The 56,290-nt window shown below is 71.5% G+C and carries 51 protein-coding genes, 1 pseudogene and 1 riboswitch (2 of these 53 only partly in view); of the genes and pseudogenes, 28 read left to right on the top strand and 24 right to left on the bottom strand.

The window, feature by feature from the left end; translation table 11 throughout:
- Positions 1-258: the 3' portion of an ATP-binding protein gene (locus tag ACIRP2_RS07645; protein WP_404247577.1), read on the top strand. Its footprint begins 204 nt before the window's first position; only the last 258 of its 462 coding nucleotides appear in the window; its start codon lies off the left edge, out of view; the stop codon is at positions 256-258.
- Positions 259-442: 184 nt separating this feature from the next.
- On the opposite strand, the gene ACIRP2_RS07640 is transcribed toward ACIRP2_RS07645, so the two are convergent.
- Both ACIRP2_RS07640 and ACIRP2_RS07635 read right to left on the bottom strand, forming a co-directional pair.
- Complete coding sequence (locus ACIRP2_RS07640; RefSeq protein ID WP_404247575.1) at positions 443-2,401, bottom strand: transglycosylase domain-containing protein; 1,959 nt, start codon at positions 2,399-2,401, stop codon at positions 443-445.
- Between the two features lie 228 nt (positions 2,402-2,629).
- On the bottom strand, positions 2,630-3,256 hold the full coding sequence (locus tag ACIRP2_RS07635) for an HAD family hydrolase (RefSeq protein ID WP_404247573.1): 627 nt from the start codon (positions 3,254-3,256) through the stop codon (positions 2,630-2,632).
- Positions 3,257-3,375: 119 nt separating this feature from the next.
- Here ACIRP2_RS07635 and ACIRP2_RS07630 point away from each other — a divergent pair, with 119 nt between their 5' ends.
- From ACIRP2_RS07630 to ACIRP2_RS07615, 4 genes are all read left to right on the top strand, one after another.
- Positions 3,376-4,386, top strand: a complete 1,011-nt coding sequence (locus ACIRP2_RS07630) for a FecCD family ABC transporter permease (protein ID WP_404247571.1) — start codon at positions 3,376-3,378, stop codon at positions 4,384-4,386.
- Positions 4,383-5,462 carry a FecCD family ABC transporter permease gene (locus ACIRP2_RS07625; protein ID WP_404247569.1) on the top strand — a complete coding sequence of 360 codons (1,080 nt, stop codon included), beginning with the start codon at positions 4,383-4,385 and terminating at the stop codon, positions 5,460-5,462. The genes ACIRP2_RS07630 and ACIRP2_RS07625 overlap by 4 nt, the downstream gene beginning before the upstream one ends.
- Entirely contained in the window at positions 5,459-6,334 is an 876-nt protein-coding gene (locus tag ACIRP2_RS07620) for an ABC transporter ATP-binding protein (protein WP_404247567.1), read from the top strand. Before ACIRP2_RS07625 ends, ACIRP2_RS07620 begins: the two co-directional genes overlap by 4 nt.
- Positions 6,335-6,480: 146 nt before the next feature.
- Positions 6,481-7,452, top strand: a complete 972-nt coding sequence (locus ACIRP2_RS07615; RefSeq protein ID WP_404247565.1) for an ABC transporter substrate-binding protein — start codon at positions 6,481-6,483, stop codon at positions 7,450-7,452.
- Positions 7,453-7,737: 285 nt separating this feature from the next.
- Here the strand turns inward: ACIRP2_RS07615 and ACIRP2_RS07610 are convergent, their stop codons facing one another.
- Complete coding sequence (locus ACIRP2_RS07610; RefSeq protein WP_404247563.1) at positions 7,738-8,853, bottom strand: hypothetical protein; 1,116 nt, start codon at positions 8,851-8,853, stop codon at positions 7,738-7,740.
- A gap of 75 nt (positions 8,854-8,928) precedes the next feature.
- On the opposite strand from ACIRP2_RS07610, the gene ACIRP2_RS07605 reads away from it, so the two are divergent.
- Positions 8,929-11,388 carry a helicase-associated domain-containing protein gene (locus ACIRP2_RS07605; RefSeq protein WP_404247561.1) on the top strand — a complete coding sequence of 820 codons (2,460 nt, stop codon included), beginning with the start codon at positions 8,929-8,931 and terminating at the stop codon, positions 11,386-11,388.
- Between the two features lie 136 nt (positions 11,389-11,524).
- Here the strand turns inward: ACIRP2_RS07605 and ACIRP2_RS07600 are convergent, their stop codons facing one another.
- Together ACIRP2_RS07600 and ACIRP2_RS07595 are read right to left on the bottom strand one after the other, a co-directional pair.
- Positions 11,525-12,412 (bottom strand): hypothetical protein, encoded by an 888-nt coding sequence (locus tag ACIRP2_RS07600; RefSeq protein ID WP_404247559.1) that lies wholly within the window; start codon positions 12,410-12,412, stop codon positions 11,525-11,527.
- 4 nt (positions 12,413-12,416) lie between these two features.
- Complete coding sequence (locus ACIRP2_RS07595) at positions 12,417-12,839, bottom strand: hypothetical protein (protein ID WP_404247557.1); 423 nt, start codon at positions 12,837-12,839, stop codon at positions 12,417-12,419.
- A gap of 363 nt (positions 12,840-13,202) precedes the next feature.
- On the opposite strand from ACIRP2_RS07595, the gene ACIRP2_RS07590 reads away from it, so the two are divergent.
- Positions 13,203-14,846, top strand: a complete 1,644-nt coding sequence (locus ACIRP2_RS07590) for a DNA repair helicase XPB (RefSeq protein ID WP_404247555.1) — start codon at positions 13,203-13,205, stop codon at positions 14,844-14,846.
- 52 nt (positions 14,847-14,898) lie between these two features.
- Here the strand turns inward: ACIRP2_RS07590 and ACIRP2_RS07585 are convergent, their stop codons facing one another.
- Complete coding sequence (locus ACIRP2_RS07585; protein WP_376462898.1) at positions 14,899-15,087, bottom strand: hypothetical protein; 189 nt, start codon at positions 15,085-15,087, stop codon at positions 14,899-14,901.
- A gap of 394 nt (positions 15,088-15,481) precedes the next feature.
- Between ACIRP2_RS07585 and ACIRP2_RS07580 the strand changes: the two genes are divergently transcribed.
- Complete coding sequence (locus ACIRP2_RS07580; protein ID WP_404247553.1) at positions 15,482-17,575, top strand: HelD family protein; 2,094 nt, start codon at positions 15,482-15,484, stop codon at positions 17,573-17,575.
- 66 nt (positions 17,576-17,641) lie between these two features.
- Here the strand turns inward: ACIRP2_RS07580 and ACIRP2_RS07575 are convergent, their stop codons facing one another.
- On the bottom strand, positions 17,642-18,331 hold the full coding sequence (locus tag ACIRP2_RS07575; protein WP_404247551.1) for a copper homeostasis protein CutC: 690 nt from the start codon (positions 18,329-18,331) through the stop codon (positions 17,642-17,644).
- A 249-nt stretch (positions 18,332-18,580) separates the two neighbouring features.
- Here ACIRP2_RS07575 and ACIRP2_RS07570 point away from each other — a divergent pair, with 249 nt between their 5' ends.
- A complete protein-coding gene (locus ACIRP2_RS07570) occupies positions 18,581-20,866 on the top strand; it encodes a heavy metal translocating P-type ATPase (protein ID WP_404247549.1) in 2,286 nt (761 codons plus the stop codon).
- Positions 20,867-20,898: 32 nt separating this feature from the next.
- Here ACIRP2_RS07570 and ACIRP2_RS07565 read toward each other — a convergent pair whose 3' ends face one another.
- The 3 genes and pseudogenes from ACIRP2_RS07565 to ACIRP2_RS07555 all read right to left on the bottom strand — a co-directional run bounded on the left by ACIRP2_RS07565 (position 20,899) and on the right by ACIRP2_RS07555 (position 22,890).
- Positions 20,899-21,768, bottom strand: a complete 870-nt coding sequence (locus ACIRP2_RS07565; protein ID WP_404247547.1) for a biotin-dependent carboxyltransferase family protein — start codon at positions 21,766-21,768, stop codon at positions 20,899-20,901.
- Positions 21,765-22,448, bottom strand: a complete 684-nt coding sequence (locus ACIRP2_RS07560) for an allophanate hydrolase subunit 1 (RefSeq protein WP_404247545.1) — start codon at positions 22,446-22,448, stop codon at positions 21,765-21,767. Before ACIRP2_RS07560 ends, ACIRP2_RS07565 begins: the two co-directional genes overlap by 4 nt.
- Positions 22,445-22,890, bottom strand: a pseudogene (locus ACIRP2_RS07555) (LamB/YcsF family protein). Before ACIRP2_RS07555 ends, ACIRP2_RS07560 begins: the two are co-directional and overlap by 4 nt.
- A gap of 322 nt (positions 22,891-23,212) precedes the next feature.
- Here ACIRP2_RS07555 and ACIRP2_RS07550 point away from each other — a divergent pair.
- Entirely contained in the window at positions 23,213-23,902 is a 690-nt protein-coding gene (locus tag ACIRP2_RS07550) for a hypothetical protein (protein ID WP_404247544.1), read from the top strand.
- Positions 23,903-23,993: 91 nt separating this feature from the next.
- Positions 23,994-25,220: a Cmx/CmrA family chloramphenicol efflux MFS transporter gene (locus tag ACIRP2_RS07545; protein WP_404247543.1), complete on the top strand. Its 1,227-nt coding sequence runs from the start codon at positions 23,994-23,996 to the stop codon at positions 25,218-25,220.
- Here ACIRP2_RS07545 and ACIRP2_RS07540 read toward each other — a convergent pair.
- Both ACIRP2_RS07540 and ACIRP2_RS07535 read right to left on the bottom strand, forming a co-directional pair.
- Positions 25,200-25,526, bottom strand: a complete 327-nt coding sequence (locus ACIRP2_RS07540) for a DUF4031 domain-containing protein (protein ID WP_404247541.1) — start codon at positions 25,524-25,526, stop codon at positions 25,200-25,202. The two genes, ACIRP2_RS07545 and ACIRP2_RS07540, sit on opposite strands and share 21 nt — an antisense overlap.
- On the bottom strand, positions 25,523-25,891 hold the full coding sequence (locus ACIRP2_RS07535) for a hypothetical protein (RefSeq protein ID WP_351075214.1): 369 nt from the start codon (positions 25,889-25,891) through the stop codon (positions 25,523-25,525). Before ACIRP2_RS07535 ends, ACIRP2_RS07540 begins: the two co-directional genes overlap by 4 nt.
- Before the next feature lie 230 nt (positions 25,892-26,121).
- Here ACIRP2_RS07535 and ACIRP2_RS07530 point away from each other — a divergent pair, with 230 nt between their 5' ends.
- The 5 genes from ACIRP2_RS07530 to ACIRP2_RS07510 all read left to right on the top strand — a co-directional run bounded on the left by ACIRP2_RS07530 (position 26,122) and on the right by ACIRP2_RS07510 (position 32,371).
- Complete coding sequence (locus tag ACIRP2_RS07530; protein ID WP_404247539.1) at positions 26,122-27,039, top strand: MurR/RpiR family transcriptional regulator; 918 nt, start codon at positions 26,122-26,124, stop codon at positions 27,037-27,039.
- Between the two features lie 104 nt (positions 27,040-27,143).
- Positions 27,144-28,112 carry an N-acetylmuramic acid 6-phosphate etherase gene (gene murQ, locus ACIRP2_RS07525; protein ID WP_404247537.1) on the top strand — a complete coding sequence of 323 codons (969 nt, stop codon included), beginning with the start codon at positions 27,144-27,146 and terminating at the stop codon, positions 28,110-28,112.
- A 48-nt stretch (positions 28,113-28,160) separates the two neighbouring features.
- A complete protein-coding gene (locus ACIRP2_RS07520) occupies positions 28,161-29,735 on the top strand; it encodes a PTS transporter subunit EIIC (RefSeq protein ID WP_404247535.1) in 1,575 nt (524 codons plus the stop codon).
- A gap of 151 nt (positions 29,736-29,886) precedes the next feature.
- Positions 29,887-30,585, top strand: a complete 699-nt coding sequence (locus ACIRP2_RS07515; RefSeq protein ID WP_404247533.1) for a response regulator transcription factor — start codon at positions 29,887-29,889, stop codon at positions 30,583-30,585.
- Positions 30,586-30,889: 304 nt separating this feature from the next.
- Positions 30,890-32,371: an ATP-binding protein gene (locus ACIRP2_RS07510; RefSeq protein ID WP_404247531.1), complete on the top strand. Its 1,482-nt coding sequence runs from the start codon at positions 30,890-30,892 to the stop codon at positions 32,369-32,371.
- On the opposite strand, the gene ACIRP2_RS07505 is transcribed toward ACIRP2_RS07510, so the two are convergent.
- The 3 genes from ACIRP2_RS07505 to ACIRP2_RS07495 all read right to left on the bottom strand — a co-directional run bounded on the left by ACIRP2_RS07505 (position 32,352) and on the right by ACIRP2_RS07495 (position 33,902).
- Complete coding sequence (locus tag ACIRP2_RS07505) at positions 32,352-33,140, bottom strand: hypothetical protein (RefSeq protein ID WP_404249376.1); 789 nt, start codon at positions 33,138-33,140, stop codon at positions 32,352-32,354. The two genes, ACIRP2_RS07510 and ACIRP2_RS07505, sit on opposite strands and share 20 nt — an antisense overlap.
- Before the next feature lie 287 nt (positions 33,141-33,427).
- Positions 33,428-33,661, bottom strand: coding sequence for a hypothetical protein (locus ACIRP2_RS07500; RefSeq protein WP_404247529.1), 234 nt, complete (start codon positions 33,659-33,661; stop codon positions 33,428-33,430).
- The gene (locus tag ACIRP2_RS07495; RefSeq protein ID WP_404249375.1) at positions 33,651-33,902 is read right to left on the bottom strand and encodes a hypothetical protein; all 252 of its coding nucleotides are present in this window, start codon (positions 33,900-33,902) and stop codon (positions 33,651-33,653) included. The genes ACIRP2_RS07500 and ACIRP2_RS07495 overlap by 11 nt, the downstream gene beginning before the upstream one ends.
- A gap of 111 nt (positions 33,903-34,013) precedes the next feature.
- Here ACIRP2_RS07495 and ACIRP2_RS07490 point away from each other — a divergent pair, with 111 nt between their 5' ends.
- Complete coding sequence (locus tag ACIRP2_RS07490) at positions 34,014-34,856, top strand: Scr1 family TA system antitoxin-like transcriptional regulator (RefSeq protein ID WP_404247527.1); 843 nt, start codon at positions 34,014-34,016, stop codon at positions 34,854-34,856.
- Complete coding sequence (locus ACIRP2_RS07485) at positions 34,837-35,103, top strand: DUF397 domain-containing protein (RefSeq protein ID WP_404247525.1); 267 nt, start codon at positions 34,837-34,839, stop codon at positions 35,101-35,103. Before ACIRP2_RS07490 ends, ACIRP2_RS07485 begins: the two co-directional genes overlap by 20 nt.
- 94 nt (positions 35,104-35,197) lie before the next feature.
- Here ACIRP2_RS07485 and ACIRP2_RS07480 read toward each other — a convergent pair whose 3' ends face one another.
- Positions 35,198-36,550, bottom strand: a complete 1,353-nt coding sequence (locus tag ACIRP2_RS07480; protein WP_404247523.1) for an erythromycin esterase family protein — start codon at positions 36,548-36,550, stop codon at positions 35,198-35,200.
- A gap of 216 nt (positions 36,551-36,766) precedes the next feature.
- Here ACIRP2_RS07480 and ACIRP2_RS07475 point away from each other — a divergent pair, with 216 nt between their 5' ends.
- Entirely contained in the window at positions 36,767-38,386 is a 1,620-nt protein-coding gene (locus ACIRP2_RS07475) for an adenosine deaminase (protein WP_404249373.1), read from the top strand.
- Between the two features lie 116 nt (positions 38,387-38,502).
- Here the strand turns inward: ACIRP2_RS07475 and ACIRP2_RS07470 are convergent, their stop codons facing one another.
- The gene (locus tag ACIRP2_RS07470) at positions 38,503-39,153 is read right to left on the bottom strand and encodes a TetR/AcrR family transcriptional regulator (RefSeq protein ID WP_404247521.1); all 651 of its coding nucleotides are present in this window, start codon (positions 39,151-39,153) and stop codon (positions 38,503-38,505) included.
- A gap of 87 nt (positions 39,154-39,240) precedes the next feature.
- Here ACIRP2_RS07470 and ACIRP2_RS07465 point away from each other — a divergent pair, with 87 nt between their 5' ends.
- The gene (locus tag ACIRP2_RS07465; protein WP_404247519.1) at positions 39,241-40,731 is read left to right on the top strand and encodes a carboxylesterase/lipase family protein; all 1,491 of its coding nucleotides are present in this window, start codon (positions 39,241-39,243) and stop codon (positions 40,729-40,731) included.
- Positions 40,732-40,888: 157 nt separating this feature from the next.
- Here ACIRP2_RS07465 and ACIRP2_RS07460 read toward each other — a convergent pair whose 3' ends face one another.
- On the bottom strand, positions 40,889-41,473 hold the full coding sequence (locus ACIRP2_RS07460; RefSeq protein WP_404247517.1) for a TetR family transcriptional regulator: 585 nt from the start codon (positions 41,471-41,473) through the stop codon (positions 40,889-40,891).
- Positions 41,474-41,599: 126 nt separating this feature from the next.
- On the opposite strand from ACIRP2_RS07460, the gene ACIRP2_RS07455 reads away from it, so the two are divergent.
- Together ACIRP2_RS07455 and ACIRP2_RS07450 are read left to right on the top strand one after the other, a co-directional pair.
- A complete protein-coding gene (locus ACIRP2_RS07455; protein ID WP_404247515.1) occupies positions 41,600-42,775 on the top strand; it encodes a cytochrome P450 in 1,176 nt (391 codons plus the stop codon).
- Positions 42,776-42,780: 5 nt separating this feature from the next.
- Complete coding sequence (locus ACIRP2_RS07450; protein ID WP_404247513.1) at positions 42,781-42,999, top strand: ferredoxin; 219 nt, start codon at positions 42,781-42,783, stop codon at positions 42,997-42,999.
- Positions 43,000-43,454: 455 nt separating this feature from the next.
- On the opposite strand, the gene ACIRP2_RS07445 is transcribed toward ACIRP2_RS07450, so the two are convergent.
- Positions 43,455-43,919, bottom strand: coding sequence for an RICIN domain-containing protein (locus tag ACIRP2_RS07445; protein WP_404247511.1), 465 nt, complete (start codon positions 43,917-43,919; stop codon positions 43,455-43,457).
- A gap of 487 nt (positions 43,920-44,406) precedes the next feature.
- Here ACIRP2_RS07445 and ACIRP2_RS07440 point away from each other — a divergent pair, with 487 nt between their 5' ends.
- The 3 genes from ACIRP2_RS07440 (at position 44,407) to ACIRP2_RS07430 (ending at position 48,054) form a co-directional block, all read left to right on the top strand.
- Positions 44,407-45,255 (top strand): hypothetical protein, encoded by an 849-nt coding sequence (locus ACIRP2_RS07440; RefSeq protein WP_404247509.1) that lies wholly within the window; start codon positions 44,407-44,409, stop codon positions 45,253-45,255.
- Between the two features lie 124 nt (positions 45,256-45,379).
- Positions 45,380-46,621, top strand: coding sequence for an esterase/lipase family protein (locus ACIRP2_RS07435; protein WP_404247507.1), 1,242 nt, complete (start codon positions 45,380-45,382; stop codon positions 46,619-46,621).
- Positions 46,622-46,755: 134 nt separating this feature from the next.
- Positions 46,756-48,054, top strand: a complete 1,299-nt coding sequence (locus ACIRP2_RS07430; RefSeq protein ID WP_404247505.1) for an alpha/beta hydrolase family protein — start codon at positions 46,756-46,758, stop codon at positions 48,052-48,054.
- Between the two features lie 136 nt (positions 48,055-48,190).
- Here the strand turns inward: ACIRP2_RS07430 and groL are convergent, their stop codons facing one another.
- The 4 genes from groL to thrC all read right to left on the bottom strand — a co-directional run bounded on the left by groL (position 48,191) and on the right by thrC (position 52,371).
- Positions 48,191-49,813 (bottom strand): chaperonin GroEL, encoded by a 1,623-nt coding sequence (gene groL, locus ACIRP2_RS07425; protein ID WP_072487928.1) that lies wholly within the window; start codon positions 49,811-49,813, stop codon positions 48,191-48,193.
- A gap of 318 nt (positions 49,814-50,131) precedes the next feature.
- Positions 50,132-50,338, bottom strand: a complete 207-nt coding sequence (locus ACIRP2_RS07420) for a cold-shock protein (protein WP_003967346.1) — start codon at positions 50,336-50,338, stop codon at positions 50,132-50,134.
- A gap of 423 nt (positions 50,339-50,761) precedes the next feature.
- Positions 50,762-51,040: a MoaD/ThiS family protein gene (locus ACIRP2_RS07415; RefSeq protein ID WP_404247503.1), complete on the bottom strand. Its 279-nt coding sequence runs from the start codon at positions 51,038-51,040 to the stop codon at positions 50,762-50,764.
- 29 nt (positions 51,041-51,069) lie between these two features.
- Entirely contained in the window at positions 51,070-52,371 is a 1,302-nt protein-coding gene (gene thrC / locus ACIRP2_RS07410; protein WP_404247501.1) for a threonine synthase, read from the bottom strand.
- Between the two features lie 17 nt (positions 52,372-52,388).
- Positions 52,389-52,515, bottom strand: a riboswitch (SAM riboswitch).
- Positions 52,516-52,668: 153 nt separating this feature from the next.
- On the opposite strand from thrC, the gene ACIRP2_RS07405 reads away from it, so the two are divergent.
- Both ACIRP2_RS07405 and ACIRP2_RS07400 read left to right on the top strand, forming a co-directional pair.
- Positions 52,669-53,619 carry a glucosyl-3-phosphoglycerate synthase gene (locus ACIRP2_RS07405; protein WP_404249371.1) on the top strand — a complete coding sequence of 317 codons (951 nt, stop codon included), beginning with the start codon at positions 52,669-52,671 and terminating at the stop codon, positions 53,617-53,619.
- Between the two features lie 54 nt (positions 53,620-53,673).
- Positions 53,674-55,128: a trehalose-6-phosphate synthase gene (locus ACIRP2_RS07400; RefSeq protein ID WP_404247499.1), complete on the top strand. Its 1,455-nt coding sequence runs from the start codon at positions 53,674-53,676 to the stop codon at positions 55,126-55,128.
- Positions 55,129-55,252: 124 nt separating this feature from the next.
- On the opposite strand, the gene ACIRP2_RS07395 is transcribed toward ACIRP2_RS07400, so the two are convergent.
- The gene (locus ACIRP2_RS07395; RefSeq protein ID WP_404247497.1) at positions 55,253-55,846 is read right to left on the bottom strand and encodes a hypothetical protein; all 594 of its coding nucleotides are present in this window, start codon (positions 55,844-55,846) and stop codon (positions 55,253-55,255) included.
- A gap of 363 nt (positions 55,847-56,209) precedes the next feature.
- On the opposite strand from ACIRP2_RS07395, the gene ACIRP2_RS07390 reads away from it, so the two are divergent.
- Positions 56,210-56,290, top strand: partial view of an ArsR family transcriptional regulator gene (locus tag ACIRP2_RS07390; protein WP_404247495.1) — the start only. The gene runs 951 nt beyond the window's last position; only the first 81 of its 1,032 coding nucleotides appear in the window; it begins with the start codon at positions 56,210-56,212; the stop codon falls past the right edge of the window.

Raw genomic sequence — 56,290 nt, 5'->3', positions numbered from 1 at the left:
CTGCGCGACGCCGGACGCAGCCGTGTCCGGCTGAGCGTGTGGGACACCAACCCGCACATCCCCGCCCCCTTCCGATGGAACGCCGAAGCACCGGACGAACTCGCCGAACGCGGACGCGGCCTCTACCTCGTCACCCTCTACGCGGAGAGCTGGGGCGCCCACTCCATGGGAACCGGACTACCGGGACAGGGCGGCAAACTCCTCTGGGTGGAATGCGCGGCCAAGACGGAGGAGGCTCCGCCGTACAGCACTCAGTGACCTGGAACCGAAACGGGGGACGGGCCCGGCCTGCGCGCGGGGCGCCTCGTAGGGGAGGCCCCGCGCTTGCGTCTGCGGGCAGCCGATGGCGGGAGCACCGGGAGGTGATCGACGTGATCGGTCCCGGCGCCTCATTGGTCGCACCACGCGATCAACCGGCTGCGGATCGCGTACGCGGGTGGGTCTACGTCCCCGTGACGTAGGCGTTCCAGATCCGGAGCGGGAAGACATTGCCGCGCCCCGAATCGGGTCCGCCCACGCCCTGCATTCCCAGCAGTTGGGGGGTGCCCGGCTTGCTGCGGAACATCGTGACGGCCGTGGTCAGCCCCTTGCTGTGGCCGATGAACCAGGCCGACTTCATCCGGTCGTCCTCGCCGGTCGCGCCCGCCGCGAGGTCGTCGGCAGCCTTGGGCCCGGCAAACGCGGCGAACTTCCCGTCCCGGCGCAGCCGCGTCCAGGCCACCATCCCCAGTGTGTTGTTCACATCGTCGGCCACCGAGGCGTCCATCGCGCGCCGCGGCTCGGGCTTCCCGAAGCCCTCGACCACCTCGCCGTCCCGGGTCATCCTGGTCACCGAGTAGGGATCGGCCCTCATACCGTCGTTGCTGAAGGCGGTGTACGCGTCCGCCATCCTGACCGCGCTCGGGGTGGACGTGCCGAGGGGAAAGGACTTGTCCAGGCGGGCCAGGCTCGCCTCGTGCAGCCCGGCCGATACCGCCAGTTCCTTCACCTTCTTCAGCCCGATGCCCTTGCCGAGCAGCACGAAGGTCGCGTTGGACGACTTGACCAGCGCATCGCGCAGAGACGTCGGCGCCGTGACCATCACCTGGCCGGGACCGGCACCCGGCGGGGCGGGGAGCGCCGCGTACGGGCCGTCCTTGATCAGACGCCCCTCACTGTCGTAGCCGCTGTCCAGGGTGATCCCGTCGCCGTGCTGAAGAGCCGCTGCCAGCACGAAGGGCTTGAAGGCCGAGCCGACGGGGACGCCCGCGGTGTCGGCGTTGTTGGCGAAGTGGGTGACGGCGTCGGTTCCGCCGTACACCGCGGCCACGGCCCCGTCGGACCGCACGGATGCGGCGCCGACCTCCACGTACTTGTCCTCGGGGCGCTTCTTGGGGTCGAGGTCGCGCTTGCGCACGCTCCGCACGGCCCGTTCCAGCTGCCCCACCCTGGCCTTGTCGAAGGTGGTGTGCACCCGGTAGCCGCCCCGGAAGAGGTCCTTGTCGGTGAGGCCCGAGCGCTTCTTGATGTACTTGTTGGCGATGTCGACGAGATAGCCGGTCTGGCCGCCGAGGCTGGTCGGCTTGGCGGCCTGCCTCGGCTCGGGGAACTTCCGGTACGCGGCCCGCTCGGCCTTCGTCATCGTGCCGGTCTCCACCTGCCGGTCGAGGATCCACTCCCAGCGGCCGACGGCGCGTTCGTGGTTGCCTTTGCCTCCTGCGGGGTCGTACTGCTCCGCCCCCTTGAGCAGGGACGCGAGCAGCGCCGCCTGGCTGGGGTCGAGATCCTTCGCGGGGATTCCGTAGTACGCGTGCGCCGCTGCCTGGATGCCGTAGGCGCCACGGCCGAACCAGCTGGTGTTCAGATATCCCTGGAGGATCTCCTCCTTGCTCTGCTTGTTGCTCAGCTTCAGCGAGATGAAGAACTCCTTGAGCTTCCGGGTGGCCGACTGCTCCTGGCTGAGATAGGTGTTCTTCACGTACTGCTGGGTGATGGTGGAGCCGCCCTGGGTCTCACCGCCTTCGACCATGCTGACGGCCGCGCGGGCGATCCCCTTCGCCGATACCCCCGAGTCGGAGTAGAAGGTCTCGTTCTCGGCGGCGATGACCGCGTTCTCCACCGAATCGGGTATGTCGGCGAGCGTGACGTTCTGCCGATCGACCGCGCCCACGCTCACCATCTGGCTGCCGTCCGCCCAGTAGTAGACGGTGCCCTGCCTGCGCGCCTCGGCGTTCTCGTCCGGGATGTCGACGGATGCGTAGACCACGGCGAACAGCCCGGCCAGCGCTCCGGATCCGAGCAGGATCCCGCTCAGCACCTGCCGCCAGGAAGGGACCCAGCGGCGCCAGTTGCTTCTCCCCCGGCGGGGGTAGTCGACACGGAGGCCGCGAAGGCGGATCGGGCGGATGGGGCGTCGGGGCATGCTCCGGCTCCTCGTTCACCGTCCCGCACCAGTGTGGTGCGAGCTTGTGAGAGGAGATGTTCCGGATCGCGATCAGGTTGTCCCGGGGCCCCGTCCGACACGGGTGGCGAACCGAGGACGAAGCACAACGGCCTTCGCCAGCCGGTGGATTGGGGTCGCCGGCCCGCCGCGGGAGCGTCCGGAGGCATGGTCGCCCGGCGCTCGGTGAATCCACCCCCGCCGAAGGTCCTACGCCGCGTCCCCGTCCAGGTACCCGTCCAGCCAGGACGGGAACTCCGTCAGCGACGACAGGACGACGTCCGCGCCCGCCGCCCGGAGCTCCTCCGCGTCGCACGGGCCCGTGGCGACCGCGACCGACAGCGCCCCTGCCGTGCGGGCGCCGCGTACGTCGCCGGTGTGGTCGCCCACGTACACGTGCGCGCCGTGCTCGCGCAGCGCCTGGCCCTTCGCCTCCGCCCACAGGCCGCCGACGACGGCGTCGGGCTCGATCCCGAGGTGGGCGAGGTGGAGCTCCGCGCTCGGCCGGTGCTTGGCCGTGACGACTATCGCCCGGCCGCCCCGCTCACGGATCGCCGCGACGGACTCCCGGGCACCCGGCAGCGCGGGGCTCGGGGTGATGGCGTATGTGGGATAGATCTCCCGGTAGCGGTCGGCGGTGGCGGCCACCGCGTCGGCCGGGAACCAGTTGCGCAGCTCGTCGTCGACGGGCGGCCCGAGCCTGCTCACCACCAGGTCCGCGTCGATCGGCGTCCCCGTCTCGGCGGAAAGCGCCAGGTAGGCGGCCTTGATGCCGGGCCGGGTGTCGATGAGCGTCATGTCGAGGTCGAAGCCGACCGTCAGCGGGTGCGAAGGCATGAAGCCCATTGTCGCGCGCGGCGGGCGCCGGGCGTGTGCGGTACGGGCCCTCGGCCGCCGAACCGGCGGTGCTTAGACTTAGCCAAGCCTAACTTTGCTTCGCCTTTCGATTGGGTCCCATGTCAGCCGCCGCACCACGCCGCCCCAGACGCGCACTCGCGACGGCGGCGGCCGTTGCGGCGCTGCTGGTGGCGGTCCTTCTCAGTCTCGCCGTGGGGGCCCGTTCCATACCCCCGTCCGAGGTGATCGACGCCCTACTGCACGGCGGGCACTCCGACTCCGCCGAAGTCGTCCGGAACATGCGGGTACCGCGCACCCTGATCGGGCTGATGGTCGGCGCGGCACTGGCCCTCGCGGGCACGGTGCTCCAGGGCATCACCCGCAACCCCATCGCCGACCCGGGCATCCTCGGCATCAGCCAGGGCGCCTCGGTGGGCGTGGTGCTGGCCATCGCGTACGCCGGAATCCACACCCTGACGGGATACGCGTGGTTCGCGTTCGCGGGGGCCGCGATCGCCTCCGTCGCCGTGTACGCCGTCGCCTCCAGCGGGCGCGGGGGCGCCACCCCCGTGAAGCTCGCCCTCGGCGGCGCCGCGATCAACGCGCTGCTGGTGTCGGTGACGACGGCGGTGCTGACGACCAAGGCGTCCGCGCTGGACGAATTCCGCTTCTGGCAGGTCGGCTCCATCGCCGGGCGCGAAGCCGATGTGGCCCAGCAGATCTGGCCGTTCATGCTGGTCGGGGCCGTGCTCGTGCTGTCCGTCGCCCGGGGGCTGGACGCGCTGGCGCTCGGCGAGGACGTGGCGAAGGGCCTCGGGCAGAAGGTCGCCACGGTACGGATCGTCGGCGGCGTCGGGGCCACCGTGCTGACCGGTGTGGGTGTCGCGGCGGCCGGTCCGATCGCGTTCATCGGGCTCGCCGTCCCGCACATCGCCCGCGCGATCGTCGGCAGCGACCACCGCTGGGTGCTGCCGATGGCGGCGCTGATCGGCCCCGTCATGCTGCTCGTCTCCGACGTCATCGGCCGTGTCCTCTTCCCGCCGAGCGAGGTGCCGGCGGGCGTGATGACGGCACTGATCGGTGTTCCGTTCCTGGTCGTGCTGGTGCGCCGGAAGGCGGTGCCCGCATGAGCGGCACCACGGTCCGGGTGCGGCCCGCCGGATACCAGGTCGTACGGATCGGGGCGCGTGGCCGGTTCCTGGTGCACCGGCGCGCGGCCGTCGTCGCCGTGGCCCTCCTCGTCGCGCTGGCCGTCCTCTGTGTCGCGTACCTCTGCGTCGGCGAGAGCTTCGTCGCGCCCGGCGAGGTCGTGAAGGTGATCCTCGGGCAGCCGTCCCCCGACGAACTGGTCGTCGGCACGCTGCGGCTGCCGCGGATGGTCGTGGGGCTGCTGGTCGGCGCGGCGTTCGGGATCGCCGGTGCGCTGATCCAGACCGTCGCCCGCAATCCGCTGGCCAGCCCCGACATCATCGGCATCAGCCAGGGGGCGAGCGCGCTCACGGTCGGCGCGATGACCTTCGGCGTCACCTCGTACACCGTGCTGCCGTATCTGTCCGTCATCGGCGGGGTGACCGCGGCGGCGCTGGTGTACGTCTTCGCCTGGCGCGGCGGGCTGCACGCCACCCGCTTCGTCCTCATCGGTATCGGCTTCGCCATCGCGCTGCGGTCGCTCACCACGCTGTTCATGACGAAGGGCGACTATCTGGTCGCCCAGCAGGCGCAGGTCTGGATGACCGGCTCGCTCAACGGCCGCGGCTGGTCCGAGGCCGCACCGATCGGCTGGACGCTGCTGATCCTCCTGCCGGCCGTCCTGTGGGCGGCGCGGGCCCAGCGCACCGTCTCGATGGACGACGACACCGCGACGGCGCTCGGGGTGCGTCTGGGGCGCGTACGGCTGGGGCTCGTCGCCCTCGGCGTGATCCTGGCGTCCGTGGCGACCGGGACGGCCGGACCGGTCGACTTCGTGGCGCTGCTCGCCCCGCAGATCGCCCGCCGGATGACCCGTACCGCGCAGATCCCGCTGTTCTGCTCGGCGCTGCTCGGCGCGGTGATCGTGGTCTTCGCGGATCTGCTGGCGCGCAGGCTCTTCTCGCCCATCGAGCTTCCGGTGGGCGTTCTGACGGCGGCGGTCGGCGCCCCGTATCTGATCTGGCTGATCGTCCGAGGCCACGGCGGCGGTCGCGGCCGTAGTGGAGGCACCGCATGAGTTCGACCCGTACGTCCGACGCGTCCACCAGCACACCCGCGGCGACCGCGACCACGACCAGCCGGCTCACCGCACGGGAACTGACCCTCGCGTACGAGGACCGCACCGTCGTGCGCGAACTGGACCTCGACGTGCCCGACGGCCGGGTCACCGTGATCGTCGGGCCGAACGCCTGCGGCAAGTCGACCACCCTGCGCGCGCTCGGCCGGCTCCTCAAGCCGCGTGGCGGGGCGGTGCTCCTGGACGGCACCGAGCTGTCGAGGATCCCCACCAGGAAGATCGCCCAGTCGATCGGGCTGCTGCCGCAGACCCCGGTCGCCCCCGAGGCGATCACCGTCTCCGATCTCGTCGCCCGTGGCCGGCAGCCGCACCAGCACTGGTGGCAGCAGTGGTCGGAGGAGGACGAGCGGGCGGTGACGGAGGCGATGGAGCGTACGGACGTCACCGCGCTCGGCGAACGGTCGGTGGACGAGCTGTCCGGCGGGCAGCGTCAGCGGGTCTGGATCGCGATGGCGCTCGCCCAGGAGACCGATCTGCTGCTGCTCGACGAGCCGACCACGTACCTCGACATCGCGCATCAGGTGGAGGTCCTCGACCTGGTGCGCCGGCTGACCGCCCCGGCGGCGGACGGCACGCGCGGCCGGACCGTCGTCACCGTGCTCCACGACCTCAACCAGGCCGCCCGGTACGCGGACCACCTGGTCGCCATGAAGGCGGGGCGGATCGTCGCCGAGGGCCACCCGGACGACATCGTGACCGCCGACCTCGTGCGCGAGGTCTTCGGCCTGGACGCGGTGATCGTCCCGTGCCCGGTGACGGGTTCGCCGCTCGTGGTGCCGGGTGCGCCGTGGCAGGCCACACCGACGGCGTGAACGCGCGGCCCGCTCCCGGCGGGTGAGTGCCCGCCAGGACGGCTGCCCGAGGCCGCGGGCCGTCCGCCGTCGCCGGACGCCCGGGGCCGGCTCACCGCCGGCACACCCGTGACCGAGCACCCAGCCCGACCGACGAAAGGCAGTCCATGACCACCTTCACCCGCCGCCGCGGCCTCACCGTCGGCGCGCTCGCCCTGTCCGGCGCGCTCGCGCTCTGTGCCTGTGGCTCCTCGGACTCCGGCAAGGACTCCGGTGCCGGCACCACCGGGACCCGCACCGTCAAAACGGTCATGGGCGACGTCGAGGTCCCCGCGGCCCCCCGACGCGTCGTGGTCCTCGACACCGGTGAGCTGGACTCCGCACTCAGCCTCGGCGTACGGCCCGTCGGGGCGACGCACTCGGCGACGGAGGACGGCTTCCCCTCCTACCTGCCCGAGAGCCGCACGAAGGGCATCGAGGAGGTCGGCGACATCGCCAACCCCAACATGGAGACGGTCGCCTCGCTGAAGCCGGACCTCATCCTCACCAGCAAGGTCCGTGACGGTGACCGTTACGAGCAGCTCAGCGCCATCGCCCCCACCGTGATGACGGAGTCCACCGGATCCGCCTGGAAGGAGAACTTCCGGCTGCACGCGGACGCGCTCGGCAAGCAGGCCGAGGCGAAGAAGGTCATCGCCTCGTACGACGCCCATGTCGCGAAGGTGACCGAGGCGATCGGCGGCAAGGAGAAGGCGGCCGCCACGGACGTCAACTTCGTCCGCTTCGTCGAGGGCGCCGACATCCGCATCTACGGCAAGCAGAACTACATCGGCTCGATCCTCGCCGACGTCGGCGTGGGCCGCCCCGCGATCACCGACAAGGCCAAGGACGGCTTCTCGTACGACGTGTCCCCCGAGAGAATCGACCTCGCGGACGCGGACGTCGTCTTCACGTCGACGTACGGCGACCCGGACAAGGCGGGTGCGACGAAGACGATGAGCGGCGGCCTGTGGAAGGGGCTGACGGCGTCCAGGAACGGAAAGGTCTTCGAGGTCGACGACCGCCTGTGGATCGCGGGCATCGGCTACACGGCCGCGGACAGGATCCTCGACGAGCTGCAGGCCGATCTGACGAAGTGAGGAAGGCGGCGCGCGGGGCGCGTCCGGCGAGCGTCCGGGCCCGGACGGGATCGCGCGAGGGTTCCGTCCGCCGACGCCGCAGGACGGGCGCCTCGTGCGCCGCGCAGCCGTTCGCCGGGGTGGACGGCGGCTCCCGCGCGGTGTCGGGTGCCGCCGCCGAGGCGCCTTCGGCGGGTAACGGCTGACGGCACGTTCCGGTCGGGCGGGAGCGCCCGACTCCGGACGAGAACGCAGCGAGGTGCCGTGGCCGTCGTCGCGCGCCCGCCAGGGATTGCGGGACAGCCCTCAACCGGCCCGCCTCCGCGCCCGCCACACCAGGAACACCGCCGACGCCACCGCGGCCGTCCGTACCACCACCGGCCAGGCCCCGCTCAGCACCTGTGCCATCCCGTCCTCCGGGATGGGTTCGCCCCAGCGGCCCGTCGTCCGGCCCCACAGCCAGACCAGGGCGCCCACCACGACCACGCCCGGCAGCCCCATCGCGGCCCACTTCGCCTCCGCGCGGGACAGCTTGCGCGAGCTGTACGCCAGCAGCCAGCCGCCGGCCAGGGCCGGCCAGGAGCCCATCACGGCGCCCGCGACCAGCAGCACGGCGGCGAGCAGCAGCAAGGGGTGGGAGAAGCCGCGCCCCGTCGCCCCGCCCTCGCGCGCGGCGCGGCGGCCGAGCCCCGGGAACCGTCGGCGGCGCGGGGCCTCGCCGGGACCGTCGTCCTCGGTGGGGCCGTCACCGCCGTCCGGCTCGTCGTACTCCGGTTCACCGTCACCCGCGCGCGGACGCGGCACGGTGCCCCCGCCCGGGGGCGGCGGCTTCATCATGTCCGGGATCTCGACACCGCCGACGAACCCCGGCACATCGACCCCGTCACCGAACGGCGTCGGCTCGACGCGCCACCAGTCGGGCTCGTTGCCGGACCGGCCCAGCTCGTCCGAACCGGCCATGTGCGGCGGCGAAGGCACCCGACCGGCCGGTTCCGGGGCCGCGGACGGTGCGGCCCCGTCGCCGCGCCCCGGCTCCGCCTCCGTGGACTCCCCGTCCGAGGTCTCCGCCCGCACCGGCGACGCGCCCCGGCCGGAACCGTCTTTCCGGAGCATTCCCCGGCGCGGCCGGGGGACGCCGCCGCCCTCCCCCGCGACGGGTCCCGGCGCCTGCCGCAGCTCCACCGTGCCGTCCGCCGACGCGGCCGCCGCGGCGACCAGTTCGTCCGGCGTGCCGAGCCTCCCGATGATGCGGCGGACCGCCGCCGGAGTGTCCCCGGACTGCTTTTCACGCTGCCGGTCGATCTCGCCCCGCAGCGTCGCGACGAGCCTCATCCGGGCCCCCGAGGACAGCTGTTGTTGCTGCGCCAGGTCCCCGACCCGGCTCAGATAGTCGTAGACGAGCTGGTCGCTCTCGATGCCCACGCGATGGTTCCCCTCTGCGGCCCTGCACCGACGGTAGCGCCCTCGGGCCTGTCCGGAACGACTACCGTGGGACGGATGGGGACGACCACACCACCGCGGACGCTCGCCGAGGCCCTCCGCGCCCGGGACGACGAATCGCTGGCGGGGCTGCTGCGCGCCCGCCCCGACCTCCTCACCCCCGTGCCCGGCGACATCACCCAGCTCGCGACGAGGGCCGGCACGCGTGCCTCCGTCGTACGCGCGCTGGAGCACCTCGACCGGTTCGCCCTGCAGACCGCCGAGGCGCTCGCCGTGGCTCCCGACCCCGCCCCGTACGAGACGCTGCTCGGTCTCCTCACCGGCGACGGCCGGGACGACGGCGAGCACCGGGGCGGCGCGGGCACGGCGATCGCGGACGCGCTGCCCGCCGCCCTGGACACGCTGCGCGAACAGGCCCTCGTCTGGGGCGAGAACGACCGGCTGCGACTGGTGCGCACCGCGCGCGAACTCCTCGCGCCGTCCCCGCAGCACCCCTCCCCCACCGGCCTGGGTCCCTCCGTCGCGGAGGCGACCGCCGGGATGTCGCCGGGCCGCCTCCAGGAGATCCTGGCGGCGGCCGGTCTGCCCGCCACCCACGATCCGGTCTCCGCGGTGACGTCCCTGTCGGGGCTCTTCACCGACCGGGCCAGGATGGGCGAACTGCTGGACTCCGCCCCCGCCGAGGCCCTGTCCGTGCTGGACCGGCTGGTGTGGGGGCCGCCGTACGGGGAGGTGACGCCGAACCCCACCCCGCCGGTGAAATGGCTGCGCGACCACGGGCTGCTGCTGCCCGTGTCGACCCGCACCGTGGTGCTGCCGCGCGAGGCCGCCCTGCATCTGCGGGCCGGGCGCGCCCACCGGGTGCCGGAACCGCGTCCGCCGGCCGTGGAGGCGGTCGCCCACCGCGATCCCCAGGCTGTGGACAGCGCCGCGGCCGGCCAGGCGTTCCTGGCGGTGAGCACCGTCGAGGAGCTGCTGAAGGGCTGGAACGGCGGCGGGCCCGCGATACTGCGGGCCGGCGGCCTCAGTGTCCGCGACCTGAAGCGGACCGCCACCGCCCTGGACGTCTCCGAGCCGGTCGCCGCGTTCTGGACCGAACTCGCCTACGCGGCAGGGCTGCTGGCCTCCGACGGCGAGGCCGACGAACGGTACGCGCCGACGCCCGCCTACGACGACTGGGCCGAACTCCCCGCCCAGGACCGCTGGGCGCGCCTCGCCACCGCCTGGCTCGCCGCGACCCGCACGCCCGGACTGGTCGGCGGCCAGGACGCCAAGGGCCGGGCCCTGTCCGCCCTCGGCCCCGACCTCGACCGCTCCGCCGCGCCCGAGGTCCGCCACCGGGTCCTGGCCCTCCTCGCCTCGCTGGAGCCGGGCACCGCCCCCGACCCGGAGACCGTGCTCGCCCGGCTCCGCTGGGAACGCCCGCTGCGCGGCGCGTCCGCCTCCGCCGGGGACACCACCGACCTGCGGTCCCGGATCGCCCTGTGGACGTTCAACGAGTCCGAACTCCTCGGCATCACCGGCCGCGGCGCACTCGCCGCCCACACCCGCGCCCTGCTCGACTCCGGCCCCGCCGAGGCCGCCGCGCTGCTCGCGCCCCTCATCCCGGAGCCCCTGGACCACGTCCTGCTCCAGGCCGACCTGACGGCCGTCGCCCCCGGCCCGCTGGAGCGCCCGCTGGCGGACATGCTCTCCGCCCTCGCGGACATCGAGTCGAAGGGCGGCGCGACGGTCTACCGCTTCACTCCCGGCTCGGTGCGCCGGGCCCTGGACGCCGGACAGTCCGCGGCCGATCTGCACGCCTTCCTCGCCACCCACAGCCGCACACCGGTGCCGCAGCCTCTCAGCTACCTCATCGACGACGTCGCCCGCCGCCACGGCCATCTGCGGATCGGCGCCGCCTCCTCGTACGTGCGCTGCGACGACGAGGCCGTGCTGAACGAGATCCTCGCCGACAGGCGCTCGGCCGCACTGCGCCTGCGCCGCCTGGCACCGACGGCCCTGGCCGCCCGGGTCGACCCGGCGTCCCTGCTCGAAGGGCTGCGCGAGATGGGCTACGCGCCGGCCGCCGAGTCCGCCGAGGGCGATGTCCTGATCACCCGCGCGGGCGCCCGCCGCACGCCGCCCCGCACACCCCCCGTCCCCGTGCCCGAGGGCCCGCCGGTCCCGGACGCGACCCTGCTCGGCGCGGCGGTCCGGGCGATCCGCGCCGGGGAAACGGCCGCCACGGTGGTCCGCAAGGACCCGGCCGACGCGCCCACCACCACGCCCGGCGCCCTGCCCCGTACGAGCTCCGCCGAGACCCTCGCCACCGTCCAGGCCGCCGCGCTGACCGGCTCGGCGCTCTGGATCGGCTACGTCAACGCGGACGGCGCGGCCAGCCAGCGCGTCATCGCCCCGGTCCGGGTCGAGGGCGGCTTCGTCACGGCGTACGACCACACGGCGGACGAGGTCCGCACGTACCCGCTGCACCGGATCACGGGCGTGGCGGAACTGGCCGACGACCAGACGGTGTGACGGGTCCGGGGCGGAGTCCTCCGTCCTCGAACGGCGGACGGGCTCGCGAGGCGCGGCGGCCCGGGGTGCGCGATGCCCGGTGGGCCGGGCGCGCACCCACCCGTCCGGCCTTTGAGGGCGCAACCCCCGCCGCGACTCAGTGCGTCATCTGCACGGCGCAGAGCTTGCGCGCGCCGTTGAAGATCTGCCAGGAGAGCGTCCGCCGGTCCTGCCGCTGGGGGCAACCGCCCCCGCTCAGCACCGCCGTGATCGTCATGATCGCGTTCTGGCCGCGCGGCACCTGCGTCCGGTCACAGCCCCAGACGCTGAACAGCCGCCCTTCACCGTGGACGGACCCGTCGGCCTGTTTGCTCAGTGTCGCGGGGAAGCACTGCCCCACGACGAACACGCGGTCCAGACACAGCGCGACGGAGGATCCGTTGTCGTTGACGTGGCCCCAGCCCCGTTGGCCCCCGCCCTGGGGGCAGTTCGAGGCGGACGTGGTCACCATGGTCACCTTCGAGAAGGCGAAGTTCGCACCGCAGTCGACCGCGAACGGCCGGTCCTGGTTCAGCTTGCCCCAGCCGGCGTCGTACACGTTGAGGCAGGTACCGACGCCGACGGACGCGAACGCCACGTCGACCGGGTCCGGCGGATCGGGGGTGGGAGAGGGACTGGGACTGGGACTTGGGCTCGGGCTGGGTGAGGTCCCCTGCGCCTCCGGTCCCTCGTCGTCCTCACCGACGGACGGCGGCTCCCGGTGCGGCGCGGGCTGCGCTGCGGACCCGTCGGAGGGTTCCGCACCGATGGAGGGCTTCCGTTCGCCCACCGCCGCCGTCTCCTCCCACGGCTGCCACATGCCGAGGAGAGCGACGAGGCCCACGAGGGCGGCCAGCGCCGCCGACGAGGCACTGACGAAGTAGGTGGTGGTGATGTCGCGGCCGGCCACCTTGATCCGGGACCGGCCGTCCCCTCGCACATCGATGTGGGTCCCACCGTTGCCGTCGCGGTCGGAACCGTCCGAGGTCCCTCCGGAGTAGCTCAAACGATCACCCCTTGGTGATGTTGATGTCCCGCCCGGACATGGTGATGCGGGAGCGCCCCGACGCGGTCGCCGTCATGGTGACGCTGTTGGCCCGAGGTTCCTCCGCACGGGCAGTGGGACGCAAGTCGTCGATCAGCCGCTGGAGTTCGGGCACCATCTCCGGGTTGGCAGCCAGCAGCCGACGCAACCGTGTCTGCCATTCGCCGACGAGTTCCTGCTCGGCCTGCTCGGCCCCGTTCCGCCGCGCCCGGAGCACCTCGTCGCGCACCTCGCCCAGCTCGGCCACCACCGTGTCCGCCCGCTCGGGGTGCACCCGGCGCCACAGCTCGCCCATTGCCTGCTGCACCGCCTCCCAACCGGTCGTCGCCATTCCGGCGACCACCGTGGACGCGGCCAGACCCGCCAGTTCCGCCAACTCCGATGCCACTGTCTCACCCCTGTATTCGCCCGGATTCCTGGGGCAACGTGTATATCGCCCGGCTGGGACGGCGACCCACGATTTGAGGAGTTCCAGAGCATACGTATCCGGAGGGTCCGGGTCTGATCGATTACGGGCAGTGAGAGTGCCTGGTCAGGTTGCGGGCGGGGCTGAACGTGCTGGAGATCCGGCCGCTCAGGGCCGCGCGACAACCCCGAGGCGTCGACGCCCTCCCGGCCCGCCCGGCGTCGGAGGGCAGAACCCTCGCCCCGGTCCGGGGCGACGGCCGGGGAACCCGCCCTCCGCCCCTCATGCGGCACACTGGATGTTTGGCCGTTCCCGGCCTCCCCGCAGCAGAAAGGGCTGACGCGCGTGAGTGGACCCCTCATCGTCCAGAGCGACAAGACGCTGCTCCTGGAAGTCGACCACGACCAGGCCGACGCCTGTCGACGGGCCATCGCGCCCTTCGCCGAGCTGGAGCGGGCGCCCGAGCACATCCACACCTACCGGCTGACCCCCCTCGGGCTGTGGAACGCGCGCGCCGCCGGGCACGACGCCGAGCAGGTGGTCGACGCGCTCGTGCAGTACTCGCGCTACCCCGTTCCGCACGCGCTGCTCGTCGACATCGCCGAGACGATGGCCAGGTACGGCCGCCTCACGCTGTCCAAGCATCCGGTGCACGGTCTGGTGCTCACCTCCACCGACCGCCCCGTGCTGGAGGAGATCCTCCGGTCGAAGAAGATCCAGCCGCTCGTCGGGGCGCGGATCGACCCGGACACCGTCGCCGTGCACCCCTCGGAGCGCGGACAGATCAAGCAGACGCTGCTGAAGCTGGGCTGGCCCGCCGAGGACCTCGCGGGCTACGTGGACGGCGAGGCGCACCCCATCGAGCTCGCGGAGGACGGCTGGGCGCTGCGGCCGTACCAGAAGCAGGCCGTCGAGGGGTTCTGGCACGGTGGCTCGGGCGTCGTCGTGCTGCCCTGCGGTGCGGGCAAGACGCTGGTCGGGGCGGGTGCGATGGCGCAGGCCAAGGCGACCACGCTGATCCTGGTGACGAACACCGTCTCGGCCCGGCAGTGGAAGCACGAGCTGGTGAAGCGGACCTCGCTGACCGAGGACGAGATCGGCGAGTACAGCGGTACGCGCAAGGAGATCCGGCCGGTCACCATCGCCACGTACCAGGTGCTGACGACCCGCCGGAAGGGCGTCTACCCGCATCTGGAGCTGTTCGACTCCCGCGACTGGGGTCTGGTGATCTACGACGAGGTGCATCTGCTGCCCGCGCCCGTCTTCAAGTTCACCGCCGACCTGCAGGCGCGGCGGCGCCTCGGCCTCACCGCGACGCTGGTGCGTGAGGACGGCCGCGAGTCGGACGTCTTCTCGCTGATCGGGCCCAAGCGGTTCGACGCCCCGTGGAAGGAGATCGAGGCGCAGGGCTACATCGCGCCCGCCGACTGCGTCGAGGTGCGCGTCAATCTGACGGACTCGGAGCGGCTCGCGTACGCCACCGCGGAGACCGAGGAGAAGTACCGGTTCTGCGCGACGACCGCGACGAAGCGGAAGGTGACCGAGGCGCTCGTACGCAAGCACCGGGGCGAGCAGACCCTCGTCATCGGGCAGTACATCGACCAGCTCGACGAACTGGGTGAGCATCTGGACGCCCCGGTGATCAAGGGCGAGACGACCAACGCACAGCGCGAGAAGCTCTTCGACGCGTTCCGGGAGGGTGAGCTCAACGTCCTGGTGGTGTCGAAGGTGGCGAACTTCTCCATCGACCTGCCGGAGGCGACCGTCGCCATCCAGGTGTCGGGGACGTTCGGTTCGCGGCAGGAGGAGGCACAGCGGCTCGGCCGGGTGCTGCGGCCGAAGGCCGACGGGCACGAGGCGCGCTTCTACTCGGTGGTCGCCCGCGACACGATCGACCAGGACTTCGCGGCGCACCGCCAGCGCTTCCTGGCCGAGCAGGGGTACGCGTACCGGATCGTGGACGCGGACGAACTGCTGGCCGACGGCTGAGAGCGGTGGCCGGTCCGGGGCCGGCCGACGGGCGCCGGGCCGCGTGCGGCACTCAGTGCTGGTGGCGGACGCCCGCCTCTTCCGCGTACTCGCCGAGGACGACGACGCCGAACGCGGCGCGGGCGTAGACCTTGACGGCGCGCAGGGCGTCGCCGACGCGGTGGGTGTAGGGGTGACCGGTGGCCGCCGTCGCGCCGTGCGCGGGACCGGTCCTGCGGGGGTTCAGGGAGACGGTGCTCATGTGTTCCATGGTCCTGCGCCCGGGCCGCGACGGCATCGATCCTCGGGCGGAATCCGGGAGCGGTGCGCGTAGGTCTCCGGTCGCATGCCGTCCCCTACGGGGTGGACCCGGCAGCGGGCCGGAGCGAGCCCGGTGTCGGACGGGCGTCAAATCCGTTCGACCCCGGCGGGGGCGGTCGTTACAATCGCCGGTCTGCCCGCCTCCCGCACCGTGGTACCGGCCTTCGCCGGCAGCCGGGGGAGCGCCGCCGACCGGACGGAAACCGGCCGACAGCCGTACGCGCGCCCGCGCGCGTATCCCGTGATCGATCCCCGAGCGGACCGCATCGCCCCGAGCCGTGGCCGGGAGCGAGATGTGGTCCGCCGTCCTGCGTTGAAAAGCCGGAGGCAACACCGTGCCCGCGCACGAACACGAAAGCGACACCACCACCGATCCCCTGGATCATGAACGCGCCCATCTCACCGCGTCCCGCTCCGCGTTGCGCGCCATGCGCGAGGACGCCCAGGCCCTCGACATCCGTGACGTCACCGCGAACTGGGTGAACGCGGCCGTTCTGCAGGCCCAGATCGACGAGCGCATCAAGTCGCTCGCCGATCTCGCCCACACACCGCTCTTCTTCGGGCGCCTGGACTATCTGCACGCGGTCGGCGCGGAACAGGCCGAGGGTGCCGAGGGAGAGCAGTTCTACATCGGGCGCCGCCACGTCCATGACGCCGACGGCGACCCGATGGTCATCGACTGGCGCGCGCCCGTCTCGCAGCCGTTCTACCGGGCGTCCAGGAAGGATCCCCAGGACGTCGGCCGGCGCCGCCGTTTCGGCTACACCGGTGGTGAGCTGACCGCGTACGAGGACGAGCACCTCACCGACCCCGCCGAGGCCGAGCAGACCAGCAAGCTCCTCCAGGCGGAGATCGAGCGGCCGCGCGTCGGGCCGATGCGTGACATCGTCGCGACGATCCAGCCCGAGCAGGACGAGATCGTCCGCAGCGGCCTCGGCGGGACCGTCTGCGTGCAAGGAGGGCCCGGCACCGGCAAGACGGCCGTCGGCCTGCACCGGGTCGCGTATCTGCTGTACGCGCACCGCGAACGGCTCGCCCGCACGGGCACGCTGGTCATCGGCCCGAACCGGTCCTTCCTCCACTACATCGAGCAGGTGCTCCCGGCCCTCGGTGAGCTGGAGGTGAAGCAGGCGACCGTCGACGATCTGGTGGCGGCGGGCGTCGAGGTGCGCGGCACGGACTCGGCGGCCGCCGCCGTCGTCAAGGGCGACGCCAGGATGGCCCAGGTGCTGCGGCGGGCGATCCGCTCGCATGTGACGCCGCCGACGGAGCCGGTGATGGTGGTGCGCGGTTCGCGACGCTGGCGGGTGCCGGCGTACGAGCTGGAGGAGATCGTCACCGAGCTGCTGGCCCGTGACATGCGCTACGGGGCCGCCCACGAGGCGCTTCCCCAGCGGATCGCGCACTCCGTCCTGGTGCGGATGGAGGAGGCGGGCGAGGCGCCCGACGACCGGGTGCAGAACGCGGTGGCCCGCAACCCTGCCGTGAAGGCGGCCGTGAAGGCCATCTGGCCGGCCGTCGAACCGGCCAAGGTGGTGCTGCGGCTGTTGTCGGACGCGGAGTTCCTGGCCGAGCACGCGGAGGGGCTGCTCACCGAGGACGAGCAGAAGACGATCCTGTGGACCAGGCCGGCCCGGAGCGTGAAGTCCGCGAAGTGGTCGGCGGCGGACGCGGTGCTGATCGACGAGGCGAGCGATCTGGTGGCACGTACGCACTCGCTCGGCCATGTCGTGCTCGACGAGGCGCAGGACCTGTCCCCCATGCAGTACCGGGCGGTGGGCCGCCGTTGCACGACGGGTTCGGCGACGGTCCTCGGCGATCTCGCGCAGGGCACGACGCCGTGGTCGACGGAGAGCTGGGCGCAGGCACTGCACCACCTGGGCAAGCCGGACGCGGTGGTGGAGGAGCTGACGGCGGGCTTCCGTGTGCCGCGCGAGGTGATCGCGTACGCGTCCCGGTTGCTGCCGGAGATCTCTCCGGGGCTCGCGGCGGTGGAGTCGGTGCGCGAGTCGCCGGGTTCGCTGGAGGTGCGGCAGGTGGCCGGTCCGGCGGAGCTGGACGCGGCGGTGCTGGCGGCGTGCGAGGAGTCGCTGACGCGGGAGGGGTCGATCGGCCTGATCGCGGCCGATGCGCGTGTTCCGGCGCTGGCGGACGCGCTGACCGCGGCGGGCCACGCGTACCTCTCCCCCGGTGAGGAGACGACCGCCGAGTCCCGGCTGACGCTGGTACCGGCATCGCTGGCGAAGGGCCTGGAGTACGACTACGTGGTGCTGGACGAGCCGGCCGCGGTGGTGGACGGCGAACCGGACGAGCGCACGGGGCTGCGCCGGCTGTACGTGGCGCTGACGCGTGCGGTGTCGGGGCTGACGGTGGTGCACGCGGCGGCGCTGCCGGGAGAACTGGCGCCCGCAAGCCTCTCCGGCGTGTGAGGAGCGGGGCCCGGGGCGACGCCCCCGGGCCCCGGAAGGGGTGGGCGGGCCTGTTCCCCCCGCCCCCTACGCGTCGAGCACCGTGCGCCATTCCCGTACCGCCGTCGCGTCCACCGGGCCCGACCAGCCGTGCGGGCGGGCCGCGCCGCCGATGTGCACCGCGTCGAGGCCCGCGGCCAGCAGCTTCGGCAAGTGGTCCAGGCGGAGCCCGCCGCCCACCAGGATCTGGGGCTCGTACCCGGCCTCGCCCTTGCGGGCCGCCTCCACGAGCAGGGTCGGGATGCCGTCGTCCACGCCCTTCGGTGAGCCCGCGGTGAGGTACGTGTCGAGGCCCGGCATGTCCGCCAGTTGTTTGCGCAGGGCGTCGCGGTCGGCGGCCCGGTCGATCGCGCGGTGGAAGGTCCAGGGGCAGCCGTCCAGCTCGGCGACGAGCCGTTCGACGGCGACCAGGTCCGGGTGGCCTTCGGCGTCGAGGAAGCCCAGGACGAACTCCTCGGCGCCCTCCGCACGCAGTTCGCGCGCCTTCGCCACGAGCACATCGATGTCTCCGGCCGCGAAGCCGTCCGCCACCCTGAGCATCACCCGCAGCGGAATGTCCACCGCCGCCCGGATCTCCGCGAAGGTCGCACAGGACGGGGTCAGGCCGTCCGCCGCCATGTCGGTGACCAGCTCAAGACGGTCCGCACCACCCGCCTGGGCAGCGATCGCGTCCTCCGCGTCGAGAGCGATCACCTCCAGGACTGCACGGTTGCTCATGGGATCCCAATCCTCCAGGAAGCGGCAATAGGTCTAGTCCAATGACCAGCCTACGGGTCGGTCGACCGAGGGCGCAGCCTCAATCCGACGTGAAGATACGTGAGGTCAGACGCATCCCGGGGGAGTCGGACGCAGATACTCCGGATCCCGGCGACAGATCCACCCTTGCGCTTTATAGGGGAGGGGGGTATACCTGAACATGCAATGCATACCCCCTAGGGGTATGAAGACTCCGCCAGGGAGGACATCGTGTCCGCGCACACCGCCACAACCGGCACCGACTCCGGCACAGCCACCGGCACCACCGCAGAGGTCGAGCTCGCGATCGGCGGCATGACGTGCGCCTCCTGCGCGGCCCGCATCGAGAAGAAGCTCAACCGGATGGACGGCGTCGAGGCCACCGTCAATTACGCCACCGAGAAGGCCAAGGTCAGCTACCGGGGCGAGGACGTCTCCGTACAGGACCTGATCGCCACCGTCGAGAAGACCGGTTACACCGCGCACCGGCCCGCGCCCCCGGCGGCCGCCGAGGCCGACGCCCCCGAGGCGGCGGCCGACGAGCTGCGGCCCCTGCGGCAGCGGCTGCTCACCGCCGTCGCGCTCGCCGTGCCGGTGATCGCGATGGCGATGGTCCCGGCGCTCCAGTTCGACTACTGGCAGTGGCTCTCGCTGACCCTGACGGCCCCCGTCGTCACGTACGCCGCATGGCCGTTCCACAAGGCCGCGTTCACCAACGCCCGGCACGGCGCGGCGACGATGGACACCCTGATATCGGTCGGCACCTCGGCCGCGTTCCTGTGGTCGCTGTGGGCGCTGTTCTTCGGCACCGCCGGGATGACCGGCATGACGCACCCCTTCGAGCTGACGATCGGCCGGAGCGACGGCGCGGGCAACATCTATCTGGAGGCAGCCGCCGGCGTCACCGCCTTCATCCTGGCCGGGCGCTACTTCGAGGCCCGCTCCAAGCGGAAGGCGGGCGCCGCCCTCAAGGCGCTGCTGGAGCTCGGCGCCAAGGAGGTCACCGTGCTGCGCGGCGGCCGCGAGGTGACCGTGCCGACCGCCGACCTCCAGGTCGGGGACCGGTTCCTCGTCCGGCCCGGCGAGAAGATCGCCACCGACGGCACCGTCGTGGAGGGCGCGTCGGCCGTGGACGCGTCGATGCTCACCGGTGAGTCCGTGCCGGTGGAGGTCTCCGTCGGCGACTCCGTCACCGGCGCCACGCTCAACGCGGGCGGCCGGCTCGTCGTCGAGGCCACCCGGATCGGCGCCGACACCCAGCTGGCCCGGATGGCGAAGCTCGTCGAGGACGCGCAGAACGGCAAGGCGGCGGCCCAGCGTCTGGCGGACCGGATCTCGGCCGTCTTCGTCCCCGTCGTCATCGCCCTCGCGCTCGGTACGCTCGGCTTCTGGCTCGGCAACGGCGCGGGCCTGACGGCCGCGTTCACCGCCGCCGTAGCCGTACTGATCATCGCCTGCCCCTGCGCCCTGGGCCTCGCCACTCCCACCGCCCTCATGGTCGGCACCGGGCGCGGCGCCCAGCTCGGCATCCTGATCAAGGGCCCGGAGGTCCTGGAGACCACCCGCCGCGTCGACACGATCGTCCTCGACAAGACCGGCACGGTCACCACCGGCCGGATGACCCTGCTGGACGTGCACACGGCGGACGGGACGGACGAGCGCGACGTGCTGCGGCTCGCGGGTGCCCTGGAGCACTCCTCGGAACACCCCATCGCCCAGGCCGTCGCCGCCGGAGCCGCCGAGCGCACCGGTGCGGCGCTGCCCACCCCCGAGGACTTCGCCAACATCGCCGGGCTCGGCGTGCAGGGTGTCGTGGAGGGGCACGCCGTCCTCGTCGGCCGTGAGCAGCTGCTCGCCGAGTGGGAGATCCACCTGCCGGTGGAGCTGGCCCGGCACAAGGCCGCGGCGGAGGCCGCCGGCCGGACGGCCATCGCGGTCGCCTGGGACGGCGAGGCACGGGCGGTCCTCGAAGTCGCCGACGCGGTGAAGGACACCAGCGCGGAGGCCATTCGTCGGCTGCGGGCCCTGGGGCTGACCCCGATCCTGCTCACCGGTGACAACCGGGCGGTGGCCGAGGCGGTCGCGGCCGAGGTCGGGATCGAGAAGGTGTACGCGGAGGTCATGCCGGAGGACAAGGTCGACGTCGTCAAGGAACTCCAGTCCCAGGGCCGTTCGGTCGCCATGGTCGGTGACGGCGTCAACGACGCGGCGGCCCTCGCCCAGGCCGATCTGGGCCTGGCGATGGGCACGGGGACGGACGCCGCGATCGAGGCCGGCGACCTGACGCTGGTACGCGGGGATCTGCGGGCCGCGGCGGACGCCATCCGCCTCTCGCGCAGGACGCTGGGCACCATCCGTACGAACCTGTTCTGGGCCTTCGCCTACAACGTGGCCGCCCTGCCGCTCGCCGCGGCCGGACTGCTCAACCCGATGATCGCGGGCGCCGCGATGGCGTTCTCGTCGGTCTTCGTGGTCGGCAACTCGCTGCGGCTGCGCGGGTTCAGGGCGGCGGCGTAGGAAGCCGCCCGGCCCGACGGGGGGGCAGGCCCTCAGCCCGCCCGCACGAACCGCACCCGGGTTCCCGGCACCGCCTGTGCCGCGCCCGCGAGTGCGGTTTCGTGCACGACACCGACGACCGGGTAACCCCCGGTCGTCGGATGGTCGTCGAGGAACACCACCGGGCACCCGTCCGGCGGCACCTGGACGGCGCCGAGCACCATGCCCTCACTGGGCAGTTCGCCCGTGCGAGCACGTTTCAGTGGCGGCCCCTCCGTGCGCAGACCGATCCGGTTGCTGTGCGACGAGACCCGGTACGTGGCCGTTTCGAGCGTCCGCAATGCCTCGTTCGTGAACCAGGTGTGGCGGGGGCCCAGATACAGGGGGAGGACGAGTTCGGCCGGCGCCCCCGGCCAGGGGGCGGCGTCGATACCCGCAGGTCTCGACGGCCCGTGCCCCAGTGGCAGCACGTCGCCCTCGCGCAGGGGGGCCGGGCCCAGCCCGGAGAGCACGTCGGTGGACCTGCTGCCCAGCACCGGTTCCGGCAACAGGCCGCCCCCGAAGGCCAGATAGCTGCGCAGACCCCGCGCTGCGGGGCCGGCGTCGAGCACCGCCCCCGCCGGGACGCGCACGGGGGTCCCCCAGGCCACGGGCCGTCCGTCGACCGTGACCCGACAGGGAGCACCTCCGACGACGGCTACCACGAGCCGGCCGGGGCGGACCGCGCAGCCGGTGATGGTCGTCTCCAGCACTGCCGCGTCCACCGGGTTGCCGACCAGCCGGTTGGCGAGACGACGGGCCGGGGCGTCGAGGGCGCCGGCCCTCGGCACCCCGAGATGCGCCCAGCCGACGCGGCCGGCGTCCTGAACGGTGGTCAGCGCCCCGGCCCGGACCACGTCGAGGGCGTCCGTCGCCTCGATCACTCCGCCACCCCTGCCGCTCCCGCCACCACGAACCGCACCCGTGCGCCCGGCATCAGCAACGCCGCCGGTTCCCGTACCGGGTCCCACAGCTCCTCAGGGTTCGGCATCCGCCCGATGAGCTGCCATCCGCCGGGCGACGCGCGCGGATAGACCCCGGTGTACGGCCCCGCAAGAGCCACCGCCCCCGCCGGGACCTTCGTGCGCGGAGTCGTCCGCCGCGGCGCATGAAGGTGACCGGGCAGTCCGGTCAGACAGCCGAAGCCGGGCGCGAACCCACAGAACGCCACGCGGAACTCCGTACCGGCATGAATGCCCGGCACCTCGTCGACGCCGACACCCCACGCTGTGGCGACCTCGGCGAGATCCGGCCCGTCATAGACGACAGGGATCTCGACCGCGTCCCTGGCCCCACTCCGCATCGGCAGTGGTGTCCGCCAGGATGCGAGTTCGCGGGCGAACCGCACCCTCATCTCACGCGTATGGTCCGCGATACCGTCGAGCAGCACACTTCGTGCACCTGGCACGATCTCCCTTATGGCGGGCAGTTCACCGCGCGCGTGGCGGCGCAACAACTCGACGCGGAATGCCTCGGCGTGCTCGCCGGAGGACAACTCGACGAGCAGCGCCTCCCGGCCAACGGGCAGCACCAGCACCTCGGCACCGAATCCGTCCCCGCTCACACACACGCCCGCACGCCAACACCCGCCCCTTCCAGCGCCTCGCGGACCTGGCGGGCCGGCACCACGGTCCCGGGGACGTCTCCGTGCACACACAACGAGCCTGCGGCGACCGATGTCCGGCGGCCGTCGGCCGCCGTCCGTACACCGTCGCCCCAGAAGGCCCGGTTGCAGAGCACACCGCGCTGTCTGACGCACGAGACGGTGGCACCGGCCTCTTCGGCGAAGGCCCGCGGACCGCCGATCCGGCAGACGACCTCGGCTGCCGGATCGGCCGCGGGTACGTCCATGGAGCGGCATCCGAACCTGGCCGGATCGCGGTACGAGACCTGTGCCCGGATCCGTATACCCCGGTCTGCCGCCCGCTCGCAGATCCGTCGCGTCACGGAGGTGTCGTGCGGAAGCCGCAGGCGACATCGGCGCTGGTGACACAGTCGAGCGGCACGTCGTCGGTGAGGGTTCAGTTCCCGAACCCTTCACCGAAGTCCGCGTTGAGATCCATCGGATGGGTTGGACTCGTCTGATCCATCACGGGCGCACACCAGCGATTACCTGACAATCCGACAATGACTGGTGTTGCTCGGCGCGGGGGCAGGGACGACCGTACGGTGACCGGCCGTTCCGGCCGGCCACTCGGCGGGTCGACCGAGCACGTACGCCCGACAGGCAGGAGACCGGGCAAGGCGGCCGACAAGGTCGGTAGGGCCGACCGCACAGGCATGTCGCGGAGCCCCCGAGACCATCCGATCCCGAGCTAGGGTCGTCCCATGACCGACAGCTCACGCGGAAGCGGAAGCAGTGGCCACGAGGCGGGCAGCACCGACGCCGCTCTCCGCGACCGCTGGCGGGAGGCGCTCGTCGCGGCGCGGGGCGGGGCGTCCGGGCCCGATCCGGTGCCGTATGCCGACAATCTGCTGGCGCGCTGGGCCGAGCCGCAGCGTCGGTACCACACCACCGCGCACCTGGTCGCGGTGCTCGACCGCATCGACACGCTCGCCGGTCACGCGGCCGATGCGAACGCCGTGCGCCTCGCCGCCTGGTTCCACGACGCGGTCTACCGTCCCGACCGGTCCGAGAACGAGGAGCGCAGCGCCGCCCTCGCCGAGCGCGCCCTGCCTGAGGCGGGCGTACCGGCCGACGTCACGGCCGAGGTCGCCCGGCTCGTCCGGCTGACCGTCACGCACGATCCGGCGGACGGCGACACCGACGGCGAGGTGCTGTGCGACGCGGATCTGGCGATCCTGGCGGCGCCCCCGAAGGAGTACGCGGCGTACGCGGCGCAGGTGCGGGAGGAGTACGGCTTCGTGCCCGACGACGCGTTCCGCGAGGGGCGGGCGACGGTGCTGCGCCAGCTGCTCGGACTGCCACGGCTGTTCCGCACGCCGTACGGGGTGGAGCGGTGGGAAGCGCGGGCGCGGCAGAATCTGCTGACCGAATGGGAGCTGCTCGGTCACTGAGCCACGGGGTGCGGCGGCGGTCTCGGGAATGCGACGCGGCCGACCGCTGTTGGCAGCTGTCATGCCCGACTCTGCCGCTCTCCGCTCACGCATGCCACTTGCCGTGTACATTCTCGGCCTCTCCGTCTTCGCCCTGGGTACCAGCGAGTTCATGCTCTCCGGGCTGCTGCCGCCCATCGCCGACGACATGAACGTGTCCATTCCGCGGGCCGGACTTCTCATATCCGCCTTCGCGATCGGCATGGTGATCGGCGCCCCGCTGCTCGCCGTGGCCACGCTCCGGCTGCCCCGCCGCACCACACTGATCGCCCTGATCTCCGTCTTCGGCCTCGGGCAGGTCGCGGGCGCGCTGGCTCCGACGTACGAGGTGCTCTTCGCCTCCCGTGTCGTGAGCGCCTTCGCCTGCGCCGGATTCTGGGCGGTGGGGGCCGCGGTCGCCATCGCGATGGTGCCGGTGAACGCCCGTGCCCGCGCGATGGCCGTGATGATCGGCGGCCTGTCGATCGCCAATGTGCTGGGCGTGCCCCTGGGTGCCTTTCTCGGTGAGAACCTCGGCTGGCGATCGGCCTTCTGGGCCGTGGGTGCGGCGTCCGCCGTGGCGCTGGTCGGGGTGGCGACGCTGATTCCGCGGATCCCGCTGCCGGAGCAGAAGCCGCGGCTGAAGCGGGAGATGAGCATCTACCGGGACCGGCAGGTCTGGCTGTCGATCGTGATCACCGCGCTCGCGGCGGGCGGTGTCTTCTGCGCGTTCAGTTATCTGGCCCCGCTGCTGACGGATGTCGCCGGGCTGGACTCGGGCTGGGTGCCGACCGTGCTCGCGCTGTTCGGGATCGGCGCGCTGGTCGGCACGACGATCGGCGGCCGGGTCGCGGACGCGCATCTCTTCGGGGTGCTGATGAGCGGAATCGCGGCCTCGACGGTCTTCCTGGTCGCGCTGGCGCTGTTCGCGTCGAACCAGGTCGCCGCGGTCGGGCTCTCGTTCCTGCTGGGGGTGTCGGCGTTCTACACGGCCCCGGCGCTGAACGCCCGGATGTTCAATGTCGCGGGAGCCGCCCCGACGCTGGCCGGTGCGACGACGACGGCCGCGTTCAACCTCGGCAACACGGGCGGCCCCTGGCTGGGCGGCACGGTGATCGACGCGGACTTCGGTTTCGCGGCGACGGCATGGGCGGGGGCGGCGATGACGGTGCTGGCGCTGGCGGCCGTACTGCTCTCGCTGCGGCTGCACGGCGGAGGCAGGTCGCGACGGGTGACCGGGGCTCCGGCCGCGGCGTCGTCCCGGACTGCCGCGGAGGTCTCAGCGAAGGCCGCCGGCTGACGGCTGATCGACCGAGTCCGGTGCCGGATCACCGAGGGCCGGCACCGGGCGCCCCTTGGGCCGCCGGAGCCCGGCCTCCGTGATCCGGCGGACGAGTTCCTTCGAGCCGATCTGCCGGGCCCCGGCCCGCACCGCGTCCGCGTACCGCGATTCCGGTACGTCGTAGTGGTCCCGCTCGAAGGCGCGCGGCGGGCAGCCGATGGATGCCGCGAAGGCGTGCAGCTCCTCGAAGGACACGTCGCTGACCAGGTGGGACCAGAGCCGCCCGTGCCCCGGCCAGTCCGGCGGGTCGATGTAGACCGTCACCGCCGCAGTATCCCGCCCAGCGAACCGACCGGCGCGACGGCGACGGCGGCCTTGGTGCACACCCAGTGCGGGTCCGGGCCCAGTTCCGGTTCGACGTCCAGGGCGTGCGGGTCGCCCGCGTCGCAGACCGGGCACAGCGGCCACCGCCCGTACCGTTCGAGCAGCGCGTCCTGCACGTCCTGAGCGACGAGGCCGACCACGAACGCGGCGCCGTCCGGCCATTGTTCGACCCACCAGCGGCGGTGGGTCACGGCGTCCTCGACCAGCGAGACGATCCCGGCCTCGGCGACGTCACCTGCGGCGAGATCGGCCATCACCAGCGCGCGGGCCGTGTGCAACGCCTGTTCCAGGGGGTTCATCTCCATGGGCCCATTGTCACCCCGCCCGCGAACCCGCTTCTCGCGCCCGCCCCCGCCGTTTCCGCGCTGTCGTAGGCACTGCGGGAGGCACTGTCGGCGGCACGACCGGAAGCGCGGCCGGAGGCACGGCCGAAAGCGCCGATGGAAGGGTCGTCGACGGCACCGCCGGCGGTGCCGTCGGAGGCGGGGACCAAAGGGGGGTTGACGGGCAACCCGGTTGAAAATATCTTTCAAATGTGACCCATGACCTGAAGGAAAGTTTCAGCACTGACACCCCGCCCGCCCCGGCGGCTCTCGCGGCCAAGGTGCGCACGCTCGCGCCGTCCATGACCCGCTCCATGCAGCGCGTCGCCGAGGCCGTCGCGGGTGACCCCGCAGGCTGCGCCGCCCTCACGGTCACCGGTCTCGCCGAGCTCACCGGCACCAGCGAGGCGACCGTGGTCCGCACGGCCCGTCTCCTCGGCTACCCCGGCTATCGCGATCTGCGCCTGGCCCTCGCCGGGCTCGCGGCGCACCAGCAGTCGGGCCGGGCCCCCTCCGTCACCGCCGACATAGCGGTCGACGACCCGATCGCCGACGTGGTCGCCAAGCTGGCCTACGACGAACAGCAGACCCTCGCCGACACGGCCGCGGGGCTCGACACCGTCCAGCTCGGTGCCGCCGTGGCCGCCGCCGCCACCGCCCGGCGCATCGACATCTACGGCGTGGGCGCCTCCTCCCTCGTCGGGCAGGACCTGGCGCAGAAGCTGGCCCGTATCGGCCTGATCGCGCACTCCCACACGGACCCGCACCTCGCGGTGACCAACGCCGTGCAACTCCGCTCCGGCGATGTGGCCATCGCGATCACGCACTCCGGCTCCACCGTCGATGTCATCGAGCCCCTGCGGGTCGCGTTCGACCGCGGTGCCACGACGATCGCGATCACCGGCCGCCCCGACGGCCCGGTGACTCAGTACGCCGACCACGTGCTGACCACGTCCACCGCCCGGGAGAGCGAGCTGCGGCCCGCCGCCATGTCGAGCCGTACGAGCCAGTTGCTCGTCGTCGACTGCCTGTTCATAGGCGTCGCGCAGCGCACGTACGAAACGGCCGCACCGGCGCTCGCCGCCTCCTACGAGGCGCTGGCCCACCGCCACACCCCGCGCCCCCGCTGACCCGGGAGCGCATCGAACCGACCGCACCCGCACCCGCACCCGCACCCGCACCCGCACCCGCACCCGCTGAACCGTACGAGATCGAGAAAGCAGAGCTGCTCTCCATGACCTCCACCACCGACGCCGACACCAGTTCCCCCGACGGATACGGGGAGCTGCGCGCCCAGCTCGAAACGCTCACCACCGAGGCGTTCCGGCCCGAGCTCGCCGAGATCGACCGTCTGGACACGCTTGAGATCGCCCGGATCATGAACGGCGAGGACCGGTCCGTCCCGGCCGCCGTCGGCGCCCGGCTCCCCGAGATAGCCGCCGCGATCGACGGCACCGCGGAGCGCATGGCCCGCGGCGGGCGGCTGATCTACGCGGGCGCCGGCACCGCGGGCCGGCTCGGCGTGCTCGACGCCAGCGAGTGCCCGCCCACCTTCAACACCGACCCCTCGGAGGTCATCGGCCTGATCGCCGGCGGCCCGTCCGCCATGGTCAAGGCCGTCGAGGGCGCCGAGGACAGCAAGGAGCTGGCCGCCGCCGACCTCGACGCCCTGGATCTCGGCGCCGACGACACCGTGGTCGGCATCTCCGCCTCCGGCCGGACGCCGTACGCGATCGGGGCCGTCGAGCACGCCCGTGCCAAGGGCGCGCTGACCATCGGGCTGTCCTGCAACGCGGACTCCGCACTGGGCGCCGCGGCCGAGCACGGCATCGAGGTCGTCGTCGGCCCGGAGCTGCTCACCGGCTCCACCCGGCTCAAGGCGGGTACGGCCCAGAAGCTCGTCCTCAACATGCTCTCGACGATCACGATGATCCGGCTCGGCAAGACGTACGGGAACCTGATGGTCGACGTCCGCGCCTCCAACGAGAAGCTGCGCGCCCGCTCGCGCCGGATCGTCTCGCTCGCCACCGGGGCGTCCGACGAGGAGATCGAGGCCGCTCTCGCCGCGACCGACGGCGAGGTGAAGAACGCCATCCTCACCATCCTCGGCCAGGTCGACGGCCCCACCGCCGCCACCCTGCTGACCGCGGCCGACGGCCATCTCCGCGCCGCCCTCGCCGCCGCCCCCCGCACCACGACCTGACCCACCGGCTCCACCCCCGCACCCCCGCACAGCAAGGCACCACGCACCATGGCAACAGAAGACAAGAACCGCGCCACCGCCGCCGCGATCCTTCCGCTCGTCGGTGGCGCCGCGAACGTCAGCTCCATCGCCCACTGCATGACCCGGCTCCGGCTGGGTCTGCACGACCGCTCGCTCGTCGACGACGAGGCCCTGAAGGCGATACCCGCCGTCATGGGCGTGGTCGAGGACGACACGTACCAGATCGTCCTCGGGCCGGGCACCGTCGCCCGGGTCACACCGGAGTTCGAGCAGCTGGTGGAGGAGGGCAGCCAGGCCGCACCGGAACCGGCCGCGACCAAAACCGCCGCCCGCCCCGAAGGCCCCGCAACCACCTCCGCCTCCGCTCCCGCCTCGGCGGACGAACTGGCCGCCCAGGGCGCCGCGATGAGGGCGGCGCGGAAGGCGAAGAACGCCACCCCGTTCAAGCTCTTCCTGCGCAGGATCGCGAACATCTTCGTGCCGCTGATCCCGGCGCTCATCGGCTGCGGCATCATCGCCGGTCTCAACGGCCTGCTGGTGAACCTGGGCTGGCTGACCTCGGTCACGCCCGCCCTCGCCGCGATGGCGTCCGGCTTCATGGCGCTGATCGCCGTCTTCGTCGGCTTCAACACGGCGAAGGAGTTCGGCGGTACGCCGATCCTGGGCGGTGCGGTCGCCGCGATCATCGTCTTCCCGGGCGTCGCGAACATCGAGGCGTTCGGCCAGAAGCTCTCCCCCGGCCAGGGCGGTGTGCTGGGCGCACTCGGTGCGGCGGTGCTCGCGGTGTACGTGGAGAAGTGGTGCCGCCGCTGGGTGCCCGAGGCACTGGACGTCCTGGTCACCCCGACGCTCACGGTGCTGGTCTCCGGCCTGGTGACGATCTTCGGTCTGATGTACGTGGCCGGTGAGGTCTCCACCGCCATCGGCACGTTCGCCGACTGGCTGCTCTCCAACGGCGGCGCGGGTGCGGGCTTCGTGCTCGGCGGGCTCTTCCTGCCCCTGGTGATGCTGGGCCTGCACCAGGCGCTCATCCCGATCCACACCACCCTGATCGAACAGCAGGGCTACACCGTGCTGCTGCCGATCCTCGCGATGGCGGGCGCCGGCCAGGTCGGCGCGGCCGTGGCGGTCTACTTCCGCCTCCCCCGCAACGAGTCGATCCGCCGGACGATCAAGTCCGCACTCCCGGCCGGTCTGCTGGGCGTCGGCGAACCGCTGATCTACGGTGTCAGCCTCCCGCTGGGCCGCCCGTTCATCACGGCCTGCGTGGGCGGTGCGTTCGGCGGCGGCTTCATCGGGCTGTTCAACCAGCTCGGCGACAAGGTCGGCTCCACGGCCATCGGCCCGTCCGGCTGGGCGCTGTTCCCCCTGCTCGACGGCAACCACGGCCTCGGCACCACGATCGCGATCTACGCGGGGGGCCTGCTGATCGGCTACCTCGCCGGGTTCCTCGCGACGTACTTCTTCGGCTTCGGCAAGGACCTGCTGGCGGAGTTCAACGTCTCCCGGGAACCGGCGGCCTCCGCGGTCACGGCAACGGACGGCCCGACGTCACCGGCTCCCGGCCCCGACACCCCGGCGAAGGAACCGGCCGGGGTCTGACCCGGACACATGGATGAGGGGTGGTATCCGCGCTGCGGGTACCACCCCTCGTCCATGTCCACTTGCTGGAAGGACGCTCGGCCCGGCCGGGGCGGCGCCCTTCCGGCCCTCGGCCCCGCCGAACCGATCCGGCCCGCGCCATACTGGCCGGGTGACCGCTGCACGCATTCTCGTCGTCGAGGACGACCACGGCCTGCGCGATGTCCTGGCCCGTGGCCTGCGCGACGAGGACTTCGACGTCGTGACCGCCGTCGACGGCGCGACCGCCCTCAAGACCGTCGACGAGTCGGTGCACGCGGTCGTGCTCGACGTGGGGCTGCCGGATTCCGACGGACGCGATGTGTGCCAGGCGATGCGTGGTGCGGGGGTCACCGTTCCGGTGATCTTCCTGACCGCGCGCGGCGATCTCACCGACCGGCTCTCCGGTTTCGCCTCCGGGGGCGACGACTACCTGGTCAAACCGTTCCACCTCAGCGAACTCGCGGCCCGCGTCCGCGCGGTCCTGCATCGCGCCGGCCACCACGACAACGCCCTCGCCGACAGCGCGGGCGCGATGCGGCTGAACCCGGTCAGGCACGAGCTGACGGTCCACGGCCGGCCCGTGGCCCTGACGCCGACCGAGTTCCGTCTGCTGGCGTGCCTGATGTCCGGCCCCGGGAGCGTGGTGCGCCGCCGGGCCCTGCTGCGGGCCGGCTGGCCCGAGGGCGCCCAGGTCAGCGACAACACCCTGGACCAGTACCTGACCCGCCTGCGCCGCAAGCTCCGCGAGGCGGACAGCCCGCAGACCATCAGCACGGTGCGAGGTGTGGGTTACCGCTTCGGGGCTCCGACTCCGTCCCAGGGGCGATGAAGGGCTTCCCCGCTCCCCGTCGAGGCGGCCCGGTGCGCCGCATGCCCGCAGCCGGTGTCAGCGGCCCTGCCGCTTGCCGGCTCCCCGTCGCGCCGCGGATCGCACGCGACGCACACTTGTCATGACCAAAGCGAGCGGCTCAGCTCAAGGCAGTTACATTTACTTCAGCGAACCATGACGCGCGGGAGTCGCCGCGATCATCGAGTGGGCGGCCGGACCCGGCGGCGAGACCCCCGGCCGCTCCCCACGCGAGTCGGAACGACACCGGACGACAGCATTCGACGAGAGGACGGGAGGGCGAGGCGTGACGGTGTCGACGGGCACGGCCGAGGGTTCCGACAGGCCGGTGAAGCGCCTTCTCACCCCCCGGACCCTCCGCGGTCGCCTCGCCCTGATGGCCCTCGCCACCTGCGCCCTGTGGATCGGCGTCCTGACCACCGTCTTCAACCTCGCCCTCGACAACCGCCTCCACGGGCAGGCCGACGACGTCCTGCGCACCCGCGCCGAAGCGGTGGCGGCGACGGTGGACGTGCGACCCGACGGGCGGCTCGTCGTCCGGGAACCCACCGAGGACCGGGCCCTGGACGTCGGGGTCTGGATCTTCCAGGGCGACACGGTCGTCGAGAAGCCCCCCACCGCGCCCGCCGGCCTGCAGGCTCGGGCGGCCCGGCTCGCCGGAGGCCGCGAGACGTTCACGGACACCAAAGGCGGTGGGGCGTGGCGGCTGTACGCGTTCCCCGTCGACGTCCCCGCCCGGCAGGGACACCCGCCCACGCAGGCCGGCACCGTCGTCAGCTCCGTCAGCCTCGACCCGTACCGCAGCACGGCGGACACCGCGCTGGTCGGCTCCATCGCGCTGGCCGTGCTGCTGCTGGCCACCATCTATCTGCTGACCCGTCTCGTCGTACGACGGGCCCTGCGCCCCGTCGCCGCGATGAGCGAACAGGCCACCCGGTGGAGCGCCGCGGGCGCCCCCGAACGGTTCGGCGCCGAGGGCAGGCCCGCCGAACTCGCCTCGTTCGCCACCAGCCTGGACGCCCTGCTGGACCGGCTGGCCGCCGTCCTGCGACACGAGCAGCAGCAGGCCGCCGAGCTCTCCCACGAACTGCGCACCCCGCTCGCCCGCATCACCGCCGAGACCGAGTGGCTGACCGGACGCCCACGCTCGGCCGAGGAACGGGAGACCTCCTTGGAGGCCATCGCCGGCGCCGCCACCACCATGCAGCAGATCTGCGACTCGCTGCTCTCGGAAGTCCGCACCCGCAACGCGCAGGCTCCCGGCCGCTCCCGCTTCGCCGACATCGCGCACCGGCTGGCAGCACGCAACGCGGCCCTGTTCCCCGACGCCCCACCGGTGACCGTCGCGGCGGCAAAGGACGTAGCCCCCGGCGGCGAACCCGACGGCACCCGTGACACGGCAACCAACACCGCGCCCGGCACCGCACCGGACGTGAGCATCGGCGTCTCGCAGGACGTCGCCGAGCGCATCCTGACGCCGCTCCTGGACAACGCCCGCCGCTACGCCGCCCACACGATCACCCTCACCTGCGCGGCGGGCGCGGGCGAGGTCACGGTCCACGTCGGCGACGACGGCCCCGGCGTCCCGCCGGACTTCGTCGCCTCGCTCTTCGAACCCGGCCGTCGCGCCCGCCCGGAGGACGGACACGACGGCGCGGGTCTCGGTCTGGCCCTGGCCCGCCGACTGGCCAGGGCCGCGGGCGGCGACATCGCACTGGACGCCGCGGCCCCCGGCGCACGCTTCGTCGTCACCCTTCCCGCGGGCTGACTCCCCGTGCGCCGGCCGTCTCGACGGCACCGTCCCGCGCCACATCGCGCCGGGTCCGGGTCAGGAAGACGACCAGGCCGAGGATGACCGCGAGGAACAGGATGCTGGTGCCGACCGTGCCCAGCCCCAGCCCGCCGTCCGCGGTGGGCTGCGACAGATAGTCGCCCAGCGAGGCACCGAGCGGCCTGGTCAGGACGTACGCGATCCAGAACGACCACACCGCGTTGAAGTCCAGCGTGCGGTGCGCGAGCGCCACGGCCGCGATCAGCGCGGCGAACACGACCGCGGAGAGCCAGTACCCCAGGTTCAGCTTCTCCGCCGTGAGGTCGCCCGCGGACGTGCCGAGCGCGAAGGTGAACAGGATCGCCAGCCAGTAGAACGCCTCGCGACGCGTCGAACGGATGGTGTGGATGGACAGCGTCCGCTCACTCGCGTACCAGGCGACGAACGTGACGGCGAGCGCCACCGCGAACACCACGGTGGTGGTCTGGAGCGGAACGCCGAGGTTGTCGGTCAGGTTGTCGCTGATCAGCGTGCCGACCACGCTGATCAGGACCACGGACAGCCAGTACAGGCTCGGCACATAGGAGCGCGCCCGGAACTGGAAGACCAGGGTGACCACCAGCAGCGCGCTCATCAGGTATGAGGTGTTGGTCAGCCCCATGCCCAGGTTGTCGTTGAGCAGATCGGCGGCGGTCTCCCCCACGGTGGTGCACAGCACCTTGATCACCCAGAAGTAGACGGTCACTTCCGGGACCTTGTTCAGCATCTGTCGCGCACGGGAACGCGTACCCGGCGCACGCCTGTCGCCCGCGCCACGGGCGCCGACGGTGCGGTCGGTGTCGGTCGCCCCGGCGGCGCCGTTCGTTTCGGTCGTCATGAACGGCACGCTGACAGGGCTTCCCTGAACTTTTCCTGACCGCGTGCCCGGCGCGACCCCGCGCCCAGGGCGCGTCCGGCCTGCACCACGCGGGCCTGATCCAAGGGCGGCACCCCTCCGAGGTGTCGCCCTTCCCCGTGCTCACCGTCGCGTCGGCCCCGGTGTCCCCGACGCCGTCACGGCAGCCGCCCCTCCCGGTTGATCTCCCTGACCCGGGCCCTCAGCACTTCCCCGAGCGGGGCTGGGCGCACCGCCCCCGGCGGGCAGTCCCACTCGGGACCACCGCCCGGCGGGCGCAGCTGCACGTACGCCCCGACGTGCCCCATCACACGCCCCACGCGCCCGTCCCGGGTGTCCACCGCGAACGACCCCGGCTCGGGCCCGGACGGCTCGGCTCCCTCACCCGTCATGACCGGCCTGCCTCTGCATCTCCAGCGCCGCACTCAGCCGCAGCGCCGTGTCGAGATTGCACCGACCGAGGTCGACCAGCGGCGCCGCGGGTTCGTTCCCCGCGCACGACACCGGGTCGATCCGCAGCGAGGGAAGCGTGATCCCGACCCCGGAGAGCCCCTCCTTCAACCGCGCCACCGCGTCCTCCGCAGCCCGCACTCTTCCCTCTGTCGCCCTGCGCCGTTCCATCGTCGTCATGATCCATCCCTTTCCACGCTGAGTAATGACAATGCATACCCAGCGTGGCCAACGCGTCGCTAGCCTGGAAGAGGCGCAGAACCAACAACCGCACGTGTGTCACAGGGAGTTGTCATGCCTGGCCCCAAAGAGCTCGACCCCTCCTCCTCGCCACGCGCCCTGCTCGGCGCCGAACTCCGCCACCGGAGGGAGGGCGCGGGCCTCTCCCAGGGGGACCTGGGCCTGCCCCTGTTCGTCAGCGGCTCCTTCATCGGACAGCTGGAGTCCGGAACGCGCCGGATGCAGATGGACCAGGCCCAGAAACTGGACGAGATCCTGCACGCGGACGGGTTCTTCGTGCGCAACTGTGCCGCCCTGACGAAGTCGAAGTACCCGGATCACTTCGCCGAAGCGGCCGAGGCGGAGGCCGTGGCAAAGACGATCAAGGAGTACGCGCCTCAGCTGATCCCGGGGCTGTTGCAGACGGAGGGATATGCGAGGGCGGTGTTCCGGGCGTACCAGCCGACGGCTGTGGAAGGCGTGATCAACGACCTGGTCGCGGCACGACTGGAACGAGCTCGGCTCCTGACCGATCCAACAACGCCCTTGGTTTGGGCGGTTCTGGACGAGGCGGTGTTACGTCGCCAGGTCGGCGGCGCGGCAGTGATGGCCGAGGCGCTCCGCCACATCCTGGAGCTGGCCCGCAAACACCGGATCATCGTGCAGGTGCTGTCGTTCAGCGCGGGCGCCCACGCGGCCCTCGATGGTGGGCTGAAGTTGATGTCCTTCCCCGATGCGCCTCCGCTGGCGTATGTGGACGGCATCGGTTTCGGTCGGCTGCACGACGACCCGGCCACGGTCGCGCGACACCGACTGACCTACGATCTGCTACAGGCCAACGCGTTGTCACAAGAGCTGTCCCTGGCTCTGATCGAATCGGCGGCGGAGGATTACGCCCATGAAGATCAGCGGTTCTGACTACGACCTGTCCACGGCCACCTGGCACAAGTCCTCCTACAGCGGCGGTGACGGCGGCAACTGCCTCGAAGTCGCGACCTGGCGCAAGTCCACGCACAGCGGCGGCAGCGGCGGTGACTGCCTCGAAGTCGCCGACGGCCACCCCGGCATCGTCCCCGTGCGCGACTCCAAGGCGACCGAGGGCCCGACGCTCGTGTTCCGGGCCGCTGCCTGGACCTCCTTCATCGCGGACCTGAAGCACGCCTGAGAAGTCATCCCGCGGCGGGGAGGCCGACCCGCCGCCGACCTCCCCGCAGGCCAGGTGGTGTCGGGCAGCCGGCGCCGGAGCCGTGACCAGGCCGTCACGGCTTCAGCTTGTCGGCCTCCCTGACCTCGTGGAGGTGGATGAGGACGTCGTAGGCCTTGGCGAGCGCGGTGTCGCGCGGCTTCTCGGGGAACAGCGTGCCGACGTTGAGCGTGGGCCGGGCGGTGTTCAACCAGTCACGCGCGGCGGCCGGGGCGGTGCGGAGGTCGAGGTAGAAGTCCCGGTAGTGGACCTTGTCGAGGGTGGCCTCGTTCCGGTCGGGCTCGGCGGCGGGAACGGTGAACTTCTTCCACTCGCCGCCCAGCGCGGCATCCTTCGACAGGAAAGATCCCTGGTTGAAGGTGAAGCCGATGGGGAGATAGTTCCTGCCCATCGTGTCGCGCAGGAACGACCCCTGCGTCTTGGAGTACGTCTCGGGATCGCTGGAGACGTAGGCCACATGGTCGTTGTGCGCGGACAGCAGCACCTTCTGGCCGGTGCGCTGCTGCCACCAGGAGACGTTCTGGGCCATCACCTCGTCGCGGAAGCGCTGGGAGGCGGCGTTCGACTCCGGGTCGTCGGGGTTCAGGGTGAGGAACTCGGCGGTCTGGGCGACGGACCGGGCGTTCTGCTCGGCCCAGTCGAACGCTTCACCGCCGGAGCCCTTCAGACCGCTGACCAGTTCCAGGGCCTGCTGCGCCTTGGCGGCGAGCTGCTGCCGTTCCGCGAGCGGCTTGCCCAGGTAGGCGAAGACGTCGTCGATCGGGCGCAGCCCGGTGTAGAGCTCGTCGAGCCGCGGCAGCGCCTCCGGGTTGTTCTTCTGCACGTAGCCGGTCACCCGGCCGAAGAATGCGTCGCTCAGTGCGGGGGCGCCGATGTCGTCGCCCATGAAGTGGACGGTGCGGTCGGGGTGGTGGCGGTTGTAGTCCCGCATCCATTCGATGAGGCTGACGAACTCCTCGCGATCCCAGGGTGAGTTGGTGAGCGTCTCCTCGGCGATCTCGCGGGCGTCGCCCTTGCCGGTCTGGAGGTAGTCGTCGATCTGGAGTCCCGCGGACCAGCTCAGCTCCAGGGCGAAGGTGGTGAAGCCCTTCTTCTCGACGAGGTGGCGGAAGACCCGCTCCTTCATGGTGAAGAACTCGTGGGAGCCGTGGGTGGCCTCGCCGAGGCCGACCACCTTGGCGTCGCCGATCATCGAGCCCAGGGCTCGCAGGTCGGCCGTGTTCCCCCCGGGCTCGGTCGAGCGCAGCGGGTGGGCCGCCTGCTCCAGCGCGCGGACCGGGCCCTGCCCTCTGCCGGCCGTGTCGGCCGTGGCTGCCTGGACCGCCACAGGGGCGAGGACCGCTCCCGTCGCGACCGCCGCCGTCGCCAGCAGTACCCGTCGGCTGATCCTCTTCCGGTGCCTGGCCATGCTGCTACCTCTCAATTTGCGTATGACAACTTGAGAAGGATCATTTCCTGCGATTCCACCGCCGCGCACTGAGGGAAGCCCCCGACTCTTCCCGGGAGACAACTCCCGGGAAGAGTGGGAGGGCAGCGCCCGCTCGCCCACTCGATCGGGTGGAGCATTCCGGCCATAGATGCTGTTTGGGTGAGAAACGGACTCGCCGAGCGCAATCATTCGGCGGTGATCTCATCGAACCGGACGGTCCACCGTCCCAAGTCCCTGCTCCCGGCCGGGCTCGGCGCACTCGCCGCACTCACGCTGCTTCCGGCGATCCCGGCCACGGCCGCACCCGCCACCGCACCTGTGAACGACCCCTCGGCGCGGCCCGCCGCGTACGCGGCGCCCCGCGCGGCGACCCGGGCCGAGCGCAGGACCGCCGCGTACCTCGACTCGTTGCGGAACAGGCCCGCGAGGCTGAAGGCCTTCTTCAAGGCGCTGCCCAAGGGGGGCGATCTCCACAACCACCTGTCGGGCGCGGCGAGGACCGAGTTCCTGATCAAGCTCGCGGGCGAGAAGGGGCTCTGCATCGACTCGACGATGACGGCCGTCGCACCGCCGTGCGGGCCGGGCAAGAGGCCCGCCACCGACGCACAGACCGATGCCGCCTTCCGCCGACAGATCGTCCGGGCCTGGTCCATGCAGGACTTCCCGGCCGACCAGTCCGGGCACGACCACTTCTTCGACACCTTCAACAAGTTCGGCATGGCGACCTGGGATCGCGGCAAGCTGCTCGCCGATGTGGCCGACACCGTGGTGAAGCAGAACCAGTTCTATCTGGAGACCATGGTCACTCCGGCGTCGGACAGCGCCAAGAAGCTTGCCGACACCGTGGGTTACGACCCCGACTTCGCCGCCTTCCATCGCAAGCTCCTGGCCGGCGGGCAGCTCGACCGGGTCGTGGACGAAGCGGTCCAGGAGGCCGACGACGCCAACGCCCAGTTCCGGGTGGCAGCGCACTGCGACACCCGCCGCCCCGACCCGGGCTGCCGTCTGCCCGTCAGGTGGATCTCCCAGGTGTCCAGGGGCAGTTCCCCGGCACGGGTGTTCACACAGATCGCGGTGGGAATGCGCCTGGCGGAGCGGGACCCGAGGTTCGTCGCGGTCAACCTCGTGCAGCCCGAGGACTGGGACAGCTCGCTGGCCAACTACAGCCTCCAGATGCGGATGTTGAAGTACCTGCACGGCCAGTACCCGGGTGCCCACCTCACCCTGCACGCCGGTGAGCTGGCGCCCGGCCTGGTCAAGCCCGAGGACCTGACGTTCCACATCCGCGAGGCCGTACTCGTCGCCGGGGCCGAACGCATCGGACACGGCGTGGACCTGGTCCACGAGAACGACTGGCAGCAACTGGCCCGGACGATGGCGCGGCGCAAGGTGGCGGTCGAGGTGCCGTTCTCCAGCAACAAGCAGATCCTCGGCATCGCGGGCCCCGACCACCCGTTCAACGCGTACCGCCGCTACGGCGTACCGGTGGTCCTGGCCACCGACGACCCGGGGGTCTCGCGGATCGACATCAGCCACGAGTACCAGTACGCCGCCAAGACGTACGGTCTGCGCTACACCGAGCTGAAGGATCTCGCCCGCGCCTCGCTGGAGTACGCGTTCCGCCACGGCCGGAGCCTGTGGGCCGCCGACTCCGCCCCCTCCGCCTATCGGCCGGTTTCCGCCTGCCGCAACGACCGGCTCGGCGCCGAGCGTCCGAGCACGCGCTGTGCCCGCTACCTCGCCGACAACCCGAAGGCTGCGACACAGTGGCGTCAGGAGACGGCCTTCGCCGCCTTCGAACGCCGTCACCGCTGACCGCAGCCGCACCCATCGCCGGGCCCGGGGACTCGAGCCCGGGCCCGGACGTCGCTCCACGACGGGGTTCACACCGCGTCGGGACGTGAAGGCTCACCGTCGGCCGCGTCCCCCTCTCACGCCCCCTCCCGCGTGCCCCCTCCCCCGTCCCGGCCTCCGGCCCCGCTTCCGTCTCCGGTGAACAGCCTGTCCAGGTACTGATCGACAGCGGTGAGCACGCCCCGGGGCTCGATCACACCCAGTTCGACGAGGGTGGTGAAACCGGTGAGCGCGAGGAGCAGATCGGTCTCGACCACCGGGTCACGGTCGGGGTGGATGTACCCGTCGGTGATCGCCTGGCGGACCAGCCGTTCGACGAGGTCGCGCCCCTGGATCAGCCCTTCGCGCGCCCGCGCGTGAATGTTCTCGTCGTGCAGCGCCTCCAGGACGTAGGCGGCGCTCATCCGGCTCGTCGCGCGGGAGTCGGCGTGCAGGGGGAGCATCTCCAGGAGCATCACCCGGAAGACGTCGCGGGGGTGCGGCGGGTCACCGAGTCCCTGAAGGCCGCGGCCGACGCGCAGCGTGGTCTGCTCGGACGCGAAGTCCATGGCGAAGGAGAGCATCGCCTCGCGGGAGGCGAAATAGTGCTGCAGCTGCCCGAGCGAGATGCCCGCCTCCTGGGCGACCTCGCGCATGGTCAGATGCACCACGCCGCGCTGCTCCACCACGCGCCACAGCGCTCGGGCGATCACTTCGCGGCGTTCCTGGTGGTCCACCTGTTTCGGCATCGTCGGATTCTCCGTGATCTCTTTCCAATACGGTTGACATAATACATCTGACCGATAAACCTGGGGAGCACCGAGGAAGGAGGCGACATGCCTGAACAGCCGAGGGTGCGCACCGCGGAAGGTGTGGTGGAAGGCCGCCGACGGAGGGGGCACGCCGTGTTCCGCGGCATCCCCTACGCCCGGCCGCCGGTGGGCCCGCTGCGCTTCGCCGCCCCCGCCCCGCCGCGGCCCTGGGAGGGGACGAGGCAGGCGGTGGAGTTCGGCCCCACGGTTCCGCAGTCCGGCCCGGCCCGCGCGAATCCGACGGAAGGCACGGACTGGCTGACGCTCAATGTCAGCACTCCCGATCCGGGCGCGGCGGGGCTGCCCGTGCTGGTGTGGATCCACGGAGGCGCCTACATCGCGGGGACCTCCGGTGACCCGATGTACGACCCGGCGGCGCTGACCGGGGCCGGGCTCGTCGTGGTGAGCATCAACTACCGCGTGGGCGCAGAGGGTTTCGCCCTCATCGAAGGCGCCCCGCCCAACCGCGGGTTCCTCGACCAGATCGCGGCCCTGCACTGGGTGCGGCGGAACATCGCTTCCTTCGGAGGAGACCCCGACCGGGTCACCGTGGCCGGGCAGTCCGCCGGGGCGGGATCGATCGCCGCCCTGCTGACGATGAAGCCGGTGCGCGGCCTGTTCCGACGGGCCATCACCCATTCGGTGCCAGGAACCCACTGCACCCGCGCGCTGGCGGAACAGGTCACCGCCGCGCTCGCGGACCGGCTCGGCACGGCGCCCACCGCCGCGGCCCTCTCCGATGTGGAACCCCAGCGCCTGGCCGAGAGCGTCTCCGCGCTCGGCGCCGAACTCCCCGACCACCACGAGGCCTGGGGACGGCTCTCCCGGACCGGCGTCGCCATATACCCCGTCGTCGACGGGGACGTCCTCCCCGAAACGCCCTGGCCCGCTCTGGCCGACGGCCGCGCGAGCGGAGTCGACCTCCTCGTCGGCCATACACGCGACGAATTCCGGCTGTTCAGCGTCATGAGCGGACAGCTCGGCCGGTTCACCGAGCAGGACGCCCGTACCGCCCTGACCATGTTCGCCCCGGGCCCGGACGGCGCCGACGCCTACCGCGCCGCCCATCCGCGAGCCACCCCGGAGTACCTGCTGGAATCGGTGTACTCCGACGCGCTCTTCCGGATGCCTTCACTGCGGTTGGCCGAGGCGAACACCGCGGCGGGCGGCACCTCGTTCCTGTTCGAGCTGCGACTGGCCTCTCCGGCCCTCGGAGGAGTCCTGGGAGCGTGCCACAGCCTCGACGTCCCCCTGGCGTTCGGCACGCTGGACAGCCCCTCCGGCCGGGGACTCATCGGCGACCAGCCCACCCCCGAGACCCTCGCGGTGTCGCGGGAACTCCAGCAGGCGTGGATCCGTTTCGCCACCACGGGCGACTCCGGATGGGACGCCTTCCGCCCCGACCGGCCCCTCACCCGCGTCCTGGACACGGAATCGAAGACCCTGCCCTACCCTGAACATGCCTCCCGCCGGATCTGGGAGGGCCATGCCCCGGCTCCGTTCGATCTCACCTGAGGCGTGTCGCGCAGGGCTGTGGGGCGACGTGCTGCCGAGGGTCGGAGGTTCCCGCCGCGCATGAACCCGCGGGCCTCCGCGCCGCTCGATCCGTCACCGCGGCACCGCCGACCGCCCCGTACGCCCGGGGCCTGACGACCGGATCACACCGCGGCCGCTACTCCGGCGCCGACCAGAGGTGGGCGAGCGTGCCGAGTACGAGGCGGCAGACCTCGTCCGGTTCGGCGCCGGCCAGCGGCTCGCGGTGCACGACCGTCCGCATCAGGCCGATGCCGAGCAGCCAGGCCATGGCGAGATCCGCACGCAGGGCGCCGTCCGCGGTACCGGAGAGCCCGGCCAGCGCGCCCTGGTATTCCTCGCCCAGTTCCCGCAAGGTCCCGGCCGCCTCGTCACCCCGCCCTATGGAGCGCAGATAGACCTCGAGGGACCGGTTGCCCGTCCCGTCCGCGCTGCGGGTCAGCATCGAGCGCAGGGCGGTCTCGAAGAGCTCCTCGGGCGGCGTCGCCCTCAGCTGCTCCAGTCCGCCCTGAGCTATCACCTGCGCGAGCAGTCCCTGCTTGGACCCGAAATACCGGAACAGCAGCGCCTGATTGGCACCGGCCCGTTCCGCGATGCTCCGGACGGTCGTCCCCTCGTAACCCCGTTCCGCGAACAGGTCGCGGGCCGCCTCCAGCAGCCGGCGGCGCGTGGCCGCGGCGTCCCGGCGGCGCTCTCCGGGCGAGGGTGCGGGGGCGGACTCCATGAGCGATTTCCTCTCGGGCGGCCCGTCAGGATAACGGCCGTAAAGGGTCGTTGACCGGGGGTGGTGTCACTCCTACCTTTGTAAGCAGCTGCTTACATATCGGAGGCCGCAGTGACGAAAGCAGACATGGCACCTCTTGCCTATCCCTTCAACACCGCAGACGGGCTGCAGCTCGCGGACGAGTACGAGCGCGTACGCGACCAGCCGGGCCTGTTACGGGTCCAGATGGAGTACGGCGAACCGGCCTGGCTCGTCACCCGCTACGCCGACGCCCGGCTCGTCCTGGGCGACCCGCGCTTCAGCCGCGCCGAGGGCATCGCGCACGACGAGCCCCGGCAGTCCGAGGGGCGGCGCGACAGCGGCATCCTCAGCATGGATCCGCCCGACCACACCCGGCTGCGTTCCCTGGTCGCCAAGGCCTTCACGGTCCGCCAGATCGAGAAGCTCCGCCCCCAGGTCAAGGAGCTGACCGCGAGCCTCCTCGACGACCTGGAGGCGGCCGGACCGCCCGCGGACCTGGTCGACCTCTACGCACTGCCCCTGCCGGTCGCGGTGATCTGCCGAATGCTGGGCGTGCCCACCGAGGACCGTCCGCTCTTTCGCGTGTGGAGCGACGCGGCGCTGTCGACCACTTCCCTCACCGCGGCGGAGTTCGACGCCAGCCGGGAGGAACTGCGCGCTTACATGGCCGAGTTGATCGCCCAGCACCGTAAGTCCCCGCAGGACGACCTGATGACGGCACTCATCGAGGCACGCGACGGCGGCGACCGGCTCTCCGAACTCGAACTCGTCGATCTGTGCGTGGGCATCCTGGTGGCGGGCCACGAGACCACCGCGTCCCAGATCCCCAACTTCGTCCTGACCCTGCTGGACCACCCGGACCAGCTGGCCAGGCTCAGGGCCGAGCCCGAACTCGTCCCGAACGCGGTGGAGGAGCTGCTGCGCTTCGTGCCGCTGGGCAGCGGTGCCGGCCAGCCCCGTTATGCCACCGAGGACGTCGAGGTCGGCGGCACCCTCGTCCGGGCGGGCAGCCCGGTCCTGGTCGCCACCGGTGCCGCCAACCGTGACGCGCTGCGGTTCACCGCCCCGGGCGTGCTCGACATCACCCGTGAGGGCAATCAGCACCTCGGCTTCGGCCACGGGGTCCACCACTGCCTGGGTGCCCCGCTCGCCCGGCTGGAACTCCAGGAGGCACTGATCGCGCTCATCACCCGTTTCCCGGGGCTCCGGTTGGCGGGCGATGTGACATGGAAGTCCGAGATGCTGGTACGCGGCCCGCGCGTCATGCCGGTCGGGTGGTGACCGCCATGGCCTGGAACGTACGCGTCGATCCACAGCTCTGCCAGTCGTCGGGCATGTGCGCCGGGACCGTACCCGAGGTGTTCGCGCTGGACGGCGAGCACGCCCGGGTGCGGGCGGACGGCATCGAGCCGGACGAACGGGTCCTGGACGCGGCCGACATCTGCCCGGCCCAGGCGATCACCGTGCACGACGGGAACACCGTCGTCGGCCCCCGCCGCGACTGAGCCCCGGCCGCGCGACCGCCCCCGCGCCGGCCATGCGGCAAGGTGTACGGCCTCATGGCGGGCGGTGGGCGGTGGGCGCGGGAACCCGCCCGTCGAACCACTGACCCCGCGCGAGGAGGAGGTGGCGGCGGCGCCGGTCGCCGGGGGGCCTGCCGCACACGGATGTCGGCGAGGAACTGCTCATCCCACTCGCCACCGTCAAGTCCCACGTGGCCGACCTCCGGCGCAAGCCGGTCGTCCGCAACCGGGTCGGCACAGCCGCCCGGGCCGGGCCGTCCGGCCCGGCCCCGACCGATCAGGTCCGAGGGCGGATCATCCGTAGCCTTGTCGGCGCGCCCCGGCCTTCGTGTCGGCGTCGAGCCTCTGGTCAGCACGGGTTCACCAACTCACCGCAGCCGCCCGTGCCGGGGAGAACGACCCCGGCACGGGCGGCTGCGGGACGGACCGGGCGAGCGCTAACCGACCCGCTCCAGGACCCACTGCGGCTCGCCGCCGGGGAGGAGGACCACGCGCCGGCCCTCCGTCGTCAGGAAGCCGAACTCACCCCGGTCGAGGGCGATGTTGACCGGCGCTCCATCGGGTGCGCCCTGGATCGACCACTGGTCGGGCTGCCTGCCGCACTGGTCCACCCCCACGACGGGCGGGTAGATCCGGAGCGGCGAGAGCGCCAGGCAGCGGTTCTCCCCGCGCGGTTCACGGATCTGGGCGAGGCCGTCGGTCTGGTTGCGGATCTCCCACACGGTGCCGGGGCTGCAGGGCTCGACGTGGCCGCCCAGCGGACCCTCGCCGCCGGCGAGACACTCACCGCTGCGCACGTCGCGGATCAGGTAGGAGCCGTCGTCGGCGGCCTGGGCCGGGGTGGCCAGCGCCGCCACCGCGACGGTGGCCGCGGCGAGGGAGAGAATCGAACGAATACGCACGGGACTCCTCGTACGAGAGAGAAATACGGAAGGCCGGGCCACGTCGGCGGCGGCCCCGGATTCCCCAAGATCACAAAGATGCAAGGCCGTTCGCGCGCCCGGCAGACCTCCGGCCCGGGTTTCCACCCCAACGGCAGCGGCGCGCGCGCATCACGCGCGGCGCACTCGAATCTCTCTCGCGCCCCCGGCGACGAGGAACATCCCTTCCGGAGCTCAAGCCGCGGAGTCCGAGCGCTCTTTCCGAGGAAGGGGAGGTGGGCCGCTTCCCACCCACCCTCCCCGCCCGGCGAGTTGACTTCACGTGACCGGCTTGCCACGGATGGTGGCGACGCTCTAGCGTTCCGAATACCGAACGACCCCTGCCGGTGCTGTCACACCGAACAGGGGCCTGACCACTTCGATCGTCAGGACCGATCTCATGGCTGTCGGCCAGCTTAGTACCGCCCCATGTGCCCCGCACGTATCCCTGCCCACGCCCGCGCACCCGATGGCCAATCCGGGCTACGGCAAACGTTCCGCACCGGCTCAACTACCCCGCACAGAGCGCGATTTCGCGCATCTGCCGCCCCGCGAGGCATCCATCGCGGCGTACGTCGACCGGCTTCCCGAGGGCGCCGACATCTCCGTGAAGACGCTGGCCAAGGTCCTCCCGTACGGCCAGTGCGCACTGCGGACCGCCCTCAACCGCCTTCAGGAGGCCGGTCATCTGCGGCGCGGCAGCGAGTGCGTCGCCCATGACGAGGTTCTGCTCTGGGTGACCCGCACGTTCTTCTCCCGCACCGCGCGGGACGACGACTGGTGGGCGGCGTTCAGCCGGGGCGACACACCGCCCGAGCGGCAGCGACAGCGACACCCCACCCGTTCCCGCGCGTTCGTACTGCTGGCCGCACTGGGCCGCACCACCCCCGCCCTCACCCTCTCCGCGGCGGACTGCGCGGCACTGGAGCCGCAGGTCACCGAATGGTTCGAGCGCGGTGCCACGGAGGCGGAACTGCTGCACGCCCTCACCGACGGCCTCCCCGCCCCCGTCCACCACGCGGCGGCCCTCGTCCGCAGGCGACTGGCCGACAAGATGCCACCCGAACGGGTCGCTCCGGCACGCCACCGGACGGCGTTGCGCACCCTGGAGTGCGGCGAGTGCCGCACGCCCGGCAGCGCGGAGGCCCTGATCGGCGGCCGGTGCGGCCCCTGCCGCGGCAACCCCGTCGACGTCCCCGCGGGACCGGCCGGAACCGTACCGGCCACCGGCGTACGCAGCCGTATGAGCGCGGTCCGGGCGGCGATGACGCCACGCTCCGAGCGGATCGGCCACCCGACCCGCTCCCGCCTCCAGTGATGACGAGGTGTCCGAAACCGGCTCCCACCTGGGAGTGGTTTGATCCACTCCCGCCTCCGGGTCGCTACTTTGAGTGTTCCTCTTGGCACACTTTGTAACGAACCGACCCAAAGGGGAACGAACCATGTCCGAACCGACTCTTGAGCAGATCGTCTCGGGGCTTCGCAGCAGGCCCGCCATCGCCCTTGCCCCCGGCCCCCGCCTGGACGCCGAGAAGCACGGAGCCCTCCCTCTGCCACCCAACACCGTGTGGGACCTGCCGGGCGGTACCGCCTGGGTCTACCACGGCGAGGGGAACAAGGACCTCGTACGGCCCGTGATCTTCGCCGACGGATTCAACACCGGTCCGAGCAGCCTGGACTTCTGCTGGGAGATCATGGAGTTCGGGGACTACGCGCTCATCAGCGAACTGCGCCGCCGGGGACACGACGTGATCCTTCTCGGCTTCCACGAGCGCAGTGCGTCGATTCTGGACAACTCCAGGACCGCGCAGGCCGCGATCCATTACGCCCTCGCGGAACAGCTGGGCGACACACCACTGGCCGTCGGCGGTTTCAGCATGGGCGGGCTGGTCACCCGCCACGCCCTGGCCGCGATGGAACACCAGGGCATCGATCACCGGACCGCGCTGTACTTCTCGTACGACAGCCCGCACCGCGGCGCCTGGATCCCGATCGCACTGCAGTCGTTCGCGCACCGCATCAAGGATCTCGACAGCCGGTTCTCCGACCAGATCAACAGCCCGGCCGCGCGCGAGCTGCTCTGGCGGCACATCGCGAAGTGGGACGGAACACCGGACCGGAGCGAGGAACGCGCCGCGTTCCTCGCGCAGATGCGGAAGATCGGCGAATGGCCGCAACGACCGCGGCGGATCGGTGTCGCCAACGGCGTGGCCGACGGCACCGGCACCGATGTGCGGGCCGGCGAACTGGCCCTGGAGGGCAAGGGTCTCTCGGTCGCGGGCACCGAGCTCCACACCCAGGCCCCGGGCGACGACGAACGCGTCGCGAAGCTGCGGGTGGTGACGCCGAAGACCGACGAGGTGCGCACGTCCGGACTCCCGTCGATCGACGGCGCCCCCGGCGGCTCGCTGGAAGGCTTCGGCATCCTCGCGGACGCCTTCAACGCCCTCAGCCCCGTCCTCGGGTTCAAGACGGACGTGCGCATCCGTTCGCACTGCTTCGTCCCCGCCGTCAGCGCGGTCGACGTCCGCGACCTGGACACGGACGAGGAGCTTTACACGAACATCTCCGAACTCCCGCCGCAGGAGGGCGGGCTGGACGAGTACCGGCTCTCGTCCCGGAACGAGGGGCACACCCTCGTGACGGAGGAACTCTGCACCTGGCTCCTCGACCGGCTCCCGTAGGGCGGGGCGTCGCGGCGCCCGGTCATACCGGGGAGCCAGGCTCCATGGCGAAATGGGGACCGCGGTATCACGCGCCCACGATGCTCCGGCGGGCATCGTGGGGGCGTCCACCGCGCCTCCACGGGGAGCCTCACGTGACCGATGTCCCGCACGACCACAGCCGTACCCTCAACCGTCGTCAGGCGCTCGTCACCGGGGTGACTGCTTCGGCGCTACTGGCCACGGGCGCCATGCCGTCGCCCGCCGCCGCGGCCGGACGGGCCCGCCGCTCCTCGCTGCCGACGGCCGGGCTGCCGCGCCCCACCGGCCCGTTCGCCGTCGGAACCGTCGCGCTCCACCTCGTCGACCGCTCGCGGACCGAGCCCTGGGTGCCGGGCACCTCCGCCCACCGGGAGCTGATGGTCAGCCTCTGGTACCCGGCCCGGCCGTACGGAACGGGGCGTACCGTGCCGCAGATGACGCCCGGGGCGGCGTCCCACTTCGGGAGCGCGGAGGGGGCCGCGGCCCTCAACCTGCGGATGGCTCCCGGGAGCGTCGACTGGGGCGCCACTCTCACCCACGCGTACCGGGACTCGCCCGTCGACCCCAGGGCCGGGCGGCTCCCCGTGCTGTTGTACTCCCCCGGACTCGGCGACCCGCGCACCTGGAACACCGCGCTCGTGGAGGACCTGGCGAGCCGGGGGTACGCCGTCGTCACGATCGACCACACCCACGAGGCGACCGAGGTCGAGTTCCCCGACGGCCGGCTCGCGACCATGCGGTTCTTCGACGGGACGCCGCCGACCGACCCGGAGGCGATCAGCGCCCTGCTGGAGAAGGTCGTGGCGGTCCGGGTCGCCGACAGCCGGTTCGTGCTCGACGAGCTCGCACGGCTGAACCGGACACGGTTCGCCGGCACGCTCGATCTGCGCCGGGTCGGAATGTTCGGCCAGTCCGCGGGCGGGTTCACCACGGCGCAGACGATGCACGACGACCGACGCGTCCTGGCGGGCGTCGACATGGACGGTGAGATGGACTACGTCGGCGGGAGGAAGCCCGACGGCACCCGTCTGAGCAGCGTGGCACTGGACGGGCTCGACCGGCCACTGCTGCTGATGGGGACCGGGAGCGAGGACTCGGGCGACTACCGTCAGCAGCCGTCGTGGGCTGCCTTCTGGGCGAACACCCGCGGCTGGAAGGCCGATGTGACGCTGACCGGCTCGCGGCACGCCACGTACACGGACGCCGAGGTGCTGCTGCCCCGGCTGGCCCGGCAGGGCGCGGTTCCGGAGGGCGGGCTCACGGGAGCGATCGGGACGGTGCCGCCGCACCGCGCGACGGCCGCGAACCGTGCGTACCTGGCGTCGTTCTTCGACCGGTGGCTGCGCGGGCACGACGACCGTCTGCTGCACGGGCCCTCGGCACGCTTCCCGGAAATGGTCTTCGCACGCTGATCCACAGGGGATGTCGGGACAGCCCTCAGGGCGCGCAGGCACCGTCCCCACCCCGGAAACGACATCGGCCCCCGGGACCAGCTGGTCCCAGGGGCCGATGCGGCAAAGCTGTGCCGGAACTACCGATCCGTCAGGATCAGAAGTCCATGTCACCGCCCGGCATGCCGCCCGGAGCGGCCGCGGCGGCCTTCTCCGGCTTGTCGGCGATGACGGCCTCGGTGGTGAGGAACAGCGCGGCGATGGACGCGGCGTTCTGCAGGGCGGAGCGCGTGACCTTCGCCGGGTCGAGAATGCCCTCGGCGATCATGTCGACGTACTCGCCGGTCGCGGCGTTCAGACCGTGGCCGACGGCCAGGTTGCGCACCTTCTCGACGACGACGCCGCCCTCGAGACCACCGTTGACGGCGATCTGCTTCAGCGGGGCCTCCAGCGCCAGCTTGACGGCGTTGGCGCCGGTCGCCTCGTCACCCGAGAGCTCCAGCTTCTCGAAGACGGCCGAGGCCTGGAGCAGAGCCACGCCGCCACCGGCGACGATGCCCTCCTCGACGGCGGCCTTGGCGTTGCGCACCGCGTCCTCGATGCGGTGCTTGCGCTCCTTGAGCTCGACCTCGGTCGCGGCACCGGCCTTGATGACGGCCACGCCGCCGGCCAGCTTCGCGAGGCGCTCCTGGAGCTTCTCGCGGTCGTAGTCCGAGTCGGAGTTCTCGATCTCGGCGCGGATCTGGTTGACGCGACCCTGGACCTGGTCGCTGTCACCGGCACCGTCGACGATCGTGGTCTCGTCCTTGGTGATGACGACCTTGCGGGCGCGGCCGAGCAGGTCGAGACCGGCGTTCTCCAGCTTGAGGCCGACCTCCTCGGAGATGACGGTGCCACCGGTGAGGATGGCGATGTCGCCGAGCATGGCCTTGCGGCGGTCACCGAAGCCCGGGGCCTTGACGGCGACGGACTTGAAGGTGCCACGGATCTTGTTGACGACCAGGGTCGACAGGGCCTCGCCCTCGACGTCCTCGGCGATGATCAGCAGCGGCTTGCCGGACTGCATGACCTTCTCCAGCAGCGGAAGGAGGTCCTTCACGTTGCTGACCTTGGAGTTCACGATCAGGATGTACGGGTCGTCGAGGGACGACTCCATGCGCTCCATGTCGGTGGCGAAGTACGCCGAGATGTAGCCCTTGTCGAAGCGCATACCCTCGGTGAGCTCCAGCTCCAGACCGAAGGTCTGGGACTCCTCGACGGTGATGACGCCTTCCTTGCCGACCTTGTCCATGGCCTCGGCGATGAGCTCGCCGATCTGGGTGTCGGCGGCGGAGATGGAGGCGGTCGAAGCGATCTGCTCCTTGGTCTCCACGTCCTTGGCCTGCTCCAGGAGGGCGGCGGAGACGGCCTCGACGGCCTTCTCGATACCCCGCTTGAGGGCCATCGGGTTGGCACCCGCGGCGACGTTGCGCAGACCCTCGCGGACGAGAGCCTGGGCGAGAACGGTGGCGGTGGTCGTACCGTCGCCGGCGACGTCGTCCGTCTTCTTGGCGACCTCCTTGACCAGCTCCGCACCGATCTTCTCGTACGGGTCCTCCAGCTCGATCTCCTTGGCGATGGAAACACCATCGTTGGTGATCGTGGGGGCGCCCCACTTCTTCTCAAGGACGACGTTGCGACCCTTGGGGCCAAGGGTGACCTTGACGGCGTCGGCGAGCTGGTTCATGCCGCGCTCGAGACCGCGCCGGGCCTCCTCGTCGAACGCGATGATCTTGGCCATGTGAAGTGGTCCTCCCGGACAGGGGTGGATTTCTCCGGACCGAGTGGCGCCCGCGACGGACGGCCTGCGTGACCGGTGGTTCCTTGCCCCACCGGACCTGCGGGCCTCACCGGCCCGGTCCAAGTTCTGTCACTCTCACCTGGAGAGTGCTAACGCCAATGATTAGCACTCGACCCCCGAGAGTGCAAGCGTCCCCCTCCGGATGCGGACAACGACGACTCCGCGCGGAGGACCCGTACACGGACGCGCGGAGGGCCCGTACCCCTGGGGTACGGGCCCTCCGTGCGTGAGTGGTGTCGTTGGCCGACCGCGTCGAGCTCAGCCGACGGCGAGCTTGACCATGTCCGCCTGCGGCCCCTTCTGGCCCTGCGAGATCTCGAACTCAACTCGCTGACCCTCTTCAAGGGTGCGGTACCCGTCCATCTGGATCGCGCTGTAGTGGACGAAAACATCCGCACCACCGTCGACCGCGATGAAGCCGTACCCCTTCTCCGCGTTGAACCACTTGACGGTGCCCTGAGCCATGCCTAACTCCCCTATTACTGGCCCTTGCGCAGGACCGCACTTCGCGGACCCGGGTCAGAACTCACCCTCCGACAGGAGAGGGTGCGTGCGCCGGAACGCGTCGACCGCGGCTGAATGTATCTGCCCAACTGCCCTCTGCAACAGGTCAATCGGACGAGAATTCTGGGCAGCGCCGAACGCCCGAATATGGGGAATTCATGGGATTCCCGGGCAAGTCGGGCCGGGCAAAGGTGACTTATGACGCAAGGAGATCCGACACTTTGGCTGCATCTTGTCGCGACCAGGCGCATTCTCATATGCGGGCGGCACGGGCAGCTGGGGGGACTTCCCACACTGTACCCCGCTCAACCATGCAGAATTGCCCCCTCCGCTTCTCTCGCGGAGGGGGCAATTCACATAACGCTGTGCAGTCGGGCAGCAGGATCAGCAGCCGCCCGCGACGGCCGGGATGATCGAGATTCCGGCGCCGTCCGGCGTCGCCGTCTCCAGACCGCTCTCGAAGCGCACGTCGTCGTCGTTGACGTACACGTTCACGAAGCGGCGCAGCTTGCCCTGGTCGTCCAGGACACGGGCGGCGATGCCCGGGTGGTTCTGCTCCAGGGACTCGATGACCTGGGAGAGGGTCGAGCCCTCGGCCGGGACCTCGGCCTGGCCGCCCGTGTAGGTGCGGAGGATGGTGGGGATACGGACCTTGACGCTCATGGCGGGTGCCTTCCTTCGGTCTCGGGTGGTCAGCTGGTGGCGAGGCCGGCGGCGCGGAACGCGTCCAGGCTCGGCCGGATCGTCGCGGTCGCCTGCGAGGTGGCGGCCACCGCGTCCAGGGTCTTGAGACCGTCGCCCGTGTTGAGGACGACGGTGGTCAGTGCCGGGTCCAGCAGACCGGCCTCGATCAGCTTCTTCGTCACGCCGACCGTCACCCCGCCGGCCGTCTCCGCGAAGATGCCCTCGGTGCGCGCCAGCAGCTTGATCGCGTCGACGACCTGCTCGTCGTCGACGTCCTCGACCGCGCCGCCGGTACGGCGGGCGATGTCCAGGACGTACGGGCCGTCGGCCGGGTTGCCGATGGCCAGGGACTTGGCGATGGTGTTCGGCTTCTGGGGCCGCACGACGTCGTGACCGGCCTTGAAGGCGGTGGAGACCGGGGAGCAGCCCTCGGCCTGGGCGCCGAAGATCTTGTACGGCTTGTCCTCGACGAGTCCGAGCCTGATCAGCTCCTGCAGGCCCTTGTCGATCTTCGTGAGCTGCGAGCCGGACGCGATCGGGATGACGATCTGGTCGGGCAGCCGCCAGCCGAGCTGCTCACAGATCTCGTACGCCAGGGTCTTGGAGCCCTCGCCGTAGTACGGGCGCAGGTTGACGTTGACGAAGCCCCAGCCCTCGCCGAGCGGGTCGCCGATGAGCTCCGAGCAGAAGCGGTTGACGTCGTCGTAGTTGCCCTCGATGCCGACCAGCTCACCGCCGTACACCGCGGCCATGACGACCTTGCCCTGCTCCAGGTCGTGCGGGATGAACACGCAGGAGCGGAAGCCGGCGCGGGCTGCCGCGGCACCCACCGCACCGGCGAGGTTGCCGGTGGAGGAGCAGGAGAGGGTGGTGAAACCGAAGGCGCGGGCGGCCTCGACGGCGATGGCGACGACGCGGTCCTTGAAGGAGTGCGTCGGGTTGCCGGAGTCGTCCTTGACGTACAGGCCGCCGGTGACGCCCAGCTCGCGGGCGAGGTTGTCGGCCTTGACCAGCTTGGTGAAACCGGGGTTGATGTTGGGCTTGTCCGCGACATCGGCGGGGACCGGCAGCAGCGGCGCGTAGCGCCAGATGTTGTTCGGCCCGGCCTCGATGCGCTTCCTCAGCTCGTCGGGAGAGCCGGTGGGCAGGTCGTACGCCACTTCGAGCGGCCCGAAACAGGTCGCGCAGGCGAAAATGGGGCCGAGTTCGAAACGCTCGCCGCACTCGCGGCAGGAAAGCGCCGCGGCGGGGCCGAGGTCGACGGCGTCGGTGGAAGAATCGGTGCTTACTGCAACGGTCTGCGCAGCCATGGAGGCGAGGCCCTTTCTCCTCATCTTCCTCGCGGCGCGTTTCGCCACGAGACGGAATTGGCACCTTCCCCACCTGACCTCGCGGTCGGCAGGAGGGTTGCCGGGACTTCAACGGGCCGTTCCCTCAGTCCCTCTGGATGAGCGCTGTGGCACTGGATCTCCGATCCAGGCATTTATCGGCGGACCGACCCCGACATGCGACGGCCGTCCGCGTTGTTCAAGACTGTAACCGAAGCACCGGACAGTTGAGATAGTCGTCCGAACCGCGAGATGGATCACATACAGGGAGTATCGACCGTGCTGGAAGAGGTCGAAAGCTGGCTGGCCAGGCGTTCCTGGTCGGCCGCCGACCGCCCGCTGGACCGGCTCCTCGCCGCCAAGGCCCGGGACCCGCGTCGCGGAAGCGTGAGCGTCGTGCTGCCCGCGCTCGACGAGGAAGCGACGGTCGGCGAGATAGTCACGACGATCCGGCGCGAGCTGATGGAGAAGGTCCAGCTGGTCGACGAGCTCGTGGTGATCGATTCCGGTTCCACGGACGCCACGGCGAAGGTGGCCCGGGAGGCCGGTGCGCGGGTGGTGCACCGCGACGACATACTCCCGCGGATACCGGCCGTGCCCGGCAAGGGCGAGGTGCTGTGGCGGTCGCTCCTGGTGACCGGCGGGGACATCGTCTGTTTCGTCGACGCCGATCTGAAGGAATTCTCGGCCGACTTCGTCTCCGGCATCGTCGGCCCGCTGCTGACCGACCCGGACGTGCGGTTCGTCAAGGCGATGTACGACCGCCCGCTCGGCGACACGGCGGGGCAGGGCGGCCGGGTGACCGAGCTGGTGGCCCGGCCGCTGCTCAATCTGCACTGGCCGCGGCTGGCCGGTTTCGTCCAGCCGCTGGGCGGCGAGTACGCGGCGCGCCGCTCGCTCCTCGAACAACTGCCCTTTCCCGTCGGTTACGGGGTGGAACTGGGCCTCCTGGTCGACGCGCTGCACACGGTGGGCCTGGACGCGCTGGCCCAGGTGGACGTGGGGGTCCGCAGACACCGCCACCAGGACGGGCAGGCGCTCGGCCGGATGGCGGCGGCGATCTACCGGACCGCCCAGCTCCGGCTGTCCCGCGGCCACTTGGTGCGGCCTTCGCTCACGCAGTTCGAGCGCGGCGAGAACGGCTTCGTCCCGCGCACCCATCCGGTGGACACCGAGGAGCGCCCGCCGATGCGCGAGATCGAGGAGTACGTTTCACGCCGCGCGGCCTGACCTCGCCTGACTTCGCACGTTTGGGCGGTTCGTGATCGGGCTAGATTCCGCAACATGGTCTCCGAGCACGAAGCCCAGTCCGCCGCCCGGCCCTCCGCCCGGCTCCCTGCCGCGCCTTCGGATCAGCCGCCCGCCGAGCCTTCCGCGCAGGTTCTCGTCGCGTCCAACCGCGGCCCGGTGTCGTACACCCTGAACACGGACGGATCACTCGACGCGAAGCGGGGCGGCGGCGGGCTCGTATCCGGGCTGAGCGCCGTGAAGGACAAGCTGTGGGTGTGCGCCGCGCTCGGTGACAGGGACCGGGAGGCGGTCCGGCGCGGGGTCGGTGAGCAGGGCGTCCGCATGCTCGACATCGACGCCGCCGTGCACGCGGACGCGTACAACGGCATCGCGAACTCGGTGCTCTGGTTCGTCCATCACATGCTGTACCAGACCCCGCTGGAGCCGGTCTTCGACGCGGAGTTCCGGCGTCGGTGGGCATCGTTCGAGACCTACAACCGGGCCTTCGCCGAAGCGCTCGCCGAGGAGGCGGGTCCCGGCGCCGCCGTGCTGGTGCAGGACTACCACCTGGCGCTGGTGCCCGGCATGCTCCGCGAGCTCCGCCCCGACCTGCGGATCGGCCACTTCTCGCACACCCCGTGGGCGCCCGCCGACTACTTCCGGCTGCTCCCCGACGACATCGCCGAGCAGCTGCTGCACGGCATCCTGGGCGCGGACCGGGCGGCTTTCCTGACCCGGCGCTGGGCGGACGCGTTCATCGGCTGCTGCACGGAGATCCTGGGCGGCACCGGCCGGACCAGGGTCGGGGTGCACGGGCTGGGCGCGGACGCGGACTTCCTGCGCCGGCGCGCGCACGAGGCGGATGTGGACGAGCGGATGGCGGCGCTGCGGGAGCAGGTCGGCCCCGGGCGGAGGACGATCGTACGAGTGGACCGAACGGAGCTGTCCAAGAACATCGTGCGCGGCCTGCTCGCCTACCGCGCGCTCCTCGAGGAGCGGCCCGAATGGCGCGAGCGCGTCGTCCATGTCGCCTTCGCCTACCCCTCGCGGCAGGACCTGGCGGTGTACCGCGACTACACGGCCGAGGTGCAGCAGGTCGCCGACGAGATCAACGCCGTGTACGGCACCGCGGGCTGGACCCCGGTCGTGCTCCACGTCAAGGACGACTTCGCCCGCTCGCTCGCCGCGTACCGGCTGGCCGACGTGGCGCTCGTCAACCCGATCCGCGACGGCATGAACCTGGTCGCCAAGGAGGTCCCGGTCGTCTCCGACCACGGCTGCGCGCTGGTGCTGTCGCGGGAGGCGGGGGCATACGAGGAGCTGGGCAGCGACGCGGTCGTGGTGAACCCGTACGACGTGTCCGCGACGGCGGCCGCGCTGCACGAGGCGCTGACGATGGCGGACGACGAACGGGCCGCGCGCACGGAGCGGCTGGCCGCGGCCGCGGTGGCGCTGCCGCCGCAGCAGTGGTTCCTGGACCAGTTGGACGCGCTGCGGCAGGAGGTCTGAGAACGAACCCGCCCGGCGATCGCGAAACACGGCGTGGCAGCCGTCGGGTCCCGTTTCGCCGCGCGGCCCCGATCCGTGTGTCCCGGCCCACCCCCGTGCACGGCCGGGACACCTCCCGCGTCGGTCAGCGAACGACGTAGAGCTTCTTGGGCCAGCCCGTACGGTCCAGCCGCGAGAACAGATCCTTGATGTCCCGCGGATTCAGCTTGATGCAGCCGTTGGAGAAGTAGTCGTTGGGGTTGCGGTCGGTCCACTTCTCGGACTCGATCGTTCCCTGCCGCCCGTTCGGCTTCATCTCACTGTGGATGAACAGCTCGGTGCGCTTGGTGCGGCCGTTCTTGCAGACCTTGTCCGACAGCTTGATCACGAAGCCGTTGATGATGCCGTCGAAGTTCTTGCGGTGCCATTGGACCGCGTACGGGTGCCGGGCGTCGGCGTCGGGCAGCCATCCCCTGCCGACCGCGCACTCGTTCGTGACCTGCCCGGAGCCGGCCTTCCACCGCTTGATCACCTTGTCGCGTCCGGGCACCCGCTTCACCAGCTCCAGACGGGAGTCGGTGACCGTTCCCTTGTCGAAGCGCAGGTAGTAGGCGTCGGTGACGGCGGCCGATGCCCCGGTCTCCTCCCGCGCCTGCGCCGACGGTGTCAGCGTCGCGCTCAGTCCTGCGGCGAGGACGGTGGCGAGGGCGAACGGTACGACGCGTGTATTCAGGTTCACTGGATCCCTCCGTATGGGCCATTGGTCGTGGAAGCGTTGATCCACCGCGTCTGCGCGACCTCGGTGGAGAAGGCTTCGTGCGAGTGAGGCGTGGCTCAGGCGTCGCAGTGCCGGAACGGTGGCCACCGCTCCTCGGCCTGTGCGCCGCGCCTGCTTCGACCGCAATCCTGCTGACGCCCGGCGGGCCGGACCAGCCTTTTCGGTCCTGGCCGAAGCGCCTGCCCGGGACCCCCCGGCGATCCCTGCCGAAACGGGTGATGTCCGGAACTCGCCATGTGGAACCGGGACTTGAAGGTTCCTTGCGACCGCCGGGAGAAGCAGAAGACTGGGTGGTCCGAGGACGGGGCAAGTGGAAGGTTCTCCATGCTGCGCATTCACTTCACATCGGAAGATCTCGCCAGGACGAGAGTCCTGACCACCTGGGGCCCCCTCGGAGAGACGCTC

It is taken from the genome of Streptomyces sp. NPDC101194 (genome assembly GCF_044767885.1).
In the GTDB taxonomy this organism is placed as follows: domain Bacteria; phylum Actinomycetota; class Actinomycetes; order Streptomycetales; family Streptomycetaceae; genus Streptomyces.
This window is presented reverse-complemented; position numbering and strand designations above follow the sequence as displayed.

Coding starts and splice junctions, on each gene's coding strand:
- ACIRP2_RS07640 (WP_404247575.1), bottom strand. CDS start 2,401: ATGCCCCGACGCCCCATCCGCCCGATCCGCCTTCGCGGCCTCCGTGTC.
- ACIRP2_RS07635 (WP_404247573.1), bottom strand. CDS start 3,256: ATGCCTTCGCACCCGCTGACGGTCGGCTTCGACCTCGACATGACGCTC.
- ACIRP2_RS07630 (WP_404247571.1), top strand. CDS start 3,376: ATGTCAGCCGCCGCACCACGCCGCCCCAGACGCGCACTCGCGACGGCG.
- ACIRP2_RS07625 (WP_404247569.1), top strand. CDS start 4,383: ATGAGCGGCACCACGGTCCGGGTGCGGCCCGCCGGATACCAGGTCGTA.
- ACIRP2_RS07620 (WP_404247567.1), top strand. CDS start 5,459: ATGAGTTCGACCCGTACGTCCGACGCGTCCACCAGCACACCCGCGGCG.
- ACIRP2_RS07615 (WP_404247565.1), top strand. CDS start 6,481: ATGACCACCTTCACCCGCCGCCGCGGCCTCACCGTCGGCGCGCTCGCC.
- ACIRP2_RS07605 (WP_404247561.1), top strand. CDS start 8,929: ATGGGGACGACCACACCACCGCGGACGCTCGCCGAGGCCCTCCGCGCC.
- ACIRP2_RS07585 (WP_376462898.1), bottom strand. CDS start 15,087: ATGAGCACCGTCTCCCTGAACCCCCGCAGGACCGGTCCCGCGCACGGC.
- ACIRP2_RS07575 (WP_404247551.1), bottom strand. CDS start 18,331: ATGAGCAACCGTGCAGTCCTGGAGGTGATCGCTCTCGACGCGGAGGAC.
- ACIRP2_RS07550 (WP_404247544.1), top strand. CDS start 23,213: ATGACCGACAGCTCACGCGGAAGCGGAAGCAGTGGCCACGAGGCGGGC.
- ACIRP2_RS07545 (WP_404247543.1), top strand. CDS start 23,994: ATGCCACTTGCCGTGTACATTCTCGGCCTCTCCGTCTTCGCCCTGGGT.
- ACIRP2_RS07535 (WP_351075214.1), bottom strand. CDS start 25,891: ATGGAGATGAACCCCCTGGAACAGGCGTTGCACACGGCCCGCGCGCTG.
- murQ (WP_404247537.1), top strand. CDS start 27,144: ATGACCTCCACCACCGACGCCGACACCAGTTCCCCCGACGGATACGGG.
- ACIRP2_RS07520 (WP_404247535.1), top strand. CDS start 28,161: ATGGCAACAGAAGACAAGAACCGCGCCACCGCCGCCGCGATCCTTCCG.
- ACIRP2_RS07505 (WP_404249376.1), bottom strand. CDS start 33,140: ATGCTGAACAAGGTCCCGGAAGTGACCGTCTACTTCTGGGTGATCAAG.
- ACIRP2_RS07500 (WP_404247529.1), bottom strand. CDS start 33,661: ATGACGGGTGAGGGAGCCGAGCCGTCCGGGCCCGAGCCGGGGTCGTTC.
- ACIRP2_RS07490 (WP_404247527.1), top strand. CDS start 34,014: ATGCCTGGCCCCAAAGAGCTCGACCCCTCCTCCTCGCCACGCGCCCTG.
- ACIRP2_RS07485 (WP_404247525.1), top strand. CDS start 34,837: ATGAAGATCAGCGGTTCTGACTACGACCTGTCCACGGCCACCTGGCAC.
- ACIRP2_RS07480 (WP_404247523.1), bottom strand. CDS start 36,550: ATGGCCAGGCACCGGAAGAGGATCAGCCGACGGGTACTGCTGGCGACG.
- ACIRP2_RS07470 (WP_404247521.1), bottom strand. CDS start 39,153: ATGCCGAAACAGGTGGACCACCAGGAACGCCGCGAAGTGATCGCCCGA.
- ACIRP2_RS07465 (WP_404247519.1), top strand. CDS start 39,241: ATGCCTGAACAGCCGAGGGTGCGCACCGCGGAAGGTGTGGTGGAAGGC.
- ACIRP2_RS07460 (WP_404247517.1), bottom strand. CDS start 41,473: ATGGAGTCCGCCCCCGCACCCTCGCCCGGAGAGCGCCGCCGGGACGCC.
- ACIRP2_RS07455 (WP_404247515.1), top strand. CDS start 41,600: ATGGCACCTCTTGCCTATCCCTTCAACACCGCAGACGGGCTGCAGCTC.
- ACIRP2_RS07450 (WP_404247513.1), top strand. CDS start 42,781: ATGGCCTGGAACGTACGCGTCGATCCACAGCTCTGCCAGTCGTCGGGC.
- ACIRP2_RS07440 (WP_404247509.1), top strand. CDS start 44,407: ATGGCCAATCCGGGCTACGGCAAACGTTCCGCACCGGCTCAACTACCC.
- ACIRP2_RS07435 (WP_404247507.1), top strand. CDS start 45,380: ATGTCCGAACCGACTCTTGAGCAGATCGTCTCGGGGCTTCGCAGCAGG.
- groL (WP_072487928.1), bottom strand. CDS start 49,813: ATGGCCAAGATCATCGCGTTCGACGAGGAGGCCCGGCGCGGTCTCGAG.
- ACIRP2_RS07420 (WP_003967346.1), bottom strand. CDS start 50,338: ATGGCTCAGGGCACCGTCAAGTGGTTCAACGCGGAGAAGGGGTACGGC.
- ACIRP2_RS07415 (WP_404247503.1), bottom strand. CDS start 51,040: ATGAGCGTCAAGGTCCGTATCCCCACCATCCTCCGCACCTACACGGGC.
- thrC (WP_404247501.1), bottom strand. CDS start 52,371: ATGGCTGCGCAGACCGTTGCAGTAAGCACCGATTCTTCCACCGACGCC.
- ACIRP2_RS07400 (WP_404247499.1), top strand. CDS start 53,674: ATGGTCTCCGAGCACGAAGCCCAGTCCGCCGCCCGGCCCTCCGCCCGG.